At 52.0% G+C, this 57,671-nt stretch carries 47 protein-coding genes; 23 read left to right on the top strand and 24 right to left on the bottom strand.

What is annotated here, in order from left to right:
- Positions 1–389 precede the first annotated feature (389 nt).
- Together FJ146_09975 and FJ146_09970 are read left to right on the top strand one after the other, a co-directional pair.
- Positions 390–866, top strand: coding sequence for a hypothetical protein (locus FJ146_09975; GenBank protein MBM4252288.1), 477 nt, complete (start codon positions 390–392; stop codon positions 864–866).
- Entirely contained in the window at positions 863–1,423 is a 561-nt protein-coding gene (locus FJ146_09970; GenBank protein MBM4252287.1) for a hypothetical protein, read from the top strand. The genes FJ146_09975 and FJ146_09970 overlap by 4 nt, the downstream gene beginning before the upstream one ends.
- 17 nt (positions 1,424–1,440) lie before the next feature.
- Here FJ146_09970 and FJ146_09965 read toward each other — a convergent pair whose 3' ends face one another.
- Complete coding sequence (locus tag FJ146_09965) at positions 1,441–2,721, bottom strand: transposase (protein MBM4252286.1); 1,281 nt, start codon at positions 2,719–2,721, stop codon at positions 1,441–1,443.
- Positions 2,722–3,019: 298 nt separating this feature from the next.
- Positions 3,020–3,442 (bottom strand): hypothetical protein, encoded by a 423-nt coding sequence (locus FJ146_09960; protein ID MBM4252285.1) that lies wholly within the window; start codon positions 3,440–3,442, stop codon positions 3,020–3,022.
- A 78-nt stretch (positions 3,443–3,520) separates the two neighbouring features.
- On the opposite strand from FJ146_09960, the gene FJ146_09955 reads away from it, so the two are divergent.
- Together FJ146_09955 and FJ146_09950 are read left to right on the top strand one after the other, a co-directional pair.
- Positions 3,521–4,657: an ATP-binding protein gene (locus FJ146_09955; GenBank protein ID MBM4252284.1), complete on the top strand. Its 1,137-nt coding sequence runs from the start codon at positions 3,521–3,523 to the stop codon at positions 4,655–4,657.
- 463 nt (positions 4,658–5,120) lie between these two features.
- Positions 5,121–6,428: an ATP-binding protein gene (locus tag FJ146_09950; protein ID MBM4252283.1), complete on the top strand. Its 1,308-nt coding sequence runs from the start codon at positions 5,121–5,123 to the stop codon at positions 6,426–6,428.
- Between the two features lie 783 nt (positions 6,429–7,211).
- Here the strand turns inward: FJ146_09950 and FJ146_09945 are convergent.
- On the bottom strand, positions 7,212–7,565 hold the full coding sequence (locus FJ146_09945) for a hypothetical protein (GenBank protein ID MBM4252282.1): 354 nt from the start codon (positions 7,563–7,565) through the stop codon (positions 7,212–7,214).
- Positions 7,566–7,838: 273 nt separating this feature from the next.
- Entirely contained in the window at positions 7,839–8,858 is a 1,020-nt protein-coding gene (locus FJ146_09940; GenBank protein MBM4252281.1) for a hypothetical protein, read from the bottom strand.
- Positions 8,859–9,049: 191 nt separating this feature from the next.
- Between FJ146_09940 and FJ146_09935 the strand changes: the two genes are divergently transcribed.
- The 8 genes from FJ146_09935 to FJ146_09900 all read left to right on the top strand — a co-directional run bounded on the left by FJ146_09935 (position 9,050) and on the right by FJ146_09900 (position 17,578).
- Complete coding sequence (locus FJ146_09935) at positions 9,050–9,988, top strand: hypothetical protein (GenBank protein ID MBM4252280.1); 939 nt, start codon at positions 9,050–9,052, stop codon at positions 9,986–9,988.
- 117 nt (positions 9,989–10,105) lie between these two features.
- The gene (locus FJ146_09930) at positions 10,106–11,464 is read left to right on the top strand and encodes a glutamine synthetase (protein ID MBM4252279.1); all 1,359 of its coding nucleotides are present in this window, start codon (positions 10,106–10,108) and stop codon (positions 11,462–11,464) included.
- A 12-nt stretch (positions 11,465–11,476) separates the two neighbouring features.
- Positions 11,477–12,625 carry an iron-containing alcohol dehydrogenase gene (locus FJ146_09925; GenBank protein ID MBM4252278.1) on the top strand — a complete coding sequence of 383 codons (1,149 nt, stop codon included), beginning with the start codon at positions 11,477–11,479 and terminating at the stop codon, positions 12,623–12,625.
- 1 nt (position 12,626) lies between these two features.
- Positions 12,627–13,403 (top strand): gamma-glutamyl-gamma-aminobutyrate hydrolase family protein, encoded by a 777-nt coding sequence (locus FJ146_09920; protein ID MBM4252277.1) that lies wholly within the window; start codon positions 12,627–12,629, stop codon positions 13,401–13,403.
- Between the two features lie 2 nt (positions 13,404–13,405).
- Positions 13,406–14,785 (top strand): aldehyde dehydrogenase family protein, encoded by a 1,380-nt coding sequence (locus FJ146_09915; protein ID MBM4252276.1) that lies wholly within the window; start codon positions 13,406–13,408, stop codon positions 14,783–14,785.
- Entirely contained in the window at positions 14,782–16,260 is a 1,479-nt protein-coding gene (locus tag FJ146_09910) for a hypothetical protein (GenBank protein MBM4252275.1), read from the top strand. Before FJ146_09915 ends, FJ146_09910 begins: the two co-directional genes overlap by 4 nt.
- A gap of 3 nt (positions 16,261–16,263) precedes the next feature.
- On the top strand, positions 16,264–16,818 hold the full coding sequence (locus tag FJ146_09905; protein ID MBM4252274.1) for an ATP-binding protein: 555 nt from the start codon (positions 16,264–16,266) through the stop codon (positions 16,816–16,818).
- Complete coding sequence (locus FJ146_09900) at positions 16,787–17,578, top strand: amino acid racemase (protein ID MBM4252273.1); 792 nt, start codon at positions 16,787–16,789, stop codon at positions 17,576–17,578. Before FJ146_09905 ends, FJ146_09900 begins: the two co-directional genes overlap by 32 nt.
- Before the next feature lie 216 nt (positions 17,579–17,794).
- Here FJ146_09900 and FJ146_09895 read toward each other — a convergent pair whose 3' ends face one another.
- The 7 genes from FJ146_09895 to FJ146_09865 all read right to left on the bottom strand — a co-directional run bounded on the left by FJ146_09895 (position 17,795) and on the right by FJ146_09865 (position 25,654).
- Positions 17,795–18,841 carry a cytochrome d ubiquinol oxidase subunit II gene (locus tag FJ146_09895; GenBank protein ID MBM4252272.1) on the bottom strand — a complete coding sequence of 349 codons (1,047 nt, stop codon included), beginning with the start codon at positions 18,839–18,841 and terminating at the stop codon, positions 17,795–17,797.
- Positions 18,842–18,846: 5 nt separating this feature from the next.
- On the bottom strand, positions 18,847–20,169 hold the full coding sequence (locus FJ146_09890; protein MBM4252271.1) for a cytochrome ubiquinol oxidase subunit I: 1,323 nt from the start codon (positions 20,167–20,169) through the stop codon (positions 18,847–18,849).
- 397 nt (positions 20,170–20,566) lie between these two features.
- A complete protein-coding gene (locus FJ146_09885) occupies positions 20,567–22,207 on the bottom strand; it encodes a B12-binding domain-containing radical SAM protein (GenBank protein ID MBM4252270.1) in 1,641 nt (546 codons plus the stop codon).
- Positions 22,140–22,829 carry an oxidoreductase gene (locus tag FJ146_09880; protein ID MBM4252269.1) on the bottom strand — a complete coding sequence of 230 codons (690 nt, stop codon included), beginning with the start codon at positions 22,827–22,829 and terminating at the stop codon, positions 22,140–22,142. The genes FJ146_09885 and FJ146_09880 overlap by 68 nt, the downstream gene beginning before the upstream one ends.
- Entirely contained in the window at positions 22,826–23,821 is a 996-nt protein-coding gene (locus FJ146_09875) for a glycosyltransferase (GenBank protein ID MBM4252268.1), read from the bottom strand. The genes FJ146_09880 and FJ146_09875 overlap by 4 nt, the downstream gene beginning before the upstream one ends.
- A 146-nt stretch (positions 23,822–23,967) precedes the next feature.
- Positions 23,968–24,279 (bottom strand): hypothetical protein, encoded by a 312-nt coding sequence (locus tag FJ146_09870; GenBank protein MBM4252267.1) that lies wholly within the window; start codon positions 24,277–24,279, stop codon positions 23,968–23,970.
- Between the two features lie 199 nt (positions 24,280–24,478).
- A complete protein-coding gene (locus FJ146_09865; GenBank protein ID MBM4252266.1) occupies positions 24,479–25,654 on the bottom strand; it encodes a type IV pilus twitching motility protein PilT in 1,176 nt (391 codons plus the stop codon).
- A 1,038-nt stretch (positions 25,655–26,692) separates the two neighbouring features.
- Between FJ146_09865 and FJ146_09860 the strand changes: the two genes are divergently transcribed.
- The 4 genes from FJ146_09860 to FJ146_09845 all read left to right on the top strand — a co-directional run bounded on the left by FJ146_09860 (position 26,693) and on the right by FJ146_09845 (position 34,371).
- Positions 26,693–29,467, top strand: coding sequence for a hypothetical protein (locus FJ146_09860; protein ID MBM4252265.1), 2,775 nt, complete (start codon positions 26,693–26,695; stop codon positions 29,465–29,467).
- Positions 29,406–30,485, top strand: a complete 1,080-nt coding sequence (locus FJ146_09855) for a tetratricopeptide repeat protein (GenBank protein ID MBM4252264.1) — start codon at positions 29,406–29,408, stop codon at positions 30,483–30,485. The genes FJ146_09860 and FJ146_09855 overlap by 62 nt, the downstream gene beginning before the upstream one ends.
- 12 nt (positions 30,486–30,497) lie before the next feature.
- Entirely contained in the window at positions 30,498–32,387 is a 1,890-nt protein-coding gene (locus FJ146_09850) for a trypsin-like peptidase domain-containing protein (GenBank protein ID MBM4252263.1), read from the top strand.
- 115 nt (positions 32,388–32,502) lie between these two features.
- Positions 32,503–34,371, top strand: coding sequence for a bifunctional homocysteine S-methyltransferase/methylenetetrahydrofolate reductase (locus FJ146_09845; GenBank protein ID MBM4252262.1), 1,869 nt, complete (start codon positions 32,503–32,505; stop codon positions 34,369–34,371).
- On the opposite strand, the gene FJ146_09840 is transcribed toward FJ146_09845, so the two are convergent.
- The 5 genes from FJ146_09840 to FJ146_09820 all read right to left on the bottom strand — a co-directional run bounded on the left by FJ146_09840 (position 34,358) and on the right by FJ146_09820 (position 38,238).
- Entirely contained in the window at positions 34,358–35,737 is a 1,380-nt protein-coding gene (locus tag FJ146_09840) for a class I SAM-dependent RNA methyltransferase (GenBank protein MBM4252261.1), read from the bottom strand. The genes FJ146_09845 and FJ146_09840 overlap by 14 nt on opposite strands.
- Positions 35,643–36,026, bottom strand: coding sequence for a hypothetical protein (locus FJ146_09835; protein ID MBM4252260.1), 384 nt, complete (start codon positions 36,024–36,026; stop codon positions 35,643–35,645). Before FJ146_09835 ends, FJ146_09840 begins: the two co-directional genes overlap by 95 nt.
- A 64-nt stretch (positions 36,027–36,090) precedes the next feature.
- Positions 36,091–36,390: a hypothetical protein gene (locus tag FJ146_09830; protein MBM4252259.1), complete on the bottom strand. Its 300-nt coding sequence runs from the start codon at positions 36,388–36,390 to the stop codon at positions 36,091–36,093.
- A gap of 98 nt (positions 36,391–36,488) precedes the next feature.
- The gene (locus FJ146_09825; GenBank protein ID MBM4252258.1) at positions 36,489–37,382 is read right to left on the bottom strand and encodes an ROK family protein; all 894 of its coding nucleotides are present in this window, start codon (positions 37,380–37,382) and stop codon (positions 36,489–36,491) included.
- Positions 37,383–37,521: 139 nt separating this feature from the next.
- Positions 37,522–38,238, bottom strand: coding sequence for a hypothetical protein (locus tag FJ146_09820; GenBank protein ID MBM4252257.1), 717 nt, complete (start codon positions 38,236–38,238; stop codon positions 37,522–37,524).
- Positions 38,239–38,458: 220 nt separating this feature from the next.
- Here FJ146_09820 and FJ146_09815 point away from each other — a divergent pair, with 220 nt between their 5' ends.
- The 3 genes from FJ146_09815 to hemW all read left to right on the top strand — a co-directional run bounded on the left by FJ146_09815 (position 38,459) and on the right by hemW (position 41,662).
- Positions 38,459–39,574, top strand: coding sequence for a hypothetical protein (locus FJ146_09815; protein ID MBM4252256.1), 1,116 nt, complete (start codon positions 38,459–38,461; stop codon positions 39,572–39,574).
- A gap of 5 nt (positions 39,575–39,579) precedes the next feature.
- Positions 39,580–40,362, top strand: coding sequence for a hypothetical protein (locus FJ146_09810; protein ID MBM4252255.1), 783 nt, complete (start codon positions 39,580–39,582; stop codon positions 40,360–40,362).
- Between the two features lie 88 nt (positions 40,363–40,450).
- Positions 40,451–41,662, top strand: a complete 1,212-nt coding sequence (gene hemW / locus FJ146_09805; protein ID MBM4252254.1) for a radical SAM family heme chaperone HemW — start codon at positions 40,451–40,453, stop codon at positions 41,660–41,662.
- A 19-nt stretch (positions 41,663–41,681) separates the two neighbouring features.
- On the opposite strand, the gene FJ146_09800 is transcribed toward hemW, so the two are convergent.
- From FJ146_09800 to FJ146_09785, 4 genes are all read right to left on the bottom strand, one after another.
- The gene (locus FJ146_09800; GenBank protein ID MBM4252253.1) at positions 41,682–42,671 is read right to left on the bottom strand and encodes a hypothetical protein; all 990 of its coding nucleotides are present in this window, start codon (positions 42,669–42,671) and stop codon (positions 41,682–41,684) included.
- A 51-nt stretch (positions 42,672–42,722) separates the two neighbouring features.
- A complete protein-coding gene (locus tag FJ146_09795) occupies positions 42,723–43,691 on the bottom strand; it encodes a hypothetical protein (GenBank protein ID MBM4252252.1) in 969 nt (322 codons plus the stop codon).
- A gap of 176 nt (positions 43,692–43,867) precedes the next feature.
- Complete coding sequence (locus tag FJ146_09790) at positions 43,868–44,455, bottom strand: hypothetical protein (GenBank protein ID MBM4252251.1); 588 nt, start codon at positions 44,453–44,455, stop codon at positions 43,868–43,870.
- 25 nt (positions 44,456–44,480) lie between these two features.
- Positions 44,481–45,800 (bottom strand): hypothetical protein, encoded by a 1,320-nt coding sequence (locus FJ146_09785; GenBank protein ID MBM4252250.1) that lies wholly within the window; start codon positions 45,798–45,800, stop codon positions 44,481–44,483.
- Positions 45,801–46,238: 438 nt separating this feature from the next.
- On the opposite strand from FJ146_09785, the gene FJ146_09780 reads away from it, so the two are divergent.
- Complete coding sequence (locus FJ146_09780) at positions 46,239–46,526, top strand: hypothetical protein (GenBank protein MBM4252249.1); 288 nt, start codon at positions 46,239–46,241, stop codon at positions 46,524–46,526.
- 495 nt (positions 46,527–47,021) lie between these two features.
- A complete protein-coding gene (locus FJ146_09775; GenBank protein ID MBM4252248.1) occupies positions 47,022–48,749 on the top strand; it encodes a hypothetical protein in 1,728 nt (575 codons plus the stop codon).
- Positions 48,750–49,242: 493 nt separating this feature from the next.
- Here the strand turns inward: FJ146_09775 and FJ146_09770 are convergent, their stop codons facing one another.
- Positions 49,243–50,355: a universal stress protein gene (locus FJ146_09770; protein MBM4252247.1), complete on the bottom strand. Its 1,113-nt coding sequence runs from the start codon at positions 50,353–50,355 to the stop codon at positions 49,243–49,245.
- Here FJ146_09770 and FJ146_09765 point away from each other — a divergent pair.
- Positions 50,309–51,385: an HlyC/CorC family transporter gene (locus FJ146_09765; protein MBM4252246.1), complete on the top strand. Its 1,077-nt coding sequence runs from the start codon at positions 50,309–50,311 to the stop codon at positions 51,383–51,385. The two genes, FJ146_09770 and FJ146_09765, sit on opposite strands and share 47 nt — an antisense overlap.
- Here the strand turns inward: FJ146_09765 and FJ146_09760 are convergent.
- Both FJ146_09760 and FJ146_09755 read right to left on the bottom strand, forming a co-directional pair.
- Positions 51,362–54,103 (bottom strand): HAD-IC family P-type ATPase, encoded by a 2,742-nt coding sequence (locus FJ146_09760; protein MBM4252245.1) that lies wholly within the window; start codon positions 54,101–54,103, stop codon positions 51,362–51,364. The genes FJ146_09765 and FJ146_09760 overlap by 24 nt on opposite strands.
- Positions 54,104–54,824: 721 nt before the next feature.
- Positions 54,825–55,322, bottom strand: a complete 498-nt coding sequence (locus FJ146_09755) for a trypsin-like serine protease (protein ID MBM4252244.1) — start codon at positions 55,320–55,322, stop codon at positions 54,825–54,827.
- A gap of 380 nt (positions 55,323–55,702) precedes the next feature.
- On the opposite strand from FJ146_09755, the gene FJ146_09750 reads away from it, so the two are divergent.
- A complete protein-coding gene (locus tag FJ146_09750; protein ID MBM4252243.1) occupies positions 55,703–57,214 on the top strand; it encodes a hypothetical protein in 1,512 nt (503 codons plus the stop codon).
- Between the two features lie 43 nt (positions 57,215–57,257).
- Here the strand turns inward: FJ146_09750 and FJ146_09745 are convergent.
- On the bottom strand, positions 57,258–57,671 hold a 414-nt coding region (locus FJ146_09745), incomplete at its 5' end, for an IS3 family transposase (GenBank protein MBM4252242.1).

The raw sequence follows: 57,671 nt of genomic DNA, 5'->3' as shown, positions 1-57,671 counted from the left end.
GTGGGTCTACCACGCTAGCGTCACGTACCATTGCGTCAGTAGTGACTCGGGTACAGTTAGCGTCCGAGTAGAAAGCCCGGACAGTTTCGACCGTTAGATGGCAGCAAGCCTGGTCAGCGCGGGCCTTGACCCGATCGTGAGCTGCCTTCGGTCGTGCTCAATATCTGAGCATACCTGCCTCCCCAAGGCGACAGTCGAACTAGGCGTCCATTCTGTTCGGGAGCCGTTGTGGCCCTGGACTATTATTATTAAAACAGCAATCCCGAGGTGATTTAACGCAATGTAATTATTAGTCTTTGTTTGCGCCCCGCAGACGTGGATACAAATCACTTAAAGTATGTATGTACAAATTCCGATACTATGTATGTACAGACTTTTGCGGAGGACAAATGATTGATAAAGTTTTCCAGTCCTTGGATCGAGATATTGCGCGACTGAATCAGACACTTAGAAAAGATGGCGTGGCTGAGATTCCAAGATTTTTCATTAAACTGCTGGGTCAGACTGCCGTTATCGCAGCCAAGCTTGATATCCCTGTATTTGCTACCGCGGATGTCGACGCTTATGCCAATTTCACTTGGTTAGCAAAGGAGCGATTCTGTGCGATTTTAGCCGAGGAAGGACTGCATTACGATGAGCTTTCAAATGAGATTTGGATGCCGCGGGAAACCACTTATAGCTCAATCTATAGTGGGTTGACCTTTGATGGATACCGAGCTGATTTGGAGTACGTCTTAATATCAAAGGCTTTGAAGGCTAAAGCGAAGAATCGCGTTCTCATAAGGGACTATCTAGTGGCCGGGGCCAGTCCTCTATTTTTAAATCTATGTAAGATATACGGCATAGATTTGGAGGAATTTGTGTGAGTATCTCACCCAGCTTAAAAAAGCGCCTTCAGGCATCAGCTGACAAAGCTAAGTCAGCGCGACAAAGCAGCAGATTTAAGAAAGTTCTTGGTAAATTAGTCGCGGATGGACTGATACAGACAAACCAAGTGTACGCGCCAAGTCGCGGCAAAATCTCAATTAAAGATTGTCTTTGGGCGGGTGAGTTTGAACAGCGAATCCTAGAATTACTGCCAGCTTTAGTTCTGAAGCGCCCTGGTATTTTTTCGGACTTAGAGCATCTACCGGCGGATTTGCTAGGAGTCATAAAAGCCTTACGTAGAGGGGAAGCCACGGAAGATTTTCGATCTGTACCCGCAGCTTCCTACCGCCAATGGGTGGCGAGAGTCGGACACAAGGGAAAAGAACCTACACTTTTAAAATCATTTAGATTCAGTCAGGCGGACCTCGGCTGTCTTCGTGACCTTAGTGAGTTAGGCTACAGTGAATCGGACGCAGTGCGCATGGGTCTAAAATTGATGTGCGAAAAGTTTCTGGGCGAGGGCGAACCAACTGATATGAGGGCGACAAAAATATGAACTACCCCGACCAATCCTCACGCTCTCTTGCAAGAGCGTTCCGGTATGGTCAGAGTTTCGTGCTTCAAAGGGCGGGTAACCCCACCCTCCACACCTAAGGACGGTTCCCGTCCCGTGACACAGCCTGTTAAAGCATAATTCAAAATCACACGTGCAGCATTCACATCCCGATCAAGCGTGAGCCCACAAACACATGCGTGCGCGCGCTCAGACAAAGCCTTCTTTTGGACAGCTCCACAACCGGAGCAGCTTTGCGATGGTTTGACCTTCCTGGTTGGTATTTCGATGTAGGGAATACCAGCGTCTGCCGCTTTGAACTCCAACAATGCGAAAAATTTGCCAGGCGATGTATCAAGGATACTGCGATTTATCCCTTTCTTATAAACACCACCGTGGGCTGTCATGCCCTTGATGTTCAGAGCCTCTGTAGCCACTAGTCTGGACTCACGTACAATACGGGCGCTGGTTTGGTGGAGAAAATCATCATGCTGATTAGCCAGCCTCTCATGACAGGAGACCACCTTCAGCTTGGCTTTGGCCCTGTTCCTGGACCCCCTCTTTTTGCGGGACAACCGACGCTGCGCTTTCTTTAAATGGCAATCGTACTTTTTAAAGTGACGCGGATTGGCGACGAGGCGCTGGGCGTTGTCGTCACCAACGATGGTGACAAACGTGGCAGTACCCCAATCAATGCCGACTGCCGCTGTGCCACTTGCTCGATATGGCCGCAGCGTCGCAAAGGTGATCGACGCAAACCACTTTCCGCTACTCTTACGTATGATCTCAACGGTCTTAGGCTGGCCTGGATCGCGGCTGCTCCTAGCCTGATCCATAAACATCGGTCGACCACGTGCCTGTAAATTACCTACGCCACTGAGGTGCAGCGTGCCATGTACGTAATCCGCATTAGGCTTGAACTTCCAGCCATCCCCATGCGCCGCATATCCCCAACCTTTAAAGCGGTCGAAGGCTTTGAACCTGGGAAATCCAGGAGCAGCCTCTCCCGCTCTCAAGCGTCTAAAAAAGGCCTGGTACGCCCTCTCAAGACGTCGCAGAGTCACCTGCTCTGACTGGGCATTAAGGGCGGCATATTGCGGGAATTCAGCCCTTAGCTGTGTCAGCTCTTTAGCTTGGTCGTAGTAGTTGAGGCTCTTACCACAGCGACGATAAGCATCAATGCGCTGCTCCAGTGCCGCGTTGTAAAGGCGCTGATGGAGACGCATCATCTCGACCATTTTATTTGCTTGTTTGGTCGAGGGGTAAATGCGGTATGTAACCTTGCGCTTGAGCAGTTCCATAACCACAACAACTAAAACTACAACTGTGGTGAATTAAATGCTTCAACAAGGCGATAATCTCACGACTTGGGGAACATTTCGAGCGACTTCATTCTCATCAAGAAAAAAATATAAGTTTAGCATCATGGACCGCTCACTTCGCTTTGCGAAGCTCACGGTGTGTCGGCCTTCACCACCAACCAAGCCCGAGACGCTAAAGCGTCCTACGGTATGGTTGGAGTACTGGCCGACTTCCCAATAGGGCACCCCAGCCCATGAGCTAACTGGACTCCGCCTCGTCATCCAGCACATGCCTCGCTTAGCTCAGGTGTTCACTCGACCAGTCATCAGACTCAAAGTGGAACTCTCCCTGCTCGTGTCTAGGCGGAGCCCTCGGCGGAGGCTCGTAGTCGAGACCGACGTGTTTTAGGTAGCGCCTAGCTTGCATGGGATCGGTAATGGCGCAGACCTTGACGAGATCGCCTCCACATTGGCCGCATTTGGTGACGTCAATCTTAAACACCTGAGCGAGCATTTTTGACCAGGTGTAGTTCTTGAACTCACCCTTTTCCTTGCCCTCCGCTGCATCATCACCAAACTGGAATCCCTTCTTAATCTCCGGCCTGAGGGTTATGTCTTTCCGGTAAGGAGAGTTGCCTGATCGGCCCCGAAAATTGTCTGTTTTTTGACCTCGAACCGAAATGGAGTTGACCGCTGATTGTCCTGGAAAAGCATTCAACATCCTAGAATAATTGACTTCTATCGCTATTCGTGAAATTATCCAGTTAAAGTGGGGAATTTCATGAATCTACCGCAACTAATTGATCGTAAAGAGTTAATCACGGCTGTTAACGAGGCTGTCGCGGCCTATCCGGTAGTCGCACTACTCGGACCGCGCCAATCGGGCAAGACTACACTTGCGAGGTCTGTGTTTAAGGCGACGGTACCCAAGGCAGAGCAAGTCAGCAACTACTTCGACCTCGAAGATCCAGAGTCTTTGCTGCGCCTAAGCGAACCCAAGCTGGCACTAGCGGGACTTCGAGGCCTGGTGGTGATCGACGAGATTCAGCGGCAGAACAACTTATTCCCGCTTCTACGGGTGCTCGCTGATCGTGATGATAGACCTGCGCACTTCCTCATTCTAGGCAGTGCTGCGCCCGATCTAGTCCGGCAGGGTGCGGAAACACTGGCTGGTAGGATCAAGTATATCGACGTGACGCCATTTGCTCTGGGTGAGGTCGGGCACGAGGCCTTGCCAAATCTCTGGTTGCGAGGTGGTTATCCATTGTCCTTCTTGGCATCCAATGACCGTGCTAGTGCAGACTGGCGCGAGCAGTATATCCGGTCATTTCTCGAGCGAGACTTAGCCATGCTTGGCCTAAGTGCACCGCCCACTGTCATGCGACGACTTTGGACTATGCTCACGCATTACCACGGACAGACAGCCAATTTGGCCGAGCTTGCCAACTCACTTGATTTGTCGCAGACCACGGTTAAGCGGTACATCGATATTCTTGTCGATACCTTTATGCTGCGACGCCTCAATCCTTGGCATACAAATATTGCTAAGCGACAGGTGAAATCGCCGAAAATTTATCTGCGCGATTCCGGCCTACTGCACAGGCTGATCAATGTCACAACCGCTGCAGACTTGGCGGTTCACCCTATGCTCGGCGCATCTTGGGAGGGCTTTGCCCTTGAGGAATTGATCAGGCGCCACGGCTGGCGAGCCGATGATTGTTTCTTCTGGGGAGTCCACGGCCAGTGCGAGCTTGATCTCGTAGTGGCGGAAGGTCAGGATTTACGAGGATTCGAAATCAAATACACTCTCGAACCTCGAGTCACGCGCTCTATGAAGGTAGCCATGGAGTCGCTAGGCCTCAGTCAGCTGCAGGTGATCTACCCAGGAGAGATCGCTCGTGCTTTGGGACCAGGAATTGAGGCCGTGCCGCTTTAACGCAGGCGACTTTTCCTAGATGACGTTTGGTTTATATTTTTTGGGCGAATTAACTCAAAAATCCTGCTTTGCCATTAGACCTGGGTCTTTTTAAAAAGACTTCAATCGCAGCACTTGCGTCTAGTGTGCAGATCATCTTCGCCGGTCTTCCTGAATCAGTTCCGTTATACCGACACCGCTCGATCTAGTTTCTACATTGCTTAATCGAATTTTTTTTAAGGCCGGGTTAAACGCTGAAAACTGAACCGGCATTATAGCCAAACGCGATTTTACCACCAATCGACGCTGCTAATTCGACGGTGAGTGATTAATTAGTGCATGAAATATCTCGAGAAAGCTTTACATGCATCAAAAATACTCACTAGAATACCCAAAGAGATTCAAGATGAATTTTTATATTGCGTTAAATCTTCTGATTTAGTATTGTAAATATCTACTCGCCCCTCACAAAACTGAGGCCGATTTGGCTAAGAACCTAGCAAATCTCGAACTATTGCGGCCGTTTAACTTCTGGCAACCCGGAGAGCGGGCGGCGCGAGGAATATCCCGAAGCTACTACCTGAGCTCGCTGCAGTCGTTTACTAAAACTGATGCTCTCATTGTCGTATCGGGCCAGCGCCGCTCCGGTAAGAGCTACATTCTTCGTCAATATATCGATATTTTGACTGCCCAAGGCGTGCCACCGGAAGACATTCTCTACCTCAATTTCTTCCTAGATGATTTGAGCCCGTTAAAGTCTGGCAAGGAATTTAAGAGGGTTCTTGCCGCATGGGAAACAGAGGTTGCCAGCCATGGCCAAAAGCGTCGCTACTTGATCATCGATGAAGTGACAGAACTCGAAGGCTGGCAGCAGCTCGTCGCCAGCCTACTCGAGCATCCGAAGAAAAGTTATAAGGTCGTCATAGCTGGCTCTAACTCCCAAGTGCTGTCTGACGATCTACCGAATGAGCTACGCGGTCGCTACTATTTGCTGCATGTTTTCCCGTTTGGGTTCGACGAATTCTGCACAGCACGCGGCCTGTCACCGGATCAGCCAACCGCGTTTGCAGAGTATCTGGAGGTTGGAGGGATGCCCGAGGCGGTGCTGGCTCCCGACATCCACGCACGAGCCAACCTTCTTACCCAGATTCGCCATTCAACGGTTAAAAAGGACGTAATCGATCGCTATCAAGCAGACACGGATCTAGTGGATCGCATAGTCAATTACAGCCGACAAACCTATGGTACCCAGCTATCTATCAAGCGCGTCACTGAGCAACTCAAGGGAGCTGGTGCCAGGACGACTGAGGCGACGGTTCGCGATCACCTGCAATGGTTGCAAAACGTCTATTGGATCGATCGAGCCGCGGTCTATTCCGCTCGAACCAGCGATCTATTGAGAAAGGCGGAACACAAATATTATCTTGGCGATCATGGCTTTGCTTATGACGCAAGGAACAACCTCGGCCGACTTTTGGAGAACGTCATTTACAACGAACTCAGGCGAGCGCAGTTTGAGGTACAAACCTATCACGGGTATCACCAGGGTAAGTCTTTTGAAATTGATTTCATGGCAACTCGAGGCCAGCGAGTGCTGTTCGTACAAGTAGCATGGAACATCGGTGATCCCATGCTGGACAACACCGCCTACCTACGTGAGTTCGGCAATTTCTCCAAACTGGGGCGGCACGAAGGAGAAAAGCTCGTCGTTACGGTCGACACGCGGCGCTACGATGCCGCCGGGATATTACACCTGCAGCCTCATGACTTCATCCGCCACCTGCACTTATAATCCAGAGCCGCCGCCAGCTCAGTCTGTCACTTATACCGGCACGCTTTATACGGTAACCATACCGATAACTGCAGTGATCATGGGCCAAACGACGACCGGAGCTCAGACTATGCCGCCCATGCCAATGCAGACGTAGTCTAGGGTAGTGATGAACTTACTATTGGAAAACTTTGGCTCGGTATTCGCTCATCTCCGCTCGGCAGAATCCTCGTCCAATATATTTGGCTGCTGAGGCTTACGCGCAATCAAAGCGCGCCTTTGCAGCCTACGCCCCAAATTACTACCGCGATGAAGACATCCTTTATCGTCACATAGTTCCCTCGGCCTTCACCTCTCGCATGGGGCGAGGCCTCATATCAGCCTCATTCGCCGCCTGGTGGACATTGTGGCTCATCCGGCGTGGATGCAGATACGTGCCTGTCACCTATACGGGGATCGCCTATGTTAATTATCTAAAATTTCTGTCGATGCCTAAAGTTTTCGCGGAAAGAGCTCAGTCCGTAAAAAATCTACTGGCGTAGGTATCGTAACTACGCATCCAGACGCTAGAGGTGATCATCAGATCAGTGCGTAATTAAGGTCAGATATTTTGAGGCTCATTAAGTCGTGACGCTTACCATCGCTCTTATTAGAGAATCTTCGATCGTGCAGACGTATCTCTGACCTTGCTACGTTGCCTTTGGTCTTGAGGGTACCTTCCGCAATTGTCCGCAGCACCAGTCATCGATGTACGTCTGATGGAGCTAGATCGCGCTCACATACTCAAGGCACTTTGTCATTGAATTAGAAAGGCCTTCCGTAGCAGTTCTGCAGCTCGACACCTTCGTTCCCGCCAGTACCATCGCACCAATAGTCATGCCCACCGTTCCATGAGTTACAACTGTAGCTAAAGCCGGGCACAGCGAACTCAAAATGGCGACCAATGTCTAAATTCCACCAGCTGCCCCAAAGGTTTTTGCGTATCCCTGCGGCTACATCTATGGCATTTGTCGGGCCCTCGTATTCGATAGAACCGCCGCCCCCAAAAGCCGTGAACTTATAGTTGCCGCCCCATCTGTTAGTGCAGTTCCAGCCAATTGCACTGGCTTCCGTGGTGAGTCCGGTCAGTAATGCCGCACCTAAAAGCAATTTTCTCATGATGACATCCTCGCCTCATTTTTTGGTTAACTCGTGATTCGCGACTGAACACAAAAAAGGTTCAGCAGCCGCTTTAATCTGCGCAATGCATCAAACGTGCCAGTCTGTTCAGTAATGAGCAGCGAAATCTGCTGCATTTCCAGCAGTCTAATAGCCCTCGGTCGGACGGTATTTAAGAGTAGGCGTGAGCTCGAACTCGAAATTTTATCCTAAGTGCCGTAAAACTCCGTCGTTCACGGCGGAGATATAAGGCACTTAGGATAAAAATCACTCTCAGCATCCGATCAGCTCACACTGGTCGGGTGTAGGTCTAAGTTCGTTACTCTTGGTCTCAATATCTGCCGCTAGGCGCACTAGAGATCCACGCGGCCATGCGGGCGGCGTTCCGTGCTTATGCTGCCAGCTCAAGAATTCGCGTTTAGGTCCGCGGCAGACCATCTGCTTAGAGGCACCTTTTTGGCGCTGGAGGTCACCGGTCAAGCGCGCCGTGGGGTAAGGCGCCGCTGGGGGAGGCTGCCGACGCAGGAGCAGATAGCTATGGGTGAGCGTGCGGTTGCGTATGGGAAGATGCTCCTCAATCGCCAAAAACCAATCAGGCGCCTCCCAAGTGACGCGGTCGTGACACCAGTCTCTCGCGGAATCTACCAGTAGTGGGCACGCCTCTTGGTGGGTGCACGGTGCCCAGGCATACCAGCCATTGGCAAGTAAATTGGCGCGGAGCTGCATTAAACGCCGTCCGTCCTGATTTGTGGCCGGTTCAATAATGGCTAGCGCCTCACTGGCGAGGGCAGCCTTGGGTAATTCCGGGAGTTCGGTTAGTGAGAACGAAAATACCGTTAAGTGACCCGACGCCTCAGGCACCGGTGTCAACTTAGTTGCCCAGCTGAGTTTGGGATGCGCCACGTGCGATAATGCGAGTTGGCGGTAAAGATTTTCTGTCGCCGGAGATGATTCGACGGCCAGACCGCGCTCAAACTGACCCGGTAGCATGTCTGCAATCGCTAACGGCACGGTCCCCAGGCCGCTGCCAAAATCAGAGAACGAAGTCAAACCCTGCCAAAAATTCTGCCCGAGCCCGGCGCGCAGCACTCCCGCTACCCGCGTGTAATTCAGCGGAAAATAGTAAGCCACATAAGCGATCTTGGCCCATTCGGTGTGCCAAGGAGTGGCCGCATCCGGATGGTTTATATAGTGATCCGATAACTTCAGCACGGCCTGAGCTATTTGCCGAGGAGCGCCGAGGTCCGCACCGAGCGATTTTAGTGTGTTAGCGATATGGTTACTGTAAATCATGAACTTATCCGCGACTGATATGCTTAAATTTTGATACCGACCTTGTACTCACCTATATACGGAAATTACCGTCCATTGATCAATCGATGACGCGCGGCCGACCCGTACCGCGTTGCCACAGGTCGCGCACTCCGACTATAGTAATTGCGTGCGACACCTAGCACATGCCGTATTAAAAGATCGGAGTAATTATGTCCCGATTAATCCTCAGATCCATGGTCGTGGCGTTCACCTTGTCGTGCGGTGGTGGCAAGAGTGATAGCGGCACTGGTGGTGACTCTTGGACGGCTGGTGTCGCCGACTTGTCGGGTCTTGGCGTCGCGTTCTCGACACCTTCGGGGCTTGAGTCGCGCAGCAGCACAGGAACGTCGATGACATGGGTATCATCGACTGGTGATGAGGGCGTCGTACTTCGCTACCAGGTGTCTCTTACAACCGCTACACTGGCGACCGTACTGGGTGACAATGAGACCTTAAGCGAGCGAGCCACACTTTCTGCCGTTGGTGCCGCATCGGAGCTCATAGCAGCTGCAGGTAAGGGCAGTAAGCGCACCTACGAGGGAACAGCCGAGAGCGGTAAGACTGTCACTGCCATAGTCGCGGCGTTGCCCCGTGATAGCTATGATCAGACTGGATTTGGGGGTGTTAAGCTTCTGGTTTGGGGCACGGGTGGTGACAGCGCCACGTTGCAGGCGCGGTTTACTGCCGCAGTGGCGTCCGTCAGATTCACGACGTTCGCACCGAGCCTGCCGACGCGGCAATATTTGGCCATCGGTGAGTGGTCTTTTGCCGGCACAGCTAGTGCCTCTAGTGGCACTGTCGGTCGGCAGTTGGTTTGGCTCTGCACGGGCCGTATGGCATATAAACAGACGGGCCTTACAGGCAATTCGGTACTGGAAACTGCCGACGGTACGCTTATCAGCGGTACCTGGGAGGCCTACAGTGGTGCCGGCCAGCCTCTCATCTATTTGCGCCTCGATGGTCAGGCGGAGCCAAAACTAATGCCGATCACAGTCCAGAGTGAGAGTAAGGCCTTCACCTGGGGCGGCAAGCAATTCTTAGGTACCGATCGTGGCTGTGAGTTGGGCTTGCCGACGCAGCTCTGGTCGGGCGCTCTCATCGCCGGTTAGGATCGGTCGGTTGACCTCATGGATTGCGATCATTGTTTTATATTTTCCCCGCCTCCATTATGATCGCAGTCACATAAAGCATTGCAGCCACGTCCATGCCGATGGGGATTCACGCTGATGAGTAAGCCGGAAGACGTTATCAAGCAGATTCGCCGATCAGAAGCGACCAAAGTCAAAGTTGCCATCACCGATCTTGACGGCGTCCTGCGCGGCAAAGTGATGCACGTCGATAAATTTTTGAGTGCAGCTGAGTCTGGATTTGGCTTTTGCAACGTGGTCTTCGGCTGGGACAGCTCCGATCAAGCCTATGACAATGTTGAGTACACGGGGTGGCATACCGGCTATCCCGACGCCAAGGTCAACCTGGATCTCTCGACTTTCAGGACGATTCCTTGGGATCAAAATATGCCGTTCTTCCTCGGCGATTTTGTCGATGATCAGGACCGGCCCTTGGCCATCTGTCCACGGCAGCTCCTCAAGCAGATCTTGGCGCAGGCCGAGGTCGCAGGCATGTATCCCATGGTTGGTGTGGAGTTTGAGTGGTTCAACTTCCGCGAGACCCCGCTAACTCTAGCGGAGAAGGGTCACGCGAGGCCCGAGCCGTTGACTCCAGGGATGTTTGGCTACTCACTGATGCGCTCAGGTTATGAGCGAGAGTTTTTTAACGCACTGTACGATCAGATGGGCGAATTCGATGTGCCGATCGAGGGTCTTCATACCGAGACGGGTCCCGGCGTCTACGAGGCAGCCATAGTCGCGGCCGAGGCCTTGGAGTCGGCTGACCGTGCGGTGCTTTTTAAGGCAGGGGCGAAAGAGATCGCCAACCGTTTTGGCTTCACAGCATCGTTCATGGCGCGGTGGAATAACCAACTGCCGGGCTGCAGTGGTCACTTGCATCAGAGTTTGCGTAATGCGGACAACGTCAATTTGTTTTACGACGCGACGGATCCACTGCGCATGAGCGCCACGTTTAAGAGCTACCTGGCAGGTCAAATGCGCTGTCTTCCGGAAATCTTGCCGCTCTTTGCGCCGACGGTAAATAGCTATAAACGTCTGGTAGAGGGCTTCTGGGCACCGACACGCGTAACCTGGGGGCGTGACAACCGGACGGTCTGTATGCGGGTCATTCCGGGTAGCGAAAAATCGACGCGCCTTGAGCTCCGCATTGGTGGAGCTGATATCAATCCTTATCTTGGTATTGCAGCGGCCATCGCCGCAGGTCTCTACGGCATTGAGAACAAACTCGAACTAACTGAGCCTATGACTCAGGGTAGTGGCTATTTGGCTAAGCATGCGACACGTCTCCCCCGTAACCTGGCTGAGGCTACCGAAGCCTTTGCCAAGTCAGCGATCGCTCGCGAGCTCTTTGGCGATAAGTTTGTCGATCATTATGCGGCAACGCGTATGTGGGAATGGCAGCAGTATCAGAAGGCAATCACTGACTGGGAACTTAAGCGCTACTTCGAAATCATCTAAGGAGAAGTTTTCATGGCTGTTGTCCAGTACAACTACCCGACGATCATCAAATTCGGTGCTGGAGCGATTAAATTGGCGCCAGACGCATTGAAGCAGCGTGGTCTGAAGCGTCCTCTCATCGTTACGGATAAGGCATTAGCGCCGCTACCGATGATCACAGATTTAGCCGCGAGTTTAGAACGAGCTGGGCTCATACCTTCCGTATATGCGGGCGTTTTTGGTAACCCTACGGAGATCCAAGTTAAGGGCGGGGTCAAGGCCTACCATGAGCACGGTGCCGACAGTTTGGTGATCGTTGGCGGCGGAGCCCCTCTCGATGTGGGTAAAGCCGTCGCGCTGATGGTGAATCATCCGGGGCAACTCTTTGACTATGAGGACGGCAAGCCCGACGCCCGACCCGTGGATCAACCGGTACCATTTATGATTACTGTGCCGACTACCTCGGGCACTGGTAGTGAGGTCGGTCGCTCTTCCGTCGTATCGGATGACCATACGCATGCGAAGAAGATCATTTTTGATCCCAAGCTACTACCACCGCTGGTATTAGCTGATCCAGAGCTGACCTATGGACTACCAGCTGCTGTGACGGCAGCAGTTGGCTTTGACGCCCTCACGCATAATATTGAGGCGTTCCTCGCTAAGGGTAACCATCCGATGGCCGACGGTATCGCCCTCGAAGGCGTGCGTCTCGTGGCGCAGCATCTAGTCAAGGCAGTACGCAACCCCACCGACTATGAAGCGCGTGCAGGCATGCAGCAGGCCTCGCTTATGGGCGCAGTTGCTTTCCAAAAAGGCCTCGGTGTGACGCACTCCTGTGCCCACGCCTTGTCGACGGTCTATGATACCCATCACGGACTTGCTAATGCGCTCATGCTCAACGCCTGCATGGAATTTAACCTCAGCGCAGTGCCGGAGCGTTTGGCACGACTCGGTCAAGTGGTCGGCATCAAGTCGTTGGATCAAGCGGCGTTAGCCAAGGGCTTTATCGACTGGTTGGCTGCTCTCAAAAAAGAGGTGGGACTACCATCGGGGCTGGCCGCCATTGGTGCCAAGACTACGGATACCCTACTTGATTTTGCGGTCGCAGATCCCTGTCACGGCAGTAACCCGCGTCCTGTGACGCGCGAGGATTTTGTAAAACTGTACGCTCGGGCACAGTAGCATGGCCACTAAAAGACTGCGCGTTGGGTTTAGCGCCAATATCTATCAGCCAGACTTTTCCAGAATGGCTTACAAGGGGCGCCGCCTCCTCTATTTAGAGGAGGGGATGGCCCATTGGGTGATGAAGGCAGGAGCTTTTGCCTGCCTTTTACCCACCGTGCCAGATGTGGCCGATGCGACGAGCGTTGAAGATCTTGTGGCTGAGCTCGACGCTGTGATCATCACCGGCGGTGCTGACATGGCGCCTGAGTCCTATGGGGAAAAGCCCCTGCGTCCTGATTGGTCAGGTGATAAACATCGCGACGACTACGAGATCGCGATCATCAGGGCAGCACTCAAGCTGGATAAACCCTTGCTCGGCATCTGCCGTGGTCACCAGGTGCTTAATGTCGCGATGGGTGGGACTCTGTACCAAGACGTGCGGACGCAGGTGTCTAATTCTTTGCATCACAGAATTTATGATGTCTATGAGGGTAACCATCACGAGGTGCACCTAGAGGCCGGTGGTGAACTGGCGCGCCTGTTTGGGGTGCAGAAGGGGCACATCAACAGTGTGCACCATCAAGCGGTCAAGGACTTAGCGCCTGGGATGGTGGTCGAGGCACGCTGTCCGCATGACGGTGTAGTTGAGGCCATCCGGCTCAAGGACGGCAGTGGTGCGTTCATGATCGGACTTCAGTGGCATCCTGAGTTGCAGCATAAACATGAGTCGACGCTCCTTAGCCCCGAGCCTGTGCTGCAGGCTTTGCTGCAAGCGGCGCGCACAAGAAAGGACTGAACATGCTAGAGATTATCAATCCGGCTACCGAAGCAGTAATCACCAAGCTCGAAACTGACACCCAGGCGACGATCGCCAAAAAGTTTGCTGCCGCTAAGACGGCCCAGGGTGCTTGGCGTGCTACGAGTTATGCGGACCGCGCACGTATTGTAGAGCGCTTCCGTCAGTTGCTCGCGGATAATCGTGAAGAAAGTGCGCGTATCCTAACCAGCGAAGTCGGAAAGCCACTGGCGCAGGCGCGCAACGAGGTTAATGGGACCCTAGGGCGCCTGGATTTCTATCTCAGCGAGACTGCAGCGCGGCTCCGTGAGCCAGTGGTCCTTCATGATCAAGCTAGCGGCATGACCGAGCGGATCGGTTATGAGCCCCTCGGCGTCGTCGCCAACATCTCGGCTTGGAATTATCCCTATTTTGTCGGTAGCAATGTCTTTGTGCCAGCGCTCCTCACTGGCAGCGCCGTGCTCTATAAGCCCTCTGAATTTGCCACCTTGACGGGGCGTCACATTGAGAAATTGTGGCGTGAGGCAGGTCTCCATGAAGCGCTTTTCCAGAGTTTGGTTGGTGGGGGGGAGGTTGGCGGATGGTTGCTCGATCAGCCAGTGGACGGTGTCTTCTTCACCGGTTCTTACGCCACCGGTAAACGCATCATCGAGAAGGTAGCGGGTCGCATGATACGCGTGCAGCTAGAACTAGGCGGTAAAGACCCAGTCTATATCCGTCCGGATGTCGACGTTAAGGCGGCAGCTGAGGGCACGGCCGACGGTGCCTTCTACAATGCTGGGCAGAGTTGCTGTGCGGTTGAGCGCATCTATGTGCATAAGGACATCTATGAGTCCTTCGTGGCGCATTTTGTGGCTTTTGCTAAGACTCTTAAGAGTGGTGATCCAACGGCCGAGGGCGTGTATCTCGGCCCGCTTGCTCGCAAGCCACAGCTTGCCGTGCTTGAAGATCAAGTGCGCGATGCCGTCAAAAAAGGTGCCAAAGTACTCCTCGGTGGCGAGCGTCCTCAGAGTGGTAAGGGCTACTACTATCCAGCCACAGTGTTGACCGAGGTCAATCACTCTATGGCCATCATGCGAGATGAATCTTTTGGACCGGTGATCGGCATTCAAAAAGTCGCAAGTGACGACGAAGCCTTAAAACTTATGAACGACTCTGAGTACGGCCTAACGGCAGGGGTTTATACGCGGGACGCTGCTTGCGCCTCTAAATTCATGGCGGAGCTCAATGCCGGTAGCGTCTATTGGAATTGCTGCGACCGCGTGAGTCCACGCTTGCCGTGGAGTGGACGTGGTCACTCGGGCATTGGATCGACGCTGTCAGTGCTTGGCATCGATACCTTCCTGAAACCTAAGGCTTGGCATTTGAGGTTACCAACATGATCCCAACGCTGATAGAGATACCGAAAGACACTGCGGGTGATCACGTTGCGGCTGACGAATTGCTCATCGTCCTCGGTCGGCCCGGGTCCGAGCAGTCACCGTGGGTTAGGGCGTTGATCGAGCGCGCGGCACCTAGTCTCAGTCGTAGGACGCATTATCTGCGCAGTGATGCCGGATTTTTGCGTCCCGATGGTCGTAGTCCCTATGCGGTGCTCACTTGGCAGAAGGATGGAGTATCGGCTCTGGAGCGCCGTTGGGTCGCTGCCAAGATGGCAGCATCGCTGGCAACACAGTTCAATTTGAAGAAGTTGGCTTTTTACCTTGAACCAGGGTCGGGGCTAGCTGAGCTGGCAATTGTCGAGGATTTTTGGACGCGTAAAATGACGCCACGTTACGAGCGCAGTGAGCTCGAGAGCTTTCGCATCCTGACAAGTGAGGGCGAGGCTTTGCGCTCTGCTGATCCCCACTGGCAGGTGCGGTGGCAGCGGCAACTCGGATTCCGTCGTTGGGTGAACGAAAATCCTGACGAGCTCACATCTATCGCTATAGGTGAAAGGCTCGAGGAGTTCTGCCGGCGTCATGGCTGTGAGTTCAATTCCTTTGGCCGCGAGGGACTCACTAAACTTGGTATGAACCTCCTCCTCGCCGTCGGACAGGCGAGTGATCTCTCGCCGTCGCGGTTTTTTCTGGCGACTCACCGTGTCGTCCCAGGTTCAAAGCCGCTGCTACTCGTTGGTAAGGGCATCACTTTCGATACGGGTGGTATCAACCTGAAGCCGCACGAGAGTCATGTCAATTGTATGAAGAATGACATGGGCGGTGCAGGCCTCATGGCCAATCTCTTCATGGGCCTCATCGAGAGTGGATACGACGGGCCTTTAGCTTTGGCGATTCCGGCCTGTGAGAACCTCATCGGTGAACGCGCGATGAAGCCAGGTGCCATCATTCGCTCCTACGCTGGCAAGGACGTCATCATCGAACACACGGATGCTGAGGGGCGCCTGATTCTTGCAGATGCCATCAACTACAGTCAAAAGGCGCTGCAACCAGCGCAAACTTTAGTTGCAGCGACGTTAACCACAGCATCGCTCAGGCAATTCACCAACTTCTTTACCGCCGTCCATTTTGCGCCGCCCAGCTGCCAGCTGAGCCTCGCAAGGTCAGGTCAGGAAACAGGCGAGGAGTTTACCTTTTGGGGTGAGTTTCTACCGTTTAGACAGGGCAATATCTCCAAGGCTGCTGATCTGACAAACATGGGACGGATGCCTGATGCTGCCAATATCGGGGGCGGCTCTAACGTGGCAGCACATTTCCTCAAAGAATTTGCGATCACGCCCATGGTGCACTTTGATATCTTCGCCTCAACCTGGAATTGGAGTGGTGATTATCCGGGAGCGCACTACGGCGCCACTGGGGCGCCGTTCAATGCGTTGTTCCGGAGCCTGCGTCACGATATCGATGCTTGGATTCCGTAACAAGTGGATGCAACAAGAAGCAGTAAAGCATCAAATTGTCGCAAAATTGCCGTTATCGGGCCGGAGTCGTCTGGAAAGACCACGCTGTGTCAACAATTAGCCACCCATTACAGGGCGCTGTGGGTCCCTGAATATGCGCGCGCCTATGCTATAAATAAGCAAGGCGCACTGACTGCTGCCGACGTGGAACCTATCGCTCGTGGTCACTGGGCGCAAGTAGTGGCTATGGAAAAAAAGGCCAGTCATTATTTATTCGTAGACACCGATGCTGCTATGACGGTTTTCTATGCGGAAACGCTGTATGGCAGCTGTCCTGCGTCAGTCAAAGATCTTGCAGACCAATGTGAATACGATTTGTATCTCTTGCTATGTCCAGATTTACCGTGGCAACCTGACCCAGTGAGATCGTCTCCTGATACGCGTGATCAGGTCATCGAATTCTATGAGCATAGGCTTGTTGGTCAGTCCGTGGTTTTAATCAGCGGTGTCGGCCAGGCGCGCTTTGACGCAGCATGCAAAGCCATTGATGAAGCCAAAATATCGGTGTGCCACCCCTAGGCGGAGATCTCATGCGATGATGCGCGCCACGGCACAAGTGCAAAGTCCTACTCTTGGTCTGATAGGCGGTCTCAGTTACCATTCGACGCTTATTTACTATCAAAAGTTGAACGAAGGATTTGCCTCCATCTTTGGTAGCGACCGTTCTGCTCCACTTCTGATTTACTCCCACGATTTTGGAATGATTGGACGCTCACAAGCTAATGGTCAATGGAAAGAAGTTGAGCGTCAGATCGTAAACTCTGCGCTTCTACTCACCCAAAGTGGCTGCGAAGCGCTGGTGATCGCTAGCAATACGATTCACAAATTTGTGCGCGTCATCGAATCTTCTACGCAGCGTCCTGTCTTGCACATGGGATCTGCCATTGCCTCAGCGCTCGCGAAAAATGCGAGTCACCGCGTGGGCTTTTTGGGGACAAGGCCGACGATGGAGGAACCTTTTCTCAAGCGTCGTATTCAAGAATCTGCCGGTGTCGAGCTTTGCATACCCACGCGACCCGAACGCGACGAGATCCATAGAGTGATTTGGGAGCGTTTGGTTCGTGGCTGTGTCGATGATCAGGATCGCCAGGCATTTCAGGCTTTTTGTGACGACTGGGCTAGCCGCGAGAGGCTCGATAGTATTGTGCTATCCTGCACAGAGCTCGGCCTCTTAGGTCTAAAGGAGCGGGGATTTCGTATTTTTGATAGTTTAGATGCGCACGTGGACTATGCGCTGCAATTTTACCAAGAACGGTCAAATCAATTTATTTCTGACTAATTAATCAAGAAAAACGAACAATATTCAGAGTATCAAAATGCCATGAGTTGTCATCACTCACTCTCAGATCGAGGTAAGTATGAAGGCGCGAGACTTCCTGCTGGACATTTAATATGAGCAAACTGAGGGTCGGCATCCTAATCGAAGAGCCTAATACCTTGGTGCTACTTGCATGCGAGCAGTTTTGAGTGTGTGAGTCGCAGCTTTGCTGGGTGATCAATTCGCCTCAGATTTAGTTTTGAACGTGGCACTTTTAAATATTTTTAATAAAATGAATAACGCAGGAAAAATAATGATCACACCTATTATTAGTGCAGAGAACAACGAATTTTGAGTAGGAAGCTGTGATGCTGCAGCTTGAAACGTCAAGTTGGGGGTGTTACTTGTCGCACTGTAATAAATAGCGATCGGAAAGTGAGCGCCGTACCATCCAACCAACACTAGGGTAACTATGACTCCGCTCGTGATCCGAAGGACTGTAGGGCTAGGTCGAAGTTCAAGTGACCACCACATAGGAGCTAGCAACACGGTCGCGATTGCGAATGCTAATATGCTCGTATAACTTGTCGTAAAGTTGTTGAAAAGTGCTGAGCTATAGTATCGGGCGGCGATAAACACTAGCGCGCCAGTGGCGAGAGTGAGCAAAGCAGCATACCTAGCGCGCTTGCGAAAGTGTGCTGTCATCTGTCCCTCATTGGCCTCCGCCACGAGATATACAGATGCAAGCATGGTGCAAATTGATACCGTAAATAAACCGATAGAAAAGCAAAGTGGGTTACACCACGGAGTGACGTAGGCATCTTGAAAACTTGCCGCCAGAGGGTTTATGGTCCCGGCTATCGGTGCTCCCGCCAATATTCCCAGGAAAAAAGCTGACCATAAGCTAGACAGTGAGTAAGTCCAAGCGTAGAGCCCTTCCAAGCGCGGAGTCAGCGTATCGTAATGTCGGAAGGTAAAAGCGCATCCTCTTAGGATGATGCCGACTAGCAGGCACATGAGGGGAATAAATAACCATGAAGTTAATTCTAAGTATATTTCTGGAAATCCGACGAAAAGGATGACGACTACCAGAATTAGCCAGATATGGTTAGCTTCCCAAACAGGTGCAATCGCGGACGCAATCAGGTCACGGTGTGCTCGTCGCTGATCGCCGCGACTGAAAAGTTCCAAAATGCCGGCACCAAAGTCAGCGCCTCCGAATAGGATGTAAAAAACAAGTGCGATAGCTAAAAATACTGTGTTACCCAAGGTCGAAAGAGCCATAACGTTCACTCCTTAGCTGAATCGCTAGTACTAAGATCGCGATCGAGAAGGCTAAATTGCCGTGTTAAAAGTACGGCCACTACTATGGTTAGGATGGAGTAAAGGGCAGCGTACAACGCGAGTGTGTAAGTCACACCAGGTCTTCGGGTCAAAGCGTCAGCTGTTCGCAGGTACCCATAAATTATCCAAGGCTGCCGTCCTACCTCGGTAACGATCCAACCGGCCTCAATCGCGATAAATCCTGTTGGGGTCAGAAAAACTAATATCTTTAGCCATAATGGATTCATGAACCCTTTTGGTCGGTATTTGAGAAGCCACAACCCGATGACCCCGACTCCTGCGAGTAGTGTGCCGATTGCAACCATTATTTGAAAAGCAATGTGAGTGACCGCTACCGGGGGCCTTTCAGTAGCGGGGAAATCATTAAGCCCCTTAACTTCGGCCTCGAAATCACCGTATGCAAGCATACTCAGCATTTTGGGGACCTTTATGGCATACCGTGTTTCGCCGGCTACTTCGTCGGGTAAGCCACCTAAAAGAAGCGGAGCGCCTCTCGACGTTTCAAAATGTGCCTCCATCGCGGCAAGTTTAGCCGGTTGGCGTTTAGCGACACTTTTGGCAGATAGATCGCCAAGGATTGGTTGAGCTATTGAGCTGAAGGCGGCGACCACAAATGCAATCTTTAGCCCCTTTTCATGGATCCTATGCTTTCGCTTTAGATACAGCCAAGCATGGCAGCCAGCAACTGCACATCCAACCGCTTGGAACGAGGCTATAACCATATGTAGACCCTGTAAAAAGGCAGCATCATTAAACATTGCGGCCCATGGATCAACATCGGTTGGCTGCCCTCCATTCCAAGTAAATCCGGCAGGGCTGTTCATCCATCCGTTGGCACATATTACAAACATAGCGGAAGTAATTCCGGCAATGCCCACGGCGACGGCACTGAGCCAATGCAGCTTAGGCTGCAGCTTATCCCAACCATATAGGAAGATACCAAGAGCAATCGCTTCGAGAAAAAAAGCAGTGCCCTCCCATGAAAAAGGCATACCAATAATTGGACCAGCATACTTCATGAATCCAGGCCAAAGGAGACCTAATTCAAACGATAAGGCTGTCCCAGAAACTGCTCCCACAGCGAAAAAAATCGCTACACCTTTGGACCAGGCCTTTGTCAATTGCTTGGCCTCTGCGTTGCCCGTGCGTAAATACTCCCGATACGAAGTCGCCATTAGTACCGGCATCGCAACACCGATTGCAGCAAAGATTATGTGAAACCCTAGGCTGAGTGCCATTTGTAGCCGAGCGGCTAGTAAATCGGTCATACGATTCTCTTCCGTTAACCACCAGTTAAGGTGCAGCTTTTGAAACGTGTTAACCGTCGATCTATATCTCAAACAGTAGGAAGTCGAAATGGTAATTGCGCCTCGTCTGGTAATTCAGATCGCAGTCACCACGCTCATCAACCGCCCAGGCAGATGCTTCCGTAGGTGCGACAGTGGCGAGGGCGTCTTAATGGTAGACAGCAAACCTGACAATCCCCGATGTAACTCTAAGCGCCCGCAGACGCGTCAAAAAATGTCACGAACACTACGCCGTACCAGGGCCATTGCACTGTGATCGGATCGTCCATGAGCGACTCTGACGGTAGCTCAGCTTTGGCTTAGATTTACAGCTATTTTAGTATTAGAGGCTAGTCTAAATCCTGCAACACCAATCTGGTTAGGTGAGTGAGTTACCGGTGGGTGGGTGGAGTGTCGCTTGCTTTGGTCCGGCATCAGCGCTGGTCAGGTTGAAGATGTGGTTGCGCACGCGACGAATAGCGCGAATCCCGTAGGTGAATAGAAACTGCCAATCGCGCCTGCGAAACGTGAGTAGATACTGTGCTTGACGTAGGAGAAACCGCGGGTGAAAGGCGATGCCGTAGAGTTCCTTGACGGCATCGTAATATTCGCTATGAGGAATGGGTGTCTTGACTATGAGCTTACTCATGTCGAAATCGTCGTAGTTCTTGGTGAGTAGCACGTCTTTGCTGATGCACTCTTGATGGTACGGTGTAAAGTCGAGCGGCGTGCAAAGGGTCACCTGCATGGTGCGCGCGAGGCCACGGAACATTAGACTTTTGACGAAGTCGACAGTCTGACGGAGCTGCTCGCGTGTTTGCCAGTAGTAACCGACCATGATCGTTAAATGGGGGTGAAGACCAGCGTCACTCATCCACTTGAGGCTCCGTTCCACGTGCTGGAGCTGGTAGCCCTTATTGAGCTTTACTAGGGTCTCCTCGTCGGCAGCTTCAAGGCCAATGAGCACGAAACGGAAGTTGGCTTTAGCGAGGAGTTCAATCGTGTCTTTGTCGAGATATTCAAATCGCGTGTTGAAGCCAAAGTAACAGCCCTTCTTGTGCAGACCACGCTTGATAATGCCTTCGGCAAACTCGCGGGCTTCCTTACCGCGGTACCAGACACCTGAATCGTCGAATATCTCCTTGACCCCGTAGTCATTGATCAGGCGTTCGTACTCATCAAGACTCTTCTCCACGGGCAACATAGAGAAGGTGAGATCCGGTCCGTTGTAGCGGCAAAATGTACACTTACCAAACATGCAGTCACGCACGACACTGGTCGCATAGGTTCCAGGAGTCTGCAGATAGTTACCGTTCTCGTAGGCATAATTACGCCATTGCACGAGGTCCCGGTCGATGATGGGGGAACGCTCAAGCGGTTCTACTTGGCGAAAGTGTCCCGTGGAACGAAACTTACCGTTGGCATCTCTGATCACCAGGCCTTCGATGTCACAACTTTGCCGCCAGTCTGCGTTGGCGGCAATGACGGGAATCAGTTTTGATAAAACAAAATCCACGTGATTACTGCGCAGGACTATGTCAAACGGAGCTTCCTCCAAAGTCTCTTCAGGGCGGCGCATGGAATGGTAGCCGGTCATAATGAAGATGGTGCCAGGCAAATCCTTCTTCAGTGCGGCAGTCGTGCGCCAGTAAAAGTTCATGACGGGAGTGGTGCTCTCAAACACGACCACGTCAGGCGTCATAGCAACTAAATTTTGATACCACTGATCATAGGACTTAAGCTGTGCATTGCCATCATCCCAAATGACCTCGAATCCGAGATTTTTAAGCCATGTGGCCGCCTGTCCATGGACCACCGGTAGTAGATATGTTGGAGTCTTAAAGAACTGGACATTGCGGTTTTGTGACACCATGGCTTTTTGACCACGGTCATTAACTATAGGCGGATACGATATAGCAACCTTCACGGTCACTCCTTTGTCAGAAAAGCTTTTAAAAGAAAACTTCGGTAATGATTTGACTGCTAGATATGCCGCGTGACCTGAGTAGGTCATAGGCATCGTTGATCATATTACGGTTACCACACAGATAGAACATGGCATCAATAGGTGGCGGGTTGATTTTTAAGTAGTCGGTGACGCGGCCGTGAAAATCGCCGCTATTTTCGGTAGTGGCGCAATTGATGTAGCGACCTTGTTCGTAGTCTTGTCGGTGGTAACATTCGTTGGCATAACGCGTACCATGAATCAATTGGTAGTCGAGGTCGCGAAACGATTTTGCAAAGCAATGAAAAGGCGCGATACCAGTTCCTGTAGCAATAAAGTAAAATTTGCGGGTTTTGACCAAATCTTGGTCAATGACGAACATGCCGTAAGCACCATCTACTTCAACCATATCCCCGGCGCGTAAACTTCTGAATTTAGGACTGACCTGACCGCCCTCTACCTGGCGAATCAGGAACTGTAACTCATCATCATAGATACCAGAGTAGGAGGAATACTCGCGGTTGACAGCCGTATCAGGAATGCCGAGATTAAAACACTGTCCAGGCACAAAACTCATGTCGTTTCGCTCGAGGCGTAGCATGTAGGTGAGATCGGTAAGGAGATCGACACCGATCACTTTATGTAAGCCGGATCGCATAAGTGCTCCTTGATTCATTGGTGCCATCTGACATCTCATCTGAGCTGACTACGGAAATGCGAGGTCGATGTGAGACCTCGAATAAACATGAACCCATAGGTCATGTGGGAACAGTAGGTGACGAAGCTGGTTAGGATACCGAGCACCAGACTGCGGGTGCGGAGAAAAATGTCGATGACACTGGCGAGTAGATAAAGGGATAGCCCGGCTAGCCAAATTTTGGCCACGAACGGTGAGAGTAGAGATAAAACGAGAAGCACCACGTTACCAATAGCGAATATACTAGGGACAAAGTACGTGATGCGGCGGGAGGTTTGGGGGAAAATCCGGACAAAATATCCCCTGTGTTTCCCGTATCCACCCACTTGCTTTAAGTGCGGGAATAGCAGTTGCCGGCGATGGTGCCAGACCACTAAATTTGGCACATAGAGGATCTTAAAACCGGCATTCACTAAATCCAGGCAGAATTTTGTGTCTTCCCCTGGCCAGTAGTTGTTGTCAAATCCACCAACGGCGTTAAATGCCGCCTTTTTTACGACCAAATTGACCGTGGGGTAGTCATCGACAAAAAATGAGCTGGCGCCAGACCTATAACGATAGGTGAGGCCACCTCCCCCTATCAAAGATTCATAAAAAAGACCCGAAGCCTGCTCTCCGAGAGAACTGTCCGTAGGAGTGACTCCTGGGCCACCAAGGGCCTCGACTTGATGACTAGTAAAGGTGGCCTCGGCGACCCTGAGCCAGTCGCTACGTGGATAGGCGTCATCGTCGAGGAAAGCGAGATAATCATAGCTACTGGCGCGTGCTCCGATATCCCTTTTGATCGCTGGGCTAACGCGGCCTGAGGCGATGATACGCACCTTAGGGTGTCTTAGGTATTCCGGTAGCTTCGCAACATCCACCGGGTCATTGGGTAGGATGATGATTTCAAAATCATCGTAATCGAGCCTGAGTGTGATCGGGACGGATTCGTGGATGTAGGCGTTGATCTCTTTAACAGGAACTATGATCGAAAAGCCCATCGACGTCATTCCCCGCTATAAACAGTTTTATTGTATCAGTGCCATCAACTAGCGGCAATCTGTGCGGTATGACTAGATGATCAGGAAAAAGGCGAGGGCACTTGATCCGCTGCTAGCGGACTGGGTGCCCTCACCTGGGAAACGCGGAATAATGATCAGTATCCGCAGTGAACTTCGATGTATGCAACATTGCGGTCCGCTACGTTTACCCAATCGAGAGTCTGCTGGTAAGCGTTGCGAGCGGCATCGTCGCCCATGCCAGCGGCCCAGTATTCAGGAGAGCCGTCAGAACCATCGACGCCCACGCAAGTCATGTACTGGCTCGTACCAAAGTTGCCCGGGGTCCAGAAGTCACCGGTCCATTTACCGCTCCAGCTGGTCCAGGTGCTGCGGTCAAAGGTGGGGCCTGCGGCAGCTGCCGTAGACATAAGAATGAGTGCTGAGGAAATGATGTGTCGTGCTTTCATGTGGTCGTCCTTCGTAGATGAGATATCAGCTCCAATCGCCGAGGCTTGTAAACAAAAACAAGTGATTTTGGCAATTAAAGAAGTCTTATTTATCTGAAAGTATAGGTAAATCTTATGTTAAGACGGTGTTAAGCCTAGCGCAAGTCTTTAGATTAAAAACAAGAATTTTATGAGATAAATTATAATTTTTATTTATCAATCATCGACTTGGCGTCCCCGGTGGCCGCGGCGGTGGTGTCGGTGGTGTGCCTGCATTCGTCGCGATAGCGGGGCTGCCCACGTTAATGCCCGCACGGCGCATCATGTCGGCGAGACCGTTTTTGTCGACTGCTTTACGTAGGGCATCTTCGGCATCGACTGTGCCTTCACGGACGAGCTTAAAGAGCGATTCATTCAGTAGAATGTTGCCGTCCTGTTTTTGTGTCTGCATGTGGTTGGCGATCATGTGATTCTTGCCTTCACGGATCATCGCGCACACGGCGTCACTGGTGACCAGAATCTCGTGAGCTGCAACGCGGCCACCGCTCTTTTTACGGAGTAAGGTTTGAGCGACGACACCTTTGAGCGAAGACGAAAGCATCATGCGGATTTGCTGCTGTCTATCAGTTGGGAATTGGTCGATGATCCGATCGATCGTCGATACTGCTGTATTCGTATGTAGGGTGCCAAACACCAAGTGCCCCGTTTCGGCCGTTTCAATAGCGATTGCCACAGTCTCTAAATCGCGCATCTCACCAATAAGCACGATGTCAGGATCCTCGCGTAAGGCTGCTTTGAGTGCTCGTGAAAATGACGCAGTGTGCCGATGGACTTCGCGCTGATTGACTAACGCTTTTTGCTGCGGATGGACAAATTCGATCGGGTCTTCGATAGTCAGTATGTGGTCAGGTCTCTTTTTGTTGATCAGATCGATCATTGCTGCCAAGGTCGTCGACTTACCGCTACCAGTAGGTCCTGTTACTAGGACCAAGCCTTTGGTGAGCCCACAGAACTTAGTAATCGCCGGTGGTAAGTTCAGCTGCTCGGCCGTGAGAATTTGCGACGGAATGTGACGCATAACGCTGCCAATGCCGTTCTTGTCTCTAAAGACGTTTACACGGAAGCGACCAACATTACGAATCTCGTAAGCAAAGTCGGTATCGTTACTCGATGCAAGCTCCGCTAAATTGCGTTTGGGAATAATTGGTGCCAGGTAAGCCTCAACATCAGCTGGCGAGCTTGGCGTTAGCGTGATGCGGGTGATTTCACCGTCGATGCGGAAACAGAGCGGCTCACCGCAGGTCATATGCAAGTCGCTTCCCTTGCGCTTTACCAGCTCTGCAAGCACCTGATCGATACGATTACGCCCGTCACTAATGCCGGCATCTCCGATCATCAACGGCCCGTAGCTTAACTCGATGCTCTGTGGTTCTTTCACCACCGACCTGGAACCGGTTACTTGGCTGTGGAGTCCCGATCCGGTCGCATGGGGATGCGATCCCGTGCCCGTGTGCTCCTCGGCTTGCATGCGCAGTAGGTTGTTGCTCTGCACCGCGACGGCTGCGCTATGTCCCACCACATGTTGAATCTGTTGGGCCTGTTGGGCCTGCTGAATTGTAAACTGTGGCTGTTGTGTTTGCTGTACGTTAGATTTTGCAACGGACGCCTGAGAGCTGAGTGCCACTGCTGCCTTTGCCGTCACGGGCGCAACACTGGGTTGGCTCCCCATAAGTCCAGCAGGAATGAACCCACTGTCGCCAAGATCGGGTTCTGTGGGCTGCAAGAAGGGGTTCAGATCTGAGGTTTCCAGCGATCCGAAACTAATCTCAGCGCTGTCTGGTTCGGGCTTACTATACTGCTGCCAATCGCGGTCGAATGCACCTTGTCCAGCGGGCGGTAAGTATAAGTGGATCGCTTGAGCGCCTTTGGTTCTGGCGATGAGCTGGATGCGCCCGACGTTGGCAATTTGTAGTGAGCTGCCGAGCAGACCTGCCGCCGGGTTTGACGTTTGAACGCTGTTAAAAAGATAGGATTTGAGATTTTGCAGGTAGTCATCAGTCAGTTTTGGTTCGCCCGGTAGTGTAGCTACGCCTGCTGCGGTGACGAGCTCTGGCTCGCGCCCACTCACCAAGCTGATGCTGATCGCTTGTTCAGCGAGAGCTGTGCGTAGAATTTTCTTCAAACGTTCCAAACCTTACCCTCCAACGACGTCATCGGCAGTTGCTGCGCCGTAATTTAGGGGACACTCTGATTTGAACTCTCTCCCACTAGTTAACTCGATCGAATGGTGGATCTCAGATCATTATTTTCACGGTCAATATGACTATTTTTTGCGATATGACCAAAATCTGCGGATAACTGGTGAGTGGCTTGGCGCACTGGTCGAGTGTCAACAAAGTTGACAGGCGCCAGAGAAATAAGCTGGAGCTTGTTGATGCCTGGCTCCGAATACCTCGAAACTAATGCCTATTATGACTGGTTTGACGTGGGTACGGCTCTTGCAGCTCTCGGTGCGAACTATGGTTGGCTATGTGAGGTTGCTGTGCGTTACAAGTGGAATCTAATAAAAGCTGTTGTCGGACTAGTGATCGGAATCGCTGCTACAAGTTCAGTAGAGGTCGGTGAGGCCGTCTCGGAACAAAGTTTTGCGGCGCAAGGTATGGCACCGATTGTTTCCTTACCAGAAAAGAAACTGTCGTTGCCTTTTATGGCCGGAGTGCTGCGGTCGCTACAATCTCAGCATCAAGACTCAGTCTTAGTGGCGCTCCGTGACCTCGATCAGCGCGCTCAAAACACACGCATCGCGGCAGCTGGAAAACTGCGGGCTGCTCTCTCGTCCGTAGATACGAAATCTAGGGTAGCTCTGAAATTGCAGCTAGCCCGGCACACTGCTGGTTTCACAGCCGGCGGTGCGCGCCTTGGTGGCGCCAACATGGCCTATCGCTCACAACTCGCGGGCGCCTTGCAGAGTGCTCAATCCCTTGACGAAGCTGATCGCATCGCAGCCGGTCACTATGCGATTTCCCTTTGGCGCATGGCTGAGGGAGCGAAGATTGATTGGGCTAAGCCGCCTTTTCGCTTAAGTCTCCTACGTGACGATAATTTAGGAAGAGCTCTGATTGAGAGGTCAGCTATCGCTGACGCACAATCAAGGGACTACAAATCGGCACTGCGTAAATACAAAGCACTGACTGCAGGCGCCTCAGGGTCGGTGATACGAGCTGATTTTGATATGCGGGCGCTGCACTTGGCTCGTCTCATGGGCGAGCAAAGCAACAAACCTGGCATTTATGAGTCACAGTTGATTGCCCTGGAGAAGGACTATTTGGACCCATCGTTACTTGGGTCCGGTAACGAGGCGCGAGCTAAGTCTGTCGCATCTGAGGTGGTTCAGCGTCACAAGCAATTTGTCCTCGGCACGATGACTCGTGCTGCGAGTCAGAAAGCGAGTCGTCGCGATCGCGCCGAAGCCATCGCCATGGCTCATCGCCTCCTGAAGTCAATGGCCGATGACGGCGAATCGATAAGTGTTAAATCCAAAATGGCCGGGCTCTACGAAAAAAGTCAGCAGTACGCTGAGGCCGTAGCTATCTATAAGGAGCTAGCTGCGAGTGCCCAAGAGGGTAGCCGCACTTCCTACATGGTTGCCGCTATTAGGGCTCAGAGTATCCTCGCATCGTGGCCACTTACAGTGCCTTGGAACGACTCCAAACACGGGCACGAAGATGCGCGGACTGAGCTGCTGAGTCTTTATCAGCAACTATCTGGCAATGGTCAGCAGAAGAGCTGGGAAATTGCGGCTCATCAGGGCTTACTCATGGTAGACCTTGGGCGTCGCGACGATGCGTACACGCTTTGGCAGGATCAACTGAAGTCCCAGCCAGCTGGCGTACATGCCGGCAACGCAGCAGGCCACATGTTGAGTGCATACGCCGGTGATCAAAACTGGCCTGAACTAGAGAAGATGGCGCGGTTCGTACGGGAACATAAAATTGCAGCTGTTCACCACGGCAAGCCCATCGACACGTCCGATCACCTCGCCCTAGCCTTGCTCGAGCAAGGTAAGGGTGCCATCGGCGAATCAAAATATAAGGACGCCACGAAAAAGTTGATCGAAGTGGTTAAACAGTTTCCGAGATTCAAACGCTGCGATGAAGCGATGTTTCTCCTGTCGTCAGCCTACCGCGGTGCTGGTGAGCATACGGCGGCCATCAACACTCTGGTGGCGTTCGACAAGCGATTTGCTACGTCAAGGTACTACCGGCAAGCGATGTTAAACGGTGGCGAATGGTCACAAAATATGGCCCTAGAGGAGCAGGCTGCACATTTTTATGAGCGCTTTCTCGCTAAATTTGCAAAAGATCAGGAGTCGCAAAAGATTCGGGATCAGCTGACATCGCTACACGTAGGACTTGGCCATTACGCCAGTGCATTGAGTGTGCTACACGCTACAGTCGCAAACGCCACTGATAGTCAAACCAAGTCAGCTGCACTGGTACAAATCATGGAGATCGAGCGCCGCAGTGGATCTATGGTTCGCGCAGCCGCTACGGCAAAACAGATCGCCAGTACTGGTGATGTTGGGGATGACGGCAAAGCGTCGGCGCTAGCAGTCAGAGCGCAGGTTGCGGCTAGTCAGGGTAAATTCGCGGAAGTTCAAACTATAGAGCGTGAGCTGCAAGGACTTTCTGGTCAGATTGCACAAGAGTCACTCGCAGGCACTAGGTTTATCTTAGCCAATGCACGCAGCAAGGACCCAATCAAAAGCTTTAATAATCTTGAGCTACGGGATCCTCTAGCCACTTTGAAGTCACATTATGGTACCTACCGTTCCGTGCGCCAAGCTTACAATGCCGTCTGTGATGTTGGGAGCACCAGCTTTTGCCCACTAGCTATGATGAAGCTCTCGCAACTCTCGGCGACTTTTGCTGAGCATGTTCAGGACATATCGATACAGGATAGTTTGGCACCAGAAGTGGTGTCACGCTTCAAGTCTCAGCAGGCTGCGATTATGAGCGATGTGACCAGTACGGCTCAGCAGTCTGACGCCAAAGCTTTGGCTATGGTTCAAAACGGCCATAGCGATCCAGATACGACACAGGCCGTTCTATGGCAGGCGGCAGGTGATTGGCAGAGTGACCGTGTCAGTGGCTCAACTGGTAATGGATTTGTGCAGTGGTCCGTCGATGAAGGAGCTGGCCATGAATAATTATTTAGGTAAGTTAATCGTCAAAATGCGGCTGGTTCCATTGGTCACTGCCAGCCTCTCGCTGGCTGGATGTATCACAACCTCGTCGCAATACGGTGCGGCTGGCGAGGGCGGTGTGATGCCGCAGTCATCCGTGGCACGCAGTGGCGTGGTCAGTCAGATCGGTGCCCGTGATCCGCTCCTAGCACCACACCCAAGAAATTATTGGTTAGATCAGCGCCAGGCCAAGGCCATGATGCCGCGGGCGCAGGCTGCCCTGGCAACTGGTGAGCCTGAGCTGGTAGTCAACATGGCTAAGGCAAAACTTGCCCGTACGCCCGGCGATCCTGGGGCATTAACGATGCTGGCGGCGGCCCTCACGATGAGTCATCAGTACGATCTTGCTGCCTACTATGCTGCGCAGCTGGAACAGGTTCAACCAGGTAACTCCTTTGCGCTTAACGTCAAAGGCATGGCCGCAATGCTAGCGCACAAGACGACGATGAATGATTACAGGTTGGCTCAAGACTACTTTCAAAAGGCGATGGATAACGATCCCATGCAGATTGCTGCTGGCCTCAATCTCGGTAGTTTGCAACTTGAGTTAGGAAACGCGCGCGGTGCGGCGACCGTGTTTAAAACCGTAGCTGAGCGCTGCGGGGCATGTACTGCGGCTCAAATAGGTTACGGTCGGGCGCTGGCCCGCTCGGGTGAATTTAGGGAGGCTGCCGCTGTTTTCAAAGACGTGCTCAAGAAGCATCCAGAGAACCCTGCCGCTCAGTATAACTTAGCTCTGGTCTACAAGAACGGCTTTCATGATAAGGCCAAGGCGCAATCCTACCTGGTGGCGGTTATTAAGAACTCCCACAACCGCGATCAGAGCTTGAAGAATCGGGCGCAAATTGTGCTGCGGTCACTGTCAGGGCAAAAAGCGATGGACGAGCGTGCACGCCTAGCTTCCGATCCTGCACCCAGCGCTGATGAGCAGGATGCTGCGATACTTATGACTGGTGCCGAGGGAGAATCTGAGGAACCATGATACCCTAGGACTATATTTGGGGAGGTAAGTGTGCCTAGGACCTTCAAGCTGATAGTCGTCTCCTTACTCTTGGCTTCTGCCGTAGCGTGTAAAAAGAAGCCACTCTCGATAAGCACGACTGCCTATATCCTTGGGCCACAAAGTTTAATTTCCGTTATTACGCCGCGGGAGCAATCTGAGATTGATCCTCGCGTACTCAATGCTTCCGTCCTTATTTCGACCCGGCTGGGGCCATCGGAAGTAAAGTTTTGCTCTGGTACCCTGATCCCGTCGGATCTAGTCGGTGGTAATCTGCGGGTGGTGGCCAATCACCACTGCTTTGCCGAGGTCGATAGCGAAGGCATAGCAATTCAAGAGCTGCTACCGGAGGCCTGCATTAAGACCAAGGTTTATCTTGGTTTTTTTGCCGGACAGTCCGAAAGCAGTACGATCACGGAATGCTTGCCGGGGAGTTTGAGAACCACCCTGGACGGTGATCTATCAGTGTTTCGTCTAGCTTCCAAGGTACCTGACCAGTTCCAACCACTTAGTCTCGCCGATCCCAATACTAACTTAGCCGGCCGTCAGGCGTTAATCGTGCACTACCCTGACATCAAATCAGCCAAGGTCGCATCACCCGACGGTGGACCGAAACTTCCGCTAGCTCAGGTGACGCGCGAACGTTGTAAGATAATCGGTAATTTTCCGATCGGTCATTGGCAGTTTGATCGTTCGCTGCCGTTCAGTATCAAACACACCTGTGATTTGACACATGGTTCTAGTGGCTCTGGTTTAATAGACGCCGCAACTGGTCAGCTCATCGGCGTAAACTGGGGTGGGATTAAAATCAACGATAACGGTCAGACCGAGACTGTCAATGTGGCGACAAGTATTGGTTTTGTTGATGCCTTCCTAAACTTTAATACATCAAAACTTGAGCATCAGGCAGCAGGAGCCCTCGCCGCTGCGGACTTGCCGTCCGCATCCAAGGATAAGGGCGGCGGCGTTCTACACGCTACCGGTATCACTAAGAGTCTTTCTTGTGGTGTCGTTGGATCTAGACCTGACGATACGACGTCCCTAGGCTGGGTAATATTAGCGGCGACACCGGTGATCGGTATGATCCTCAGTTCTGGGCTCTGGCGTCGCCGTCGTACTAAGTTCATCGCCGGCATGCTCACTCTTGTTGGCGCTCTGTTGATGCCGCATCAAGATGCTGAAGCCTCCCCTGCGGTTGCATCTGATACGGTCGCCTCTGATACGGTCACCCCAAATACGGTCAAAGTCTCGCCAGCGCCGGGATGGGGCACGGCCTACCTTCTCAGTGCGGTTTTTTTGGCCGAATATGACAGCTTGGTCGCCTACGACCGCGCCGCAGCGTCGGTGATGAAACGAGAACGCCCGCTGCACACGAACGAGTGGCTGCGCGCTCACGCGGCACTTGGCTACCTGAAGGCTCAGGGGATAAAATTCCCCGAGATGGAGCGTCTGGCTGATCAAGTCGCTATGGACCCTGCCGCCCGCGCTCATGCTCAATTCATCGGCTCCTTCAAATCCACCGATGCAGCGAGTTTGCAGACTATTGCCGCGACCTTTAAAGCTTCAAAATGGGCGGAGAGTTGGCCGCCTCTGAGTGTTGCATTTATGGCCCCAGTCCCTAAGTGCGCGTCTTCCGACCCAGCTACTATGAGTTGCGTTCCTAGCCAAACGACTCCGAGTGGTCAAGAGAGCACTGCCACGGCCGACACTCTAGCTTTAAATGCCGGCATTCAGGTAGCCCAGCGCCACTATGCCGAGGCCCTGGCGCTCCTCGTCGGCCTGGTAGAGCGTGATCCCAGCTTTAGATTGCCATACGAGCTAGTACAGAGAGCTTATAGTTGGCGTCAGCGCGGTAGCGGCAAAGTCGCTATTCAGGGCCTTTAATCTCGTCTTTCCTTAGAGCGGGATGGGATTCACGTCAAATAACGCTTTTCAAGGTCGCCCGAGACGCTACAATCGGCCTTTGGACTAGATCTCGCGTCTGAGGAGGCTAAGTGGCATGAAGCCGTTTAAAGATATCATCGCGGCTGGCGATAGCTTGTTGTTTGACGGTGCCATGGGCACATTGCTCTACGCCAAGGGTATCTTCATTAATCGGTGCTTTGAGGATGCCAATCTATCCGCGCCGGCTTTAGTTAAGGAGATCTACCAGGAATACGTGAGTGCTGGTGCTCAAGTCCTGACGACTAACAGTTTTGGCGCCAATCGCTTTAAGCTCGCCGGACACAATCTGGGCGACAAGACCTCCCAGATCAACGAAGCCGCAGCCAAAATAGCCCGCGACGTGGCTGGAGATCACGCCTATGTGGCGGGATCGGTCGGACCGCTCGGTGTACGGATTGAGCCCTGGGGACCAACCTCATTCGCCGAGGCCAGGGCGAGCTTTCGCGAGCAGATCGAGGGGCTAGTAGCCGGTGGCATCGATGTCCTATGTTTTGAGACCTTTGCCGATATATCGGAGCTGCAACAGGCCATCCTCGCTGCGCGCGATGTTGCACCTCACATGCCCATCATTGCTCACATCGTGATGAACCCTGATGGCAATACCCCGATCGGTACACCCATTGAGTGGGCGATGAAGAAGCTTGACGAGTGGGCTGTCGACGTCGTTGGACTCAATTGTTCGGTCGGTCCTGCTCCCATGATGTCGGCCATTGCCCGGATCAGAGCCACGACCAAACGACCGATCTCGCTGCAACCCAACGCTGGACTTCCAAAGGATGTCGAGGGGCGGCAGATCTACATGAGTACGCCCGAGTACATGGCAGAGTTTGCCAAGGACTTTCTTCAGGCGGGTGTGCAATTTGTGGGTGGCTGTTGTGGGACGGCCCCCGAGCACATTAAGGCCATGGCCAACGCGATCCGCCATCACAAAGCGATGAGTGGTCATGAGACGGGGCGTTTTGTCGCTTTCGCTACGCCGCGCTCACAAGATCCCGCACGGCAAAATGATGTCGTCGAGGCACCACGTGTGCCTGCTCGAGATAAGAGTGTTTGGGCGCGTAAATTAGCAAATGGGGAGCCAGTTTACTCCGTAGAACTCTTGCCGCCCCAGGGTGTCAGCCCTGATAAAATTGTCGCCAACTCGGCGCGTCTCAAGGCTGCCGGGATAGACGCAGTCAATATTCCTGACGGGCCGCGAGCGTCAGCGCGGATGAGTGCCATCATGACGGCGCTGATGATTGAGCAGAGGGCTGAGATTGAGACTGTCCTGCACTATACGTGTCGCGACAGGAATTTACTGGGGATGCAGTCTGATATGCTCGGCGCTCACGCCATTGGACTGCGCAACCTGCTGCTGGTGACCGGTGATCCACCTAAGCTAGGTAGCTATCCTGATGCTACCGGCGTTTTCGACGTCGATGCGATCGGTCTCACCAACATGGTGCACAGGCTCAATGGTGGCATCGATCTGGGCGGGCGGAGCATTGGCCAACCAACGGCTCTCTCTATCGGCGTCGGTGTCAATCCTGTGCACCGGGACTTTGAATACGAGATGAAGCGTTTTAAGTACAAGGTTGAAGCTGGTGCTGAGTGGGCCATCACGCAACCGGTATTTGATCTGGAGGCGATGTACCGTTTTCTCGATTTCATCGCTAAATCAGACATCAAAATCCCGATCATCGCTGGTGTATGGCCGCTCCTAAGCTACCGCAACGCCGTCTTTATGAATAACGAGGTACCTGGTGTGGTCATTCCGAGCGACATTATGGACCGCATGGCGCAGGCCAAGGATGCCGACGCGACTAAGATCGGGATCGATATCGCCCGTGAGATGGTGGGGAAACTAGGCCGTGATGTCCAAGGGCTGCAGCTCTCGGCGCCCTTTGGCAGGGTCGAACTAGCGCTAGCCATTATTGGTCGCTAGTTACCGGGATGTTCTCGTTTTTCTCTAGAAATACGACGGTCTCTACATGGTACGTGTTGGGGAAGAAATCCAGGGCCACCACGCGTTTAACCATGTAGTGATCAGCACGACACAAATAGGCGAGATCCCTCGCCAGTGTTGTGGGATCACAGCTCACGTAAATCATGGACTGGGGATCGAGGTTCTTCAGGGGCACGACACCTTTAGGAAATCCCTGCCGTGGGGGATCGAGAATGACCATGTCAAACTGCTCGCCACCGCGGGAGACCTTCCATAGATGCTTTTCGGCGTCGCCCGTCAAGTAAACCACATTGCTTAATTGATTCACTGACGCGTTGTGTTTGGCTACAGCTATGGCATCACGATTAGCCTCAACACCTTCGACGTAGCGAGTTCCATCGGCCAGAGGTAGCGACAGATTGCCACTACCGCAGAAGACATCCAGGATACGGCTTGGTCTCACCTTCTCGACGTAGTCTAGGACCAAACGGCGTAGGGTGCGGTTTAGCTCTAAATTTACTTGCTGAAATTGACCCGGTTTCGTGGCGAAATTGCGATCCAGATCAGATTCAAAGTGAACGTTAGGCGCGTTTCTTAAATCAAACACCAGTCCAGCCCAATGCACTCCAGGTAATTCTGCAACGAGCGCAGTAAACCGAGAAATTGTCTCGCGGTTACCGTCACCGGGGTAGACCGTTACTAGGAGACTGCCGCGCTCCGTCGCCGGAATTTCCTGAATTTCCATGCGTACGGTGAAAGCCTCTGGCTGCTCCAGAGTTAAGTTGCGCAAATTGGCGATGAGTTGATTTATCGCTGGAGCCGCAATGGCACAGGCGGTGATAGGTACGAGGTCGCGGCTTTGACGGCGAAAGTAGCCGACATTCATCGTGCCGTCCACGTGATGGTGGAGGCGGATCAAAACGCGGTTACGGTAGCCATGGGCTGCTGGTGACCCGATCATCTCTACCGTGAACCCGTCCGGCAATTTGCCGATCCGGCTCAGGGCTGAGACGACAAAATTTTGTTTCCAGCTGAGCTGCTCTTCGTAGGCGATGCCCATCCACTGGCAGCCACCGCAGTCTCCCGCGTACCGGCAGGCAGCGGGACCTCGCAAGGGACTAGCTTCAATCAACTTGTCGATAGCGACGTCAGCGTAGCGCCCGTGGTCCTGCGTGACCTGACCCTCGATGATGTCACCAACTACGGCGTCGGCGATGAAATATACCTTGCCTTCGTGCCGGGCTATACCCTTGGCGCCGTAGGCCATTTTCTCAACTGTTAGTCTCAGAGTCAGGGCTGGGTCTCCTCGTCGCCGCGCGGCGTGGGGAGCGAGCGCGCCTTGCCTTACCTGCGGCCACCCGTTCATGCCCTTGTTTCGGAACGAATTCAAAGGAAATCTGCAGCTTTTGATTCTTGGCTAAAAGAGCCAATGGTTCCTTAAGCATCGCCGCGACGGCATTGCCTATCTCGCGCGCGACCATGTGGATGACCTCGTCCTTGCCCTTACCAGCGCGGGCGAAAAGGGCCGACATCAGCGCCCTAGCCTTCTTGGCTTCGACCTCTTCATCGCTCGTGTCGTCGTCGCGGTCGGCATCGGCGCGGCCGACGAGAAGCCGCAGGATACTCTCAGTGATAGACTTGGACTCTTCAGACATAGCCGCCCTTCCTGGCTGCTGCCGGTCATGAGATCGGGATGGGTAAATGGTGACTGGGCCTGCTCTAGATCAACTCGAGCAACGTAGCAATATCAACCTTGGAGTGCGCCTTGGCTCCGAGCTCGCGACTGGCTGCGAGTTGCTCGCGGATGCGGCGTGCGCAGCCTTCAACTTCTTCAGCCGATGGCATGCGCTTTTTCTTGTTGCGTAGTTTTTCCAGCAACTGCTGTTGCGCCTCACTACTGGTGAAGCCATGAAGCCGCGCCCAATGATTGCTCTCTTCCTCAAGCTCGGCGAGGTAGTCGGATTCGCTAACCTCTACAGCCATGAGCGGGGGGTGGCGGTCGATGATTCTCAGTCCCATACCTACCTCCAAGGCAAACTGCGATCAGTATCGCATACTTAGTCACCAAGGTCACTAGCGACGAACAAACCGAAGTCGATTTACGAAATATTTACAGCTCAGCTCCAGAGTCTGGCGGCGCCGCGCACACCACTGGAATCGCCGTGTTTAGCTTGCACCAGTCGTGTCGAGACGCGATCGGAGAAGACGTGGGCAAGCCAGAGTTTAGGCACTTCTTCGTAGATTCTTTGCAGATGAGACATGCCGCCGCCGATGACAATGCAGTCGGGGTCGACGATATTGATGACGAGCGCTAGTGATTTCGCAAGCCGCTCAAGAAAGCGGTCGTAAGCGGCTTTGGCCGCAGCGTTGCCTGCTTCAGCCGCGGCTACGATGGCGGCTGGCTTCAGATCATCGCCAGTTGCCGCCTTATAGTCACGGGCAAACGCCGGACCTGAGCAGTAGGTCTCGATGCAGCCCACGTGACCACAGAAACAGGGCGGCGCCGGTAGATCTGCCGCTGTCGGGCGTGGCAGCGGGTTGTGGCCCCATTCGCCACCGATACCGTTGCGACCTGCGATACAGCGTCCGTGAACCACCAGGCCACCGCCACAGCCGGTACCTAGGATGACGCCAAAAACAACGGGCTCGCCGGCTGCAGCGCCGTCCGTGGCTTCAGACAGTGCGAAACAGTTGGCGTCGTTGGAAATGCGTACGGATCGCCCCAGACGTTGTTCGAGATCCTGCCAAAGCGGGCGCCCATTGAGCTCGGTAGTGTTGGCGTTTTTGATAAGGCCCGTGTCGGCTACGTGGGTGCCGGGGATGCCGATACCAATAGAGCCGCTCTCACCCAATTTGCGTTCGGACTCCTGAATCAATTGGACGATGGCACCCACGATTCCATCGTAGCTGCCACGGGGGGTAGCAATGCGGTGGCGCAACACTTCGGAGCCGTCTGGCTGCATTGCCAGGAGCTCTATCTTGGTGCCGCCGAGGTCGATTCCAAACAGCATTGGGTACCTCCTCTCCCTGTTGCTTCAGGTGGAGAGCCCAATTCTTAACCCCACCTCTGCTTTGACAGTGGCTTAGGACGGGGTGGGGTGACAAGCTTAAACTGACCCACTCACCTGTAGGCGCATGGGCTACCATCCATCAACAACCCAGTGGCTTAGAGGAGAATAGTCCAGTATTCGTCGGGCACTTGTTAGCGGGAGTGGTCCCCTGGAACTGGTAGTTCAAGTTCCCCTGCCTGAAGTCATAAGCAGGGTTGAATAACGTACTCAGGCACGACGCCTTCTCGGTCTCGGTGACCAAGCAACGGTCGTAATCGCGCACGAACACCTCTACCGCCCCAGATTCGGCTTCTGGCGGCGTGTAGCTCAACTGCAGTTCATTGGTGATCTTTTGGTTGTGCGGCGGCTCAACATTAAACCCGGTTGGTAGTCCCTTCAGGAAGATTGCCAGGCGACGCGCTGGCTGCGATTGATCTACGGCATTGATACGCCAGGTGAGCCTGGTGCCTTGTTGGCCTGTGAGACCAGATGTGCTACTGCCCTGGAGTAGCAGTGGCTGCGGGGCTGCCGGGGGGCAAGAGTCCTTGGATCTGCAATTGGGATCCGTGCTGTCCCACATCCCGCCGCTGCCCGACTCTTTTTCGGAAGCGGTGTCGGGAGAAGCGTCTTCGTCTCCAGAGCCGCTGCCGTACTGCTGAGCGCCAGTGCCACTCGTACCACCATTGCCGCCGGTGCCTTTGGACGGGGGAGGTGGTGCCTTACTGCCTGAGCAGGCGACGACCAAGTTTACCAGGCCGCAGAAAATCAAGGCTAAGGCCAAGTAGTCACGACGGATAGTCAAACTTTGTGAGTGCATAGGATCCTCTAAATCCTGGTTTCATTTGCAAACGTATCGGAAGATTTGGGTCAAAACTTTAAATAAATCCAATAAATCCATTTATTTCAGTGTGTTGGGTGTGAGTGCGGTCGCAGCGCGGTCAGATTGGGGTAATATTAAGGTACCGAGATGCATGGATCTCTTTCTCTCGCCATCTTTTTAGACCCCAGTCTGACAAATCCCCACCATCGAGGCATTTTTGAGGGCGTACGTCTACGGCGCATTGGTGCTGCTGAGTCTCATGTTGGGACTTTGTCCGCGGATTATGGCCAAGACGGTAGAGCCAGCTTTCCAAGATCCCTTCGACCTCGCGGCCGGCGGGGCATCGCTAACGCGTGCCAGTAAGGAGGGGATGCTGTTCTCAAATCCCGCCCTGTTGCGGCTTGCATCCGGATTTATTCGCTGGATAGGCTCGTCCTCAAACCTGCTCGTAAACAAGGAGTCTGTAGATACCGCTCGTAGGTTCTTGCCGGGCGGTTCATCCGGTGATACCGGAGCATCTGGAGCGGGCAATACCGAGGTAGTCGATCTGATACTGAAAAATCCTCTGCGTCTGGGCTGGGGACAAGCCGTGAGCCTTATCACCCGCAGCTTTGGTGGTAGTTTTTTTAGCCGATTCGAAGTCGACTTTGCCGCGTCGCAGTACGGCGCTTCCGGATTACCAGAGGTCGCCATTAAGACCGAGAGCTACAACGGCCTCGTCCTGGGCGCGCCCATTCCAGTGCCGCTACCATATTTGTACCTCGGGTTTACTGGGAAGTATCTCTTCGCCAGTGAGGAGTCGGTGACTGCAGATGTAGCTGATCAATCACAAATCACAAAGTATTCCGACCCAAACACCCTGAAGAGTCTTTATTCGCAAAACAGCGGCGCAGGCGTTGATGCAGCGGCCCTCCTATTTTTACAGGGAAGTTCGGTCGACTTCAGTCTGGCCGTCAAGGCCGATGATATCGGTAATACGAGGCTGACGGGGGATAGTTTGTCGCCCAAGTCACTGAAACAGGTAAACAGTGTGGGTACAGGACTGACGCTCCATACTGGTGACGACATGATCCATGTTGCCGTCGACTACCGTGACGTTGGCAATGTGTATGGTGAGCCTCTATTTAAACGTGTCTATGCCGGGACTAAAGTGACAGTTCGGCAGATGTTTGGCGTAGCGGCTGGATTTTACAACGGGTACCCCTCGATGGGGGCCGTGGTTGATCTCTTCTTCTTCCGCCTAGCGCTGACCAGTTACACGCGTGAACTGGGAGACCATCCTGGTGTGGCACCGCGCCATATGTATTTAGCGTCCATTAGTGCAGGTTTTTAATGAATATGAGCAAGGCACATAGCTTAGGTGGGACGCTGGTGACAGCGATCATAAGCGTCGCTCTGTTTTGGGCTTGCAGTGGCAGTAACAACCTATGGGACTGCGATAAAGGGTTTAGTCGCATCAAATGCGATAAACCGACTCCTGAACAGTTGGCCCGGCGCCACCTGAATAACGGAGAGTTCAGTGAGGCGATTGACATACTGACCACGGCGATTAGCGAGGAGCCAGAGAATTACCTGCGCTATCCGCTCCTGGCCGCGGCCTACGCCGGTCGTGGTGGGATCGACATACTTGGTATCGCCCGCAAGCAGATGTCTACCGGTGAGAGTCCTCTGCAAACGTTCTCGGCTTTTCTACCGACGCCGAGCTCCGTCGATACGACCACTTACCAAACAAATCTTTCAGATGTGGCTCTGGCCGTAGCTACGTTAAATGGCATCCCGCCAGATATTCTTAGCGATACCGAGGCCTTTGAGTATAGTGCTAGCGCTCTCCTGCAACTCACGATTTATCAGAGCTCTTATTCCATTATGTACCTAAATCAATTCATCATTTCTCCTGCAACTGGGACTATCAGTGTGGATCAACTCAGCAATATGACCGATGACGAGGCGGCCCAGGTGCTGGCCAATCTGATTGCAGTGGGACAGCTTCCAGGAGCCTCGGGTAACAGTCAGATGCAGACGGCGGTTGCCAGTATCGTCGAGAATATCAATGGTCAGTCGGGGGATTCGACCAAAGATAAAATAAAAGCTTACGTAGCCACCCAGCAATCAGGTACATGAACCTGGACTAGACTCCCTGGAACTCAGGAGAGTCATCCCCGAGTGACTTGTGACAATGACTCGTGACGGTGACTCTTGACCGTGAATAATGACTATGACCAAGAAGCTCGGACTGTACCTACATATTCCCTACTGCGCAGCGCTTTGCAGCTACTGTGACTTTGCCAAGACGGCAAATCATACGCCCGCGCTCATGGCCCAATATGTGAGGGCCTTGGAGGAACAGGCTCGAGCTTGGCTCAATTCACATTTGTTGGCAGATGCAAGGTCTGGGGGTATCAGCTCGGTATTCTTTGGTGGCGGGACACCGAGTTTATTTGCTGCTGAACTCGCACCCGTCTTGGCAACAGTCCGCCCGTTTCTTCAAGTTGATGCTGAGGTCAGCTTGGAGGCGAATCCGGACGATCTCACTGAGTCGCGACTTCAGTGCTGGCGTGACATCGGGGTGAATCGCTTATCGGTCGGGGTGCAGTCGTTTGATGGGGATGCTTTAAGCACTTTGGGACGCACACATGACGCTGCCCTTGCCAAAGACCGGATCAGTCGCGCACTGCGGTACTTCCCCAATCTCAATGTCGATCTGATTTATGGTTGGCCTGGACAAACAGTGAGTAGCTGGCAGCAAGATTTAGCTGCAGTGATAGCCCTGGGTGTGCCGCATCTGAGCCTTTATTGCCTCACTTTTGAGTCGCGTACGGTACTCGGTCGCAAATCTGAGCGTGGCATGATCGCAGCGCCAGTTGATGATCACGTAGCACATCTTTATCAGGTGGCCTGCGATCACTTGGGAGCCGCTGGGTACGAGCACGAAGAAGTGTCCAATTGGTCTAAGACCGGACATAGCTGCCGCCATAATTGGCTTTACTGGCAGGATCATTATTTTATCGGTATCGGTGCTGGGGCTCATGGTTACTTGTCGGCGGGCGATCCTTGGGGCATGCGCTACGCCTATCCGCGCAATGATCGCGTCTTTGGCAAGCCTCAACCTGCTAGCCTACGGGCAGATACGACGGCTGCTTTTGCCGCGTCGCTTGGAGCCACGGTTGACGCGGAACGTACGGCCGAATCCTGGCTCACCGAGCTTGTGGGCTCCGGCCTGCGGACCAAAAAAGGCGTCAACATCATCACTGCAGCGGAGCGATGTGGGCTGCGGTTTAAGCCCACAGTGCATGTAGATGCCGCACTCAGAGACGGCATCCTAAGGCTTGATGACGAAGGAACCCTAACTCTCAGGCCAGATGAGTGGTTCCGCGAGTCAGGGTGGTGTGTCGAAGTTTTGAGGTCTTGTGTTGAGATCTGATTTCTGATCGGTGGAACGATTAGCGCAGCCGGATCATGTTACGCGCAATCGCATCGTAGCTATCCTCAGTGTAGAACTGTACGTAAGGACAGTCAGCGATGTTTCCGATCTGGAGATCAGGTACATTAAAGTCTAAGCGCTGAGCATCGGTGATCTTGCCGACGTTACAGGCCTTGGTACCATCAGCTTTGACCACAAAATTAGGATCGTCTTTATTAACTCGTTTAACAAATCCAAGTAACCGACCCACCGGATCCATGACGATGAAATATCTCATATAGTGGTTTTCACCCGCATCATCATGCATGAAGTCGATGTTGACATTAAAAGACGAACCGTCTGGTGCCATATCGGTGATCCGACCACGGGCACAGTGCGCAGATAGGGTGTTCTGGGTATAAAACTGAAATGGGGTCGTAATCAGTCCCGGTGTCGGGTTGAGGGTGTTGCCAAGTATGAAGGACTGAAAGTCCGTCCTCATAGTTTGCGGCAAAAATGTAGTATTAAGAGTGCTGATCTGTGGCTTTTCAATTGTTGCTGTATAGAGTTTGAGGTTGGAACCAGTACGCACCGAGTAGATGCATGTGTAGGTAGCGGTGTGATCTAGCTCGACGTTTTCGAAGCGGACATAGGGCACAAAGTTACGGTCGAGCATCTTCATCGAGGAGTCGAAATAGCGAGCACCGACAACAAAGTTCTTGGGGTCTAGTAATACCACTGACTCGACATAACTCGCCGCAGACTGCTTGAGATTCATGAAGAGAGTGATGTTAGCGCGGGATTTAAGCGTGGAGCGAGGACCAAAATGGAGGCCGTCGATCCAGAACTGAAGGGTTGCGCCGGCTTGCTCGGGTTTGACGTTTGGTGGTGTGGTATCGACCTTTTCACATGCGCCTTCAGCAAACAGCTCTGTCGGTGACACAAAAGTCGCACCGATGCCCATGGTGCCGGTTAGTTTCAAAAGGTGGCGACGGTCAATTTCATAGACATCTGTTTTGATCATTGGCATGAGTGAGCTCCTTAAAGGGATCTGTGTAGTGGGAAATTGAAACTGACTCTGTCAGCCGATTTGGATCATGGTCCGTGCGAGTTTGCCGTCTGGCATTTCGACGTAGGTGCAGAAAACCTGGTGTTCCAAGATATTAAACTGGGCTCGGTCAATCACGGTTCCCATGACATCGGTGATGGTGCCCTTTAGTTCAGCGCCGACACTCCAAGTCGTTGTCGGTAAAGCTGTGTGGAGGTTACGGACCTCTGTCGCCGTGGTGTGTGGATATTTGACAGTGGTATCTACAGCAAAGCTGGCACTGTTCTCGGCAAACACTGCGACGCTCTGGTAGGCGGGCATACCCGTGGGGACTCCGCGTCCCGAGAGATCGACGACCGACTTGTTTTGAAACTTAGTCATGAAGTTTATCGGCAAGACCGCTTTGGCTCGGGAATCGCTATACTGCATCAGCACGACTACTTCGTTAAGTGCGGACCCCTGATCGACGAGCGATAGACCGTCAATCACGATAGGGCGCCAGGTGCCATCGGATTTTTTGTCCGCGCCAGTGATGCCGTGAAGTGCCAAAAGACGTCCTTTGGCATTGGCGATCACAACCTGCTTAATGTCTTCGCCGGCGGGGAGCACGATCGCTAGCATGGCCGAGTCTTGACGCCCGTAGAAAGCGCTCACGACTTGTTTTTCGACCACTGTGGGCGGGATGTCGACTTGTGGATTCCCCACAGCGTTACAGTTTTGCGCGGCATCCCCGCTCGACTTCACCTGGGGATCCCCAGGTGCCGCGGGCTGGGGGCCGGGCTGCGCGGGGAGATCGCTAGACCGGTTGTCCCTAGACACGGGCTTACCGGCTAGTCCGTCCGAGAACTTAGCGTTCGAACAGGCTTGCGCAATGAGACCAGCCAACCCTGCCGAGAACATTAAACGACGCGGCATCTGAGGTTTAGTGGTAACGGCTACGGTGCTCTTCGGCTCGGTGGCGGTGACAGGTTGTTCGCCCTTTTTTGGTGCCTGGTCCTGCATCGGTGGTCCCCTTTTATCACCTGGTTCCTCTAGAGAGATTTCGGTAATTCATGGGGCACAGTATCCTGACAGAACCCGTCATCGGAGTTTTGTTCAGGGAACTTGAGTAAAAAATAAAAAAGTAATCATTTTAGAGGTCTGTCGGGCATCAAAAATGGTTCGGAAAAGCCTTCAACTTATTGCTTCTCGCATGTGATCAGGCTAACGCCAAGGTTTAGCTGGGCGACATAAGTCCACCCATTTGGACAGGAGCCGCGGTTGAAGGTTACGATCGCACCGTGAGGCATATTGTCGAAAGATGGTGCGCCGCCAAAATAGGATGCACAAAAGCCACCCGTGCCACGAAATAGATCGGGCTCACGCGTTGCAGGATCGACAAATTCTGGGATGATACGGCGATTCAGGTGATTCAGCGGACCTTGATTAGTCTTGGTCGCCCGAAAGACAATTTTATTGTTCTTGCACTGTGCGGTAAGCGTCCAGACACCAATCTTGCCATTTGGGCCGGTGAGTAGAGATCCGTCGCCTTTACGGATCGGTACGGCACTAAAGTGAGCGCAATTCAGAGGCAGGCTGTTCTGCGACGGTGCACCCAGTGACATACGACAATCGAAAGTCTCGATCACAGTGCGCTGCAGTGACATCAGATCACCGCGCAGAGTTAAATGGTTTGCCCCTTCGTTCAGTTGATGTAGCAAAGTGACCGTGGAAGCAGCCACTACGGCACTGATTGACATTGCGATCATTGTTTCGATGAGCGTCATGCCGCTTGATCTTGATAATGGTATGTTAACTTTGATGTTTGCACCTATAGACGACGATTTGATTATCTGTTTCTTGCGACGTGCTTGGGAAAGTTAATGCACGCTGGCAAGAATCTTTCATACGATCTGGGCTAAAATATCCTGCGTACCCTAAATCTAGGTAGCCTTGATCGGGTAGATGAGTGATGCGAGCGATTAAGTATACCCCGGCCTCGACAGCCGCATCGCTTATTTGGTCTCGGTTCATCACACCTGCCGCAAAAAGTTGGGTATTTGTGTCTGAGTAGTTATGAAAGAGTTCCCGGCCGGCTAAAATCGCGACTAACGGAGCAACCTCGTGGGAACCGTAAAGAGGAAATTTATCTGGGAGTTGATTAATTGCGGTAGCTACTTCTGGTGCATTGGAAAAGTGACCGATTCCCTGGAAGTAGCGGAAATAACCATAATTTGAGGTGACGCAATTTATTCCTAAAGCGATTGTTGCGCTGAAGAATATTGGGCGCCATTTGTTTCCGCGATGCCAAAAATCGTTGAGTGCCGTTAGACTGAAAACGATCAGAAAAGGCATTAGAAAGTCCAGGTAAACAAAATACAAGTCTTTGAACATTGCAAAAAAGGCCAGCATAACGACGAACGACCAACCAAGAGGCTTTAGGCGCGACAACCAAAAACCAAGAAGTCCAACAATAATTAATGCCCATTCTTTGGCGATAAAGAATGTCGATACCTCGAACTTGCTTAAGCCTGCGGGGCGCCTAAAGTGCATGAGAAATGTGTGCTCAAGCATGGGTTCGAATGCCAAGAAAGCAAAAGGAAGCACCACCATAGCTGTGATTGCCAGTGTACCGTACAAGAGTCTTAAGGCTGGTTTTATCCGATGTTTGAACAGGTCAAATAAGCCAAAGATTGCTGCAGCGGGTAGAGCGTAGATCTTTGTTAAAAAAGATAGCGCGAATGCGATTCCCGCGCGGAGCGGTCTTTCACTTTCGTAGAGGTACCATCCAAGAACTGTCAAGAGTGTTGTGATCTGGACGCCAGTTATAAAATCAGACGTCGACAGTACCGTGAAGCTCCATAGATGAAGCAGTGGCGCCATCCATGCAAAGCGATTAGCTCGTTTATTCAGGATCATGAACAGCAGATATGCTGTGATTGATTCTGCGATCACAGGTACCATCTGATAACCCATGACCCAGCTTGAAAAAAACGGCCTTAAAATTGTCATGATGACTATTTGAATCGGAAAATCAGATAGCACAAAGTCCCGGTAAGGTAACGCACCCTGAGACAATAACTGTGCGTCGTAGATGTAGGCGTTGCCATCGCCAAATCGATAATCAAGCATCGCTAACTTCGTTGCGATAAATGCCAAGCAAAAAAATAAAGCGCGGAGGTCGAGCTCGATCTTCCATCCGTTTTTTTTGTGGTTGTAAGTCAGGTCGTTCAGCGCCCGGTCCCTCGTGGCTATGTTGTGGTCGCTTTGGTCACAGGAGAGAGATCTTGTTGGTCCATAATCAGATCGGCGAAATACAACGCTGCTTTAGCAGGTGAGGGTTGCGTGATCTATGGTTAGCGACATGTGGACCGTTCTGGGGGCTATCCGAGGCGTTCGACAAATCGGAAAATGGTAATAAAAACATATACAGATCGAGGTTTTGAAGTAATTACTTCAGTAATTTAGAAATAAAATGTTCAAGTCCCTGCGCACTCTGCCGATAAGTGCCCCAACCTGAAGTCGCATGGCGCGACTAATGTCATTCAGCGCAAGGGGGGGACCAAGCATATGGCCGTATTTGATCACAAAACCATCTGGGTCATGCTCGCGGCTGCGAGTTTAGGTCAGATGGGCTGTAAGGCTCACGGTAAAAGAACCACGGGTGAGGCCCTGCAGCCTACCTCGTACTCAGTCCAAGCTGCAGTCGGTAACGGGCTCGACAACAAGATTGATAGCCGTCTGGTTTGGCAGCGAAACGAATTACCAAAGTGTCTGCAAAATCGCGTGGACGCAAAGTTTTATGTTTGGGCTGAACAAAAAACCTTATCCTGTCGGGCCTCCGGGGCGTGGGAGTAAACTATGAAGCAAGTCACAAATATTTTATTAGGTACTCTGATCGCCTGCCTGCTTGGCGTCATTGCGGCGCCCCAGGCTCAGGCTTTTTTCTGGTACAGCTGTCCAGTGCAGCCGCCGCCACCACCAGATAGTTGTGTGAAGCCACCAAATAATCAGTGTGCAAAAAATTCGGATAAATTTTGCTCGTCATGTAAAGACTCTTGTTTGACTCCAGTCAACGTCTATCAGTGCCAAGGCGACGGCAAGAAGAAGTTTGGTTTCCTAGTTACAACCAATGCCTCGCAGTGTGCTGCGAGTGCGGGGTGGCAAGAGCCTCACAGAATCTTTGAGGCATTCGCCAATATTTCGGGCAACACCTGTATAGCGACGCAATCACGCTGCGATACCAGTAACGCCTCTTATATCAATCTGACCGGAACGGCCTGCACGACCACCAAAAAGGGAAAAGTGGTCAACGTGGGCTTTTCCCTACTCAACGCCCCTGAATTGGGAAGTATGCCGATCTACCAATGTCGCGACGCCAATGGTTACACGGCGCTCAGTCTTTGGAGCGACTGCGCGGGATTAACGGGTTACACAAAGGTTGCGATGTTAGGCTACGCCTTCGGCAGTGCAGCGCCACGTTGTTATCAAGGACCCGCTGGTCCCGCGGGCCCTCCCGGCCCCCAAGGTGCTAAAGGTGACAAAGGTGACAAAGGTGACAAAGGTGACAAAGGTGACAAAGGTGCTCCGGGAGCGCGTGCCGTTGTTAAGACCAGGGTTTTGCGGCCTAATGAACCTGTACCCCCCGGTGTGAAGCCTTGCCCTCAAGGTGGTATCTTGGTTGAGTCGTTCACCGATGTGAATGCTAACGGCATTTATAATAGTCCTGAGGATAATCCATACTCAGTCCAGTCGGTCTGTAACGGCGAATCTGGACCCCAGGGTGAACCTGGCTATTCAGCATTACTGAAAAGTACTCCCATCCCTCCGGGAAGTCCTATCTGCCCTGCCGGTGGTTATCATGTGACTGCATTCCTTGATAAAGACAGAAACTTGCAACCATCACCAGGCGAGATCCTTTACGAACAAGACATTTGTAACGGGCTACGCGGTGACAAAGGTGACAAAGGTGACAAAGGTGACAAAGGTGACAAAGGTGACAAAGGTGACAAAGGTGACAAAGGCAACGATGGTGCTGATGCCGTAATCACTGTTCAGGATGCTCCTCCAGGGTCCTGTCCTAACGGAGGTAAACTCTATATGAGTTGGACCGACGTCGTCCAAAGTCCAGGGGAGACAGTCCCAAGTTTCAGTGGTGCACCAGACTACAACTTGCAGGAGTCGATCATCTGTAACGGCAAAGACGGTGCTAATGGTAAATCGGTTCTTGTAGAAGTAACCAATCTACCGTCAGGTTCAGGTTCAGCCTGTGTCAACGGTGGTACTCGTGTTGTCTTCTGGTACGATATCAACGGTAACGGAATCCGTGACCCAGGTGAAGCTGTGGAAGACTACATAACCTGTAATGGCAAGGACGGTGATAGCGTTGTATTTCAGTCAACTCCGCTACCATCTGGCTCGCCTGAATGCCCAACGGGCGGTGTAACCTACACACAATGGATGGCATCGACTCCAGGTAATAAGTCATCGCAGAACATTTGTAACGGGTTCAATGGCATCATTACGACAACCTCAAATCCGCCGCAATGTCCCAACGGTGGTGTGCTCTACACCTCATGCACTGACTTAAACAATGATGCTCGGTGTGAGTATCCAGCTGACATCAACATCATTCAGACGCCCATATGTAACCAGTGCGCTAGCACGCCAGGAACGGTCAATCCAGTGTGCCAAAACTCAGGTCTCTTAAATCTCATACCGACTGCGGCTGGGGACTGGAATTCAGCCACTGCAGCATGTCGACAGGTTCGGATCGATTCTCCGTTTCCAGTATCTTCACCACTCGAAAACTCTGGTAAAACAGGATCGCAAGTCTGCAGTATTGCTGGTGCTGGTAGTTGCCTAGGTGTGGTTGAATTTAAGGTTGCAGGCGTTAACTTTAACAAAAACAACCTCAACGACAATCCACCGCCAGCACAGCTAACGTGTGATAAGCCTCTACCACAGCAATGGCCATGGGCAAGTCACACAGTAACTACATCGGATCAATTGGCCTACGGGGAGGCGGACACCTACATTGTGTGCTGTTCAAATTTGACAGCACCTGTATTAGCTCCGTAGTTTAATTTGAAAATGTAAGTTACTCCGGTAGCAAACGGCACAGGTGGCCTCCTCAAACTGAGGAGGCCACTTCTTTTTTCAGTTTCGGGTAGATGACGTTCCTTAGATTTTGTCGTGACAGAGTTTAGCGTCTATATAGACCAGCAAATTTTAGTAAGATGGGTTGGATTTAGGGGATAAATTCATAGTTGAAGCAAAAATTTGATGGTTATCGAAAGATGGCTAATAGTTAATGTGGTTAAAAAATCATGTTTTCCCAAGCGAAAGATGAGTAAATTAAGCAGCCTGTACTAAAGACCAGACACATAAATTTTAGGCATCCAACGAACTAGATGATAGAGATCCTTCCGTTATCTTATTTTTTGCTCGTTGGATGTGTTGCAACGAGCAGGCGTAAGACTTTAACTTCCACCATATAATAAATTTTTCTGCGTTCGCAGGCTCGCTGTAGCAGGATCCCCAGTATTAGGAACCGACCGGACAGTGACCGGGTTTAAGCTCGTACCACTAGTACCGAGTAATCGTGGCGTACTGCCTGGTCAAGCGACACACTCCCCAAAGTAATGAGGTCAACGAATCCGTGGCCCTGAGCTCCAAGAACGAGGAGGTCAGCTTTTTCCTCCTTCATCACACGTTCCAGGGTGTCACTCACGTAACCCGATTCGACCCGAGAGGTGACTTTGGCCGAGGGTAGCGTAGACTTCACCTTATCGACGATCGTAGCGTTGTTTTTAGCCAGGCCATCTTTGACCCAGGTCGACACGTCGGCCTTAAAGTGCTCGATGACTGCTCCCATGGCTTTTAAGAGCTGTTCTGGGTACACCGTAGTGACAACCACGCGCTCCACATTTTGTGGCTTCCAGGAAAGCAACTTGTCGATACAACGATTGGCATAGTCGGAATGATCGGTAGCCAATACCAATGTCACAGGCTTGACTGCACTCTCAGGCTGCTTGCTGATAAGTATACTTTGTTGAGCGCTCAGGAGTACCTTGCGACTTACACTGCCTATAATGACGCGCTCTAAAGCATTCTTGCCCGAATGTCCAACCACAAGTAAATCAGCAGCGGTTTCTTTCGCGTGATTAACAAGGGCATTTCCCGTCATGCCAGTCAAAACTTTTGTTGTGGTTGGTAGACCCTTGTCTTTAAACGCCTTCTCGCTGCCGGAAAGGACTGATTTAGCGAGCTCAGTTTGCATTCTGACGAATTCATTCACTACAGAGGTATGAGCGGTGTCTGGTCTCACTGCGACTGCTGCACCCAGGATTTCTATAGCAAACGCTAAGTCTACTTTGGCATTGGCAAACCCAAGTGATGCCACTTGCGCACTGAGTCGCTCCGCGGTTGCTATTTCATCGACTCCAACTAAAATTTTCATGGGGGACTCCTGATATATAGAAATTCTCAGATCAGTCTCGGCCCAGTCATCAAAAAAGGGCCATATAATGCCACAGAATAACATGCTAAGATCCCGGCGACAAATATAAGGCGTGCGAGTGCAAGCAGTCCGGTTAGGTGCCCCGGTAACCGCCGATTTTTGGAGGTCTGTCTCAAGAATGGAAGAGTTGGTCGTCGTCGGAGTATGCCTGGTCCTCAATGCCATTCTGGCAGCGTATGAAATGGCTTTTGTCGCGGTCCCCAGACCTGAACTGCGTCGCTTAGCAGAAGCTGGGGGCAAGTATGCGGAGGCTACCCTAAAGTTAAGAGAAAATCCTGAGAGGACGCTGTCGATTATTCAAGTCGGCATCACGCTAGTTGGTGCGGTCGCTGCGGCTGTCGGTGGTGCAGGTGCGGCCGAGACTATAGAACCCTATCTGATGAACAATTTTAATTTAAGTCAATCGTCGGCAGAGTGGATTGCGATTGTAATTGTGGTAGTGCCAATCACTTATCTAAATGTCATCCTAGGTGAGCTTGTGCCTAAATCTTTGGCTCTACGTAATCCTATACGAATCCTAATATACGGTGCACGTTGGTTTGCGATCGCTGATAGGTTTCTGGCACCTGTTATTACTTTGCTCGAATGGTCCACTAAGCGTGTCATAGCTTTGCTATTTCCTGCGGAACCTAAGGTTGAAAGCGCCGATAGTGCACCGATCGCTCTTGAACTAGAATCTTTTTCACCTACCCACCGGCGCTTTATCCTGAATCTAGTAGACCTGGAATCGCGCCGGCTCAAGGAGATCATGATTCCTTGGACGGATGTGGCATGTGTCAATGTCGCAAGTAATATTGAACAGGTAAATAAGGTAGTACTCGCCTCGGGTCATACCCGCTTACCAGTCGTACAAACTGTGGACGGCGCATTGCCGCGTCTTATAGGTATGCTGCATACGAAAGAATATGCCACGTTGCGAGATAGCGGAGAGAAAGAGTGGACGGCGATCATCAGGCAGCCTATCTTAGCTAATCCTCTCGACTTGGCGCTAAATACTTTGCGTCAAATGCAGACCAAGCGTAGCCACATGGCAATTGTCATGTCTAGCGCAGGACAACCAGTAGGGCTAGTTACCTTAGAAGACATCTTAGAGGAGATCGTCGGAGAAATTTACGACGAGGACGACGATGGGCGAGTGCGGCAGCTATTTGCTGCCAAGGCTCGACTTAAGTTAGGTCTTAAGGACCGCAAATAGCGCACTTCTTCTTAAGCGTCGACGTACTAGGCATTTGCGAATTTCCTCTACCCAAAGCACGGTACTGCCGACCAGTCCGATTTTAAAAACCTCTGTTAGTCTTATGGGTACGGTATGGAAGAGATCACCTAAGGGGCGCCAATATACTACAGCTATTTGTGCCAAATTGCTCACGAGCAGTCCTCCTAACAACCATTTATTCCGAAGTATGTCAGTCGTCAAAGATGACTTGGTTGAGGAGCGACAATTCAGCACGTTAAACCATTGCGTGACTGCCAGCAGCGTAAAGGTTTCAGTCTGCACCTGCGCAAATTCTATGCCCTCTCGCAGTCGATGAACGAACCAACCCAGGACAATGGCCGCTATCAGTGGCGTCATCAATGCGATTCTCGCAAGAATATCTCTGTTGATGAGAGCCTCATGCGGTCTGACTGGGCGGCGGTGCATCTCATCACCTTCGAGTGGCTCCATGATCAGATTAACCGTGACGGTACCTTCAGTAACGAGATTGATCCATAAGATCTGGACTGCAGCCAATGGCGGTGGATAGCCTGCTATCAAGGACAGCAGGAGGACGAGGACTTCTGCCATTGAGGTTGCAACCAGATAGAGCACTGCTTTTTTGAGGTTGCGATGGACTAATCTTCCCTCTTCGATGCCAGCGACAATGGTGGCAAAATTGTCGTCAGTTATAATCATCTTTGCCGCAGATTTTGCAACCTCCGTTCCGGTGATTCCCATGGCTACGCCAACGTCGGCACCAGCAAGAGCTGGAGCATCATTGACACCATCACCCGTCATGGCAACGACCTGCCTATTTGCCTGTAGCGCGGCGACGATACGTTGTTTTTCTGATGGGTGGACGCGCGCAAATACGGCGGTGCTGGGTGCTTGCTTTTTCAAGTCTGCATCTGACAAAGCGCTTAACTCGCGGCCGTCAGTGACCAGATCGCCGGAGCGATAAATGTCGAGGATCTGGGCTATTGCCAAGGCAGTTGCTTTATGATCACCAGTAATCATGACGGGACGAATCCCTGCGCGTCTACATGCGGCGACGGCATCGCGTACTTCTAAGCGCGGCGGATCGATTTGGCCAACCAGCCCTAGGAAGGTCGCGTTACCTCGGACGCTATCGTATCCCCGCCGGTTTCCTCGGCCGTCAGCCAATCCATGACCATCGACGACAGCAAAAGCCAACACTCGCAGCGCTCGTTCTGCTAGTTCATGGGCTATTTTGGAGATCCGTTTGATCTGAGTCCAATCTAGTGGCTGCGCGTGACCGGCGTGCAGGCGATAGCCGCAAAGTGTAATCACTTCCTCAAAGGCTCCCTTGATGAACACACACCGCCGCGAGTCACCTATATGCGATGTGGCCATCATTTTGGTAGCGGATTCAAAGGGGATCTCGTCGTGACGGGGGAGGATATCCTTAAGCACTTCCTGGGGTAGGCCGGCCTTGAGGGCTAGGGTCAGGAGAGCTGCCTCAGTTGGGTCTCCTACGGGGCGCCACCTAGAGTCTTCGGCATCAGGTGGAAGCAAGGCAGCATCATTGCAGAGGGCTGCAGCAATCAGCAATTCTTTAAGCTGATTATCGGCGGATGGATTCAGGACCTGGTCCTGGTGGCGAAAGTAGCCCTGCGGCTCATAGCCACTTCCGCTAACCTCTATCATGCGTCCATCGGCTAACCATAAAGTGGTCACGGTCATTTCGTTGCGAGTTAGAGTTCCGGTCTTGTCACTACAGATCACCGAGATTGAACCGAGAGCCTCGACTGCCGCAAGCCGGCGAATAATCACGCCTCGTTTAGCCATCCTCTGCACGCCAACAGCAAGTGCAATAGTCATTGCGATGGGGAGGCCTTCCGGCACCATAGATACCATCTGACTGATTGCCACCATGAACACCTCAGTCATCGGTAGGCTACGAAGCCATCCAATGAGCATGATGCTCGCAAACAATATTAGTGCTGCGACAACAATGTGTTTGCTGAAGCGATCAATTCGCTGTTCGAGAGGCGACATTGGGTCCACGGCCTCGGCTGTTTGCACTGCAAGACGGCCTATCTCGCTGTGGCTGCCAGTTGCGACGACGACGGCACTTGCGCGACCTGCAGTCACATATGTGCCAGAGTAAAGCATGCAGGTTCGATCGCCGAGGCTCGCATCGAGGGGGCAAGGAAGCTCATCTTTGGCCACTGGCATTGACTCGCCAGTAAGGATCGCTTCTGAAGTCTCAAGGCTTTGGGCTGTGAGGAGACGGCAGTCTGCAGGAACCGCGTCACCTGCAGCAAGCAGGGCTATATCGCCAGGCACTAAATCAATGGCCTCGCAAACAATTTCTTTACCGCCTCGTATCGCGCGTACGTTTAGCGTCGATAGTTTGCGTAGGGAGTCGATGGAACGCTCGGCCCGACCCTCCTGGATCGCACCAATCACAGCATTTAGAAAGACCACAACCATGATGACGATCGAGTCTTTGACTTCGCCAAGGTAAAGAGCAATGCCCGCCGCGGCAAGTAGGAGATAGATCAGTGGGCTCATAAACTGGTGGGCAATCACCTTCAGTAAAGAGACTTTTTTCCCGGATGGGAGGGAATTGGGGCCATATTGCGTTTGGCGCTTCACGACCTCTTGAATCTCTAAGCCCGCATGAATGTCCGTCGTGAGGATGGCGATAGCCTCCTCCGCACTTAATGTGTGCCATGGCTTCGGAGTCATAGTTTGGGGGCTCGACTTTTGCATGAAGGCTCCAACTTGGGATTTTATACCGGCCAAATTATACCGATAACCCTCCAAAAAATTAACCAGCAATATGGTCGAATATAGCCTGGTGTCCGGTGACACTACCCAAGTGAGCGGACTCCTCCGTTTTGCATTCGGGTACGGAATTCTTTTTGAAGGAAGGCCAGGTTATCTCAAGTCACATACTTTCAATTCAATTTGCTGCCTCTCGAAGCCAAGCGGAATTTTGTGGATCAATGATATCCACGTAAATGGACCTCTTCATGGGCCTTCCATCCTTTTTTATCAGGTTGCCACCATGAGTCACCCCGGCAATTAACCACTCTCCATTTCGGAATACGAATAACGGACCGCCGGAATCACCCGCACCCGAAGCTGATTCGTAACCACTGCTCTCACCTCCAAGGCTCCCTTCGAATGTCAAAACTCCCTTCTCGGCTGAAGTAAGGATATTCTTGCCAGACCTTTTTGTTCCCAGCCCCGACTCTTTGTAACCACGATCGCGAAAGTTACCCCCACAGTTCAACTCAACAAATTTTTTGAAATCTTGGCCTGATGTTGCGAGGGTAGCCTTCAGATTGCGCTCATCACAGTCGATTGGACATCCTTTGTCCGATGGCACTTCATCAGCCGGAAATCGCAACACTGTATCGGCGTTATAATCGATCCCGTTTACTGAGGTTGCGACCTTTATATTTCAATGACCATCGTCATCTTTAGCTCGTGGAATATAGCAAAACCGATCAAACGGAGTGATTAGAGAGTTTCCGAAGCCGACTATTTTGATCTCTTCATTTGGACGTGCAGATTGCGTCGCCACCTTGCCAAATGTCGGACCAGAGTATGTTCCCTTGGGAAACTTTACGTAAGCCAAATCGTAACGTGGATCACGCGGCAGCTTGCATGACTCACCGCCACTCGGCCATCTTGGATGAATAAAAATAAATTCTGATTCCACGCTAACATTCCCAAACTTAACAAAACTGGCACGATCGACGCAATGAGCAGCAGTCAAAAGAAGACTGTCATTCAGAAAACTTCCTGTGCAGTAGCTACGACCGTTCATTTGAATCTGGACGACATAAGGAAAATCAGGCTCCTCGATCCCATTAGTGACCTTTGGCTGACTTGCCTTGATAGATTGGCAGGAAGTTCCTAACAAAGATACGAGTAGCGAAAGAAGCAAGATACGCATAAGTGAACCCACCTATAACTTTAAAATATGCTGAAACAGTCGAGAGCCCTGCAAGTTGGGTGCCATCTTCTTTTGCGATCACCAGACCAACGAGTATCGCGATAGCAAATTAGGCATCTAAATTTTAATAACGTCAATTTTGAACGGACATGTCAATATTTGACCACATCACTTGAATTTCTTCGATAGAAGTAGCGAGGTTTGACAGCTGCGCTAGTGGCAATATCATTGGACGCCAACTGATCCAGTATCATGCTGATCGGCATAATTTATGCATCAGGACTCCTTCCTGTAGGTCCACTCTCTGACATTCCTGAACACTGGCACATAAACTGCCTGATCTGATGGGTTCGAACAAATATTTAGGAGATTACCAACAAATGCGACCTCATCATATCCGCACATTCTTGCTGGGATTTGTCACACTGGTTGGTACTAGTCAAAACAGCTGCAAAACATCTGGCCCACGCGGGTCTGATACAAAAGGATATGTATCTGAAGGGTCGTCTTATCTGTGGCCGAGAGGAGTGGATGGTAAAATATCTATTCCAGTCTGCTGGGAGAACCCGGAGACTAGTTCGGATAAAGTTCGCGACAGCATCGCCTCCCTCGTGACTTTTGAGTACGGGCAAGCTGGACTTGATTTTGTCGGCTGGAAAACCTGTAACGAAGACAGCTTGGGCATTAGGATCTTTAACAACGACACTCGTCAGCGACGAGTAGAAGCGTTCGGCGCGAAAATTAGCGGCATTAAGAATGGCATGCTTCTGAATTTAAACTGGGAAGTAACGCCTACGTTTTGTGCAAAAGAACATAAAGACGTATGCATACTCAATGATGCCCTTCATGAGTTCGGACACGCAATTGGATTGCGTCATGAAGCCAATCGGACTGATTCTTTGTGCGTAGAGGCACAACGCCCAGGAACCGGCGAGCAGGGGGCTCTAGAAGTCGGCGAATTCGACAAAGATTCAATAATGAACTACTGCGCTAATACCATGGTATGGAAAACAGGTCAGTTGCAACGCCTGAGCGCCATGGATCGAGAGGTTATAAGGCGCTATTACAGTGGGGAAGTAAACTTCAAAAACAAAGAAGCTTGCGAAAAAGAGGGTCACTCCTGGATTGAAAGATTCACCGAATCGTGTTGCCGCGTCAGCTCTGAAGCCATCAATTTATCTGAACAAAAGGCATACAATTACTGCGGCGTCGTTGCTTCCGTCAAACTTTCGGACTCATTGCGCGGAGTCACGTCAAATATCCTAGAGTCAGAAAAGTTCACTGTAATTATAGACTGCCCCGGACTGTTTCCACCACCGACCGCCGTAGTCGAAAGAAATCAGCTGCTGGCTGAATTTCCCATAACTTTTCGACCGAAATCAGGTGTGCTTTGCAGTGACGTTCTGGTTGTTCCCGGAGTAAAAAGAGAAGAAACCAAGAATCAGCAAGTGCTAAGATTGAAGCAGAATGAACCGCGCCCCTTGGCTGTTGACCGCATCGTCTTCGATGGAATATTCAAGGCTGAAAGTGCTGCCGAATCAAAACTACCAACAGATGTTTTGACCAGTCGGTTCTATTCAAAGCATAAATTCACGATAAAATTGCCTAAGTCTTGGTCGCCTAGAAGCGCAATGATGGCTTGCGATAAGCAGGACCTGTACACGACAAATATTTCTGATGATGCTATCGAATTCACGATTGCGTCGCTTGGATTTCAACTTCAACAGGAAATAAATTGCACGGGTATAAAAATCTTTGACGCCCCCGCCACTGCTGATGCCTCGAAAGTTTATAGCATGCGGTTCGAAAAAACTATCACTATGCCTCTCGGTAGAAACAGTAACCAAAATGATTTGAGCAGCTTTGCAGTGATCGAGAGTAGGCTCAAGTAAGGCTAGAGGTTATTTGAGGTGGCCCTAAATTTCCGGACACTCACTAAGCGATATTCCGCTCATACTGCTCGGGCGAGTGATATCCCAGTGACGAGTGCAACCTAGTCCGATTATAAAACACTTCGATGTACTCGAAAATAGCTGCAGCGGCTAGCTCTCTTGATTCATACACCTCACCTCGGATTAGTTCAGTCTTCAATGTCCCAAAAAAGCTCTCAGCGACAGCATTATCGTAGCAATGGTCAATGCCAGTCATGCTTTGACTGAACCCGCGGCGGCGCAACCGACGGCGAAACTTCTTGGCCTTGTATTGCCCACCCTTGTCACTATGGAAAATTATTGAACGGTCGGGACGTCTCATACGGTAGGCCATATCAAATGCCGCCATGACGATATCGACCTTCAAGTCACTCCGGGTGCTCCATCCCACAACTTTACGGCTAAAAACGTCGATAAT

This window comes from Deltaproteobacteria bacterium, assembly GCA_016874735.1.
In the GTDB taxonomy this organism is placed as follows: Bacteria; Bdellovibrionota_B; Oligoflexia; order Oligoflexales; family CAIYRB01; genus CAIYRB01.
This window is presented reverse-complemented; position numbering and strand designations above follow the sequence as displayed.

Bases quoted from the DNA above. Each gene is read 5' to 3' on its own strand.
- FJ146_09975 (MBM4252288.1), top strand. From the start codon at position 390: ATGATTGATAAAGTTTTCCAGTCCTTGGATCGAGATATTGCGCGACTG.
- FJ146_09965 (MBM4252286.1), bottom strand. From the start codon at position 2,721: ATGGAACTGCTCAAGCGCAAGGTTACATACCGCATTTACCCCTCGACC.
- FJ146_09960 (MBM4252285.1), bottom strand. From the start codon at position 3,442: ATGTTGAATGCTTTTCCAGGACAATCAGCGGTCAACTCCATTTCGGTT.
- FJ146_09945 (MBM4252282.1), bottom strand. From the start codon at position 7,565: ATGAGAAAATTGCTTTTAGGTGCGGCATTACTGACCGGACTCACCACG.
- FJ146_09940 (MBM4252281.1), bottom strand. From the start codon at position 8,858: ATGATTTACAGTAACCATATCGCTAACACACTAAAATCGCTCGGTGCG.
- FJ146_09935 (MBM4252280.1), top strand. From the start codon at position 9,050: ATGTCCCGATTAATCCTCAGATCCATGGTCGTGGCGTTCACCTTGTCG.
- FJ146_09930 (MBM4252279.1), top strand. From the start codon at position 10,106: ATGAGTAAGCCGGAAGACGTTATCAAGCAGATTCGCCGATCAGAAGCG.
- FJ146_09925 (MBM4252278.1), top strand. From the start codon at position 11,477: ATGGCTGTTGTCCAGTACAACTACCCGACGATCATCAAATTCGGTGCT.
- FJ146_09920 (MBM4252277.1), top strand. From the start codon at position 12,627: ATGGCCACTAAAAGACTGCGCGTTGGGTTTAGCGCCAATATCTATCAG.
- FJ146_09915 (MBM4252276.1), top strand. From the start codon at position 13,406: ATGCTAGAGATTATCAATCCGGCTACCGAAGCAGTAATCACCAAGCTC.
- FJ146_09910 (MBM4252275.1), top strand. From the start codon at position 14,782: ATGATCCCAACGCTGATAGAGATACCGAAAGACACTGCGGGTGATCAC.
- FJ146_09900 (MBM4252273.1), top strand. From the start codon at position 16,787: ATGAAGCCAAAATATCGGTGTGCCACCCCTAGGCGGAGATCTCATGCG.
- FJ146_09895 (MBM4252272.1), bottom strand. From the start codon at position 18,841: ATGGCTCTTTCGACCTTGGGTAACACAGTATTTTTAGCTATCGCACTT.
- FJ146_09890 (MBM4252271.1), bottom strand. From the start codon at position 20,169: ATGACCGATTTACTAGCCGCTCGGCTACAAATGGCACTCAGCCTAGGG.
- FJ146_09885 (MBM4252270.1), bottom strand. From the start codon at position 22,207: ATGCCTATGACCTACTCAGGTCACGCGGCATATCTAGCAGTCAAATCA.
- FJ146_09880 (MBM4252269.1), bottom strand. From the start codon at position 22,829: ATGAGATGTCAGATGGCACCAATGAATCAAGGAGCACTTATGCGATCC.
- FJ146_09875 (MBM4252268.1), bottom strand. From the start codon at position 23,821: ATGACGTCGATGGGCTTTTCGATCATAGTTCCTGTTAAAGAGATCAAC.
- FJ146_09870 (MBM4252267.1), bottom strand. From the start codon at position 24,279: ATGAAAGCACGACACATCATTTCCTCAGCACTCATTCTTATGTCTACG.
- FJ146_09865 (MBM4252266.1), bottom strand. From the start codon at position 25,654: ATGATCGGAGATGCCGGCATTAGTGACGGGCGTAATCGTATCGATCAG.
- FJ146_09860 (MBM4252265.1), top strand. From the start codon at position 26,693: ATGCCTGGCTCCGAATACCTCGAAACTAATGCCTATTATGACTGGTTT.
- FJ146_09845 (MBM4252262.1), top strand. From the start codon at position 32,503: ATGAAGCCGTTTAAAGATATCATCGCGGCTGGCGATAGCTTGTTGTTT.
- FJ146_09840 (MBM4252261.1), bottom strand. From the start codon at position 35,737: ATGAACGGGTGGCCGCAGGTAAGGCAAGGCGCGCTCGCTCCCCACGCC.
- FJ146_09835 (MBM4252260.1), bottom strand. From the start codon at position 36,026: ATGTCTGAAGAGTCCAAGTCTATCACTGAGAGTATCCTGCGGCTTCTC.
- FJ146_09830 (MBM4252259.1), bottom strand. From the start codon at position 36,390: ATGGGACTGAGAATCATCGACCGCCACCCCCCGCTCATGGCTGTAGAG.
- FJ146_09825 (MBM4252258.1), bottom strand. From the start codon at position 37,382: ATGCTGTTTGGAATCGACCTCGGCGGCACCAAGATAGAGCTCCTGGCA.
- FJ146_09820 (MBM4252257.1), bottom strand. From the start codon at position 38,238: ATGCACTCACAAAGTTTGACTATCCGTCGTGACTACTTGGCCTTAGCC.
- FJ146_09810 (MBM4252255.1), top strand. From the start codon at position 39,580: ATGAGCAAGGCACATAGCTTAGGTGGGACGCTGGTGACAGCGATCATA.
- hemW (MBM4252254.1), top strand. From the start codon at position 40,451: ATGACTATGACCAAGAAGCTCGGACTGTACCTACATATTCCCTACTGC.
- FJ146_09800 (MBM4252253.1), bottom strand. From the start codon at position 42,671: ATGCCAATGATCAAAACAGATGTCTATGAAATTGACCGTCGCCACCTT.
- FJ146_09795 (MBM4252252.1), bottom strand. From the start codon at position 43,691: ATGCAGGACCAGGCACCAAAAAAGGGCGAACAACCTGTCACCGCCACC.
- FJ146_09790 (MBM4252251.1), bottom strand. From the start codon at position 44,455: ATGACGCTCATCGAAACAATGATCGCAATGTCAATCAGTGCCGTAGTG.
- FJ146_09785 (MBM4252250.1), bottom strand. From the start codon at position 45,800: ATGCTTGATTATCGATTTGGCGATGGCAACGCCTACATCTACGACGCA.
- FJ146_09780 (MBM4252249.1), top strand. From the start codon at position 46,239: ATGGCCGTATTTGATCACAAAACCATCTGGGTCATGCTCGCGGCTGCG.
- FJ146_09775 (MBM4252248.1), top strand. From the start codon at position 47,022: ATGCCGATCTACCAATGTCGCGACGCCAATGGTTACACGGCGCTCAGT.
- FJ146_09765 (MBM4252246.1), top strand. From the start codon at position 50,309: ATGGAAGAGTTGGTCGTCGTCGGAGTATGCCTGGTCCTCAATGCCATT.
- FJ146_09770 (MBM4252247.1), bottom strand. From the start codon at position 50,355: ATGGCATTGAGGACCAGGCATACTCCGACGACGACCAACTCTTCCATT.
- FJ146_09760 (MBM4252245.1), bottom strand. From the start codon at position 54,103: ATGACTCCGAAGCCATGGCACACATTAAGTGCGGAGGAGGCTATCGCC.
- FJ146_09755 (MBM4252244.1), bottom strand. From the start codon at position 55,322: ATGCGTATCTTGCTTCTTTCGCTACTCGTATCTTTGTTAGGAACTTCC.
- FJ146_09750 (MBM4252243.1), top strand. From the start codon at position 55,703: ATGCGACCTCATCATATCCGCACATTCTTGCTGGGATTTGTCACACTG.